Raw genomic sequence first — 53108 nt, 5'->3', positions numbered from 1 at the left:
CGATGACTGGGGTGAAGTCGTAACAAGGTAGCCGTATCGGAAGGTGCGGCTGGATCACCTCCTTTTAAGGAACTCGCAAATAGAGCGAGTATACTTCAAGAAGAGAGGTTGGGGAAAGATAAAGTTGTTTAAGCCCAACCGAGTGTTAATTCGATTAGCAAGAAATCTATTTCGTAAGTGTGCTTAAGTAAAGAGGACTGTCTGTTAACCGCGACAGTCCTCTTTTTTTGTGTTTTATGATTTAGTATGAGATTGCCGCGGGTGCAAGCACCCTCGCAATGACAGTGCGCTCGGCTAAGGACAATGTTTACCCGTCATTGCGAGCGTAGCGAAGCAATCCCCTGCATGAGAAAACAAACTATATATGACAACGTATTACTTGCAACGTAACAAATAGTAGCCTTCTATGTTGTCGCGTTCCGATACCGTGTATTGCGAAAATCCGAACTTATTAAGAACGCGGAGCGAAACGAGTGCGCCGTAGCCTATTACGCGGGCGCGGTTGGGCGTGAGCGAGGGGTATTCCGCGAGTAAGTCCGCGCCTTCGAAAAATCGGGTTGCAACGCTCTCCAAAAATTCGCGCGTTACCGTAGAGCCGTGCACTTTGTTCATATCGTATTTTTCGGGGCATGCGAGCATGCCGCCGAGCGCGGTTGCCGTGCCGCCTATTCCTATCAGTTTTTCGGCGGGCGGCAGGGGCGCGTTCAAAGCGGCGGATATGAGTTTTTCCGCTTTCTCTCGCGAAAACGCCGCGCCGTCGCGCAGGCGCACGCAACCTACGGGGTTGCTCTTTTTATACGTTATGGCGTTGTTCTTGCCGCAAACTATTTCGCAACTCGCGCCGCCTATATCGAATACCGCGGCGATTTCGTGCGAGTAGGAAGCCGCGCCCGCATACCCGATTTCGGCTTCGGTTTCGCCGCTCAGCACGTCTACGGCAATTCCGGTGCGCCTTAATACCTCCGCCGTAAATTCGCTGCCGTTTTTGGCGGCGCGTACCGCTTCGGTGGCGAATATCGCCGTTTCGTCCGCGCCGTCGCGCTTCGCTTCTCTGCAAAATTGCTCTATTGCAACTACGGTACGTTCGATTGCTTCGTGCTTTAACTCGCCCGAAAAAAACAGCCCGTCGGCGAGGACGGTGCTGTTTATCTTTTTTGCCGCAACGGTAGTGCTTTCGTCGAGTACGGCGTACCGTACCGAATTGCTGCCAACGTCTATTATCGCGGTGCTTTTCATTGTTATTTTCCTACGAACGATATTTCGTCTTTGCCTTTCATGTTGAGGTATTCGCGAGCTATCATTTCTATGTATTCGTCGCTCTTGTAGTATTCGAGGTTGGACGCGCCGAGCTCGAGTCGCGCGTTGAGGTCGGCGAGCTGCCGCTCCAGCCGCTCTTTGCGCGAGGTGGCGGAAGCCAAACTTACAAGACCCACTATAAGCGATATAAGCATTAGCACGGCGAAAGCGGCGCACGCCGCAACTACTATTATCTTGACTTTTTCGCGGTTTTCCGCACGTATCTGCATTGAATTACACTCCTTTAGTTTACCGTTTCATATATTATATCACTTGTTTCGCTCTTGCGCAACCTTTTTTGCGGGTTTTGCCGTGCTTCGGTTTAATTGACAAATTTTCCGCTATGTTATATAATCGGATAAGATAAGGAGATTTGTATATGATAATAGAACCCAAAGTAAGAGGATTTATATGCACCACGGCTCACCCCGAGGGTTGCAAAGCGGCGGTAAATTCGCAGATAGCGGTAGCCGAAAAGTACGCGGGCAAGATAAACGCGGGCAAGCGTGCGCTCGTGATAGGCGGAAGCACCGGCTACGGATTGGCTTCGCGCATTGCGCTTGCGTTCGGCGGCGGCGCGGCTACGCTTAACGTGATGTTCGAACGCGCGGCGGCGGGCGTGAGAACGGCAACCGCGGGCTGGTACAACACTGCGGCTTTCGAGCAGGCGGCGGAGAAAAAAGGACTTTACGCAAAGAGCGTGAACGGCGACGCGTTTTCTAAAGAGATAAAAGAGCGCGTAATAGAAATAATCAAGCGCGACTTGGGAAAAGTGGACGCGGTTGTGTACTCGCTTGCCGCGCCGCGCCGCACCATGCCCGACGGCTCGGTTTGCAATTCGGTGCTTAAAACGGTGGGCGAAAACTTTACGAATAAAACTATTGATTTGCGCACGGGCGAGGTGGGCGAAATAACCGTTACTCCCGCAACTCCCGAGGAGATAGACGCCACCGTAAAGGTAATGGGCGGCGAAGATTGGGCGGACTGGATTGCCGCGCTTACGGCTGCGGGAGCGCTCGAAGAGGGCGCGCTCACGCTCGCGTATTCCTACATAGGACCCAAAGTAACGCACCCCATATACATGAACGGCAGTATCGGCATGGCTAAACGCGATTTGTACTACACCGCAAAAGCCATATCCAAAAAGTACGGCGTTAACGCCCGCGTTTCGGTAAACAAGGCTCTCGTAACGCAGTCGAGCTCGGCTATACCCGTTGTGCCGCTTTATATTTCGCTCTTGTATAAGGCTATGAAAAAGGCGGGCACGCACGAGGGGTGCATAGAGCAGATGTGCAGGCTGTTCTCCCAAAAACTCGGCGTTTACGACTCCGAGGGCTACATAAGGCTCGACGACCTCGAAATGGACGAGAAGATACAAAAAGAGGTTTCCGAGGCGTGGAAAGCCGTGAACACTCAAAACCTTGACGAATACGCCGATATCGCCGGCTATTGGGACGACTTTTACAAGATGTTCGGCTTTAAGTTCGCAGACGTGGATTATTCCGCCGACGTAAACGCCGAGGCGGAAATAAAAGAGGCGTAAAAAATATAGGAAAATAAAGAAACCGTTCGGGTATATCCGAGCGGTTTCTTTGCGTGTTACAGTTCTTTATCGAGCACCGCGATTGCCGTGCGCTCGAGATTTTTTTGCGATAGGTCTTCGGTACGTTTGAATACCGCCGCCGCAAGCACGTCTATTACGTAAAGTTGGCTTATTTTAGCTACGAGCGAGCCGCTGTCGAGCGGTGCGCTTTTTGTCACTACGTGGAGGGGGACGTCGGCGTACATGCTTAGCGGCGACTTTAAGTAGTTGGTGATTATAATGAGTTTCGCGCCGATTTGCTTTGCCGTTTGCGCCACGCCTATTATGTCTTTGGTGCTTCCGCTCACCGAAAACAGCACGAGCACGTCGTCGGCGGTGAGGGTGGAGGTTGCGATTGTTTGAAAGTGACTGTCGGTTAGGTGGAAGGCGTGTATGCCGAAGCGCAGGAATTTGTTGCGCATTTCTTCCGCCGCAACGCCCGAGTTGCCGCTGCCCATGCAGTATATGCGCTTAGCTCCGAGCAAAATGGAAACCGCCTTTTCGAGGTTTTCGCGGTTTATGAGTTCGTAAGTGGAGTGCAGGGCGGTAGTCATGTTGTTCATTATATTAAACGCGAAATCGCCAGAGTCGCCCGTGTATTCGGTGTTGCTCTGCGCAAGCAACATTCTGAACTCCGAGTATCCTCTCAGACCCAACTTACGGCAAAAGCGCAAAAGAGTGGACTCGGCAACGTTGCAAAAAGCCGCGAACTCGGTAATCGATAGATAACTCAAGTTGCTTATGTTGTTCGAAGCCAAGCATTTTATAATAGCGTTGTCTTGCTTGGTTGCATGCTGTTTTATCAGTTCTATCCTGTCAAAAACATTTTCCGCCATAAAATTTCGCCTTAAATTTGGTTTGAGTACTTAAATTTTATCATATTTTCGCTTTTGTGTCAAGAGTTATAAACTTTTTACACCTCAAAAATGACAGCAAATTTTCATAAACACACTTAAAAAATAAAAATATGCCGTGAAAATGCTATATTTTTATTGACATGTATATATTTTGGTGGTATAATTGTCAGGACAAATGCCAAATAAATGAAAAATCGCTTTCATTTTGACGGTAAATTATGGTAAAGTTGCAAAAAATAGAAGCGTGAGGAGAATGAATATGTCTAAAATGACGGTTTACGTAATCCACCACAGTCATACCGACGTAGGGTATACCGATACTCAGGAAAAAATGAAAGCCCACCACATAGGGTTTATACGCGAGGTGTTGGGGCTTGTAAAGAAAGAACCGCGTTTTAAGTGGAATTGCGAGAGCTATTGGGCGGTGCGCTGTTTTTTGGCGGACGCGTCGAACGAGGAAAAGAAAGCGTTTGTTGCGGCGGTTAAGTCGGGCAACATAGGGCTTTCGGGCAGTTATCTCAATTTAACCGACCTTGCGAGCGAACGCGTGCTCAACGAAACGGCGGACAAGTGCGTTAAAGAACTTTCTGCGCTCGGGTTGCAGTGCAAGTGCGCCATGACCGCCGATATAAACGGCTACGGTTGGGGATTTTCCGACGTGCTTTACAGCCACGGCGTGCGCGCGCTGTTATCATCTATACACACGCATCACGGCTATCATCCGCTGTTCCGCAAGCAAACGCCCTTTTATTGGATTACTCCCAAAGGCAACAAATTGCTCGTGTGGAACGGCGAACACTACTTGTTCGGAAACGAGCTCGGCATTGCGCAGGCGTCGGAATTCGAGTACACGTTGCAAGACGGTCTTACCTTTGCGGGCATGAGCGCGTACGAGAAATCATGCGTGCGCATAAAAGCGTTTATAGATACGGCTCGCAAGCAGGGCTACGAGTACGATTTCATAACCGCGTCGGTGAGCGGCAACATGACCGACAACTCGCCCGCTTCTCTCAAAGTATTGGAATTCATAGACCGCTACAACTCCGAACACAAAGATACAGAACTTAAGCTCGCCACGCTCGACGAATTTTTCGCGGCGGTGGCGAAACTGAAAAACATACCCGAGTATTCGGGCGATTGGACTGACTGGTGGGCAGACGGCGTGGGGTCTACGCCCGCCGACACGATGCAGTTTCGCGCGGCTCAACGCGCCTACTCGGTTGCCCGCAAGCTCGACGAAAGCGGAGAGATAGGCGGGGCGGAAAACTACGCTTCCGCGCTCGATAATTTGATGATATACGCCGAGCACACTTGGGGATATTCGTCTTCAATAACCGAGCCGTACCATCCGCAAGTGAACAACCTCGACCAGTGGAAACGGCTTTACGCGCTCAAGGCGTGCGAGTCGGCAACGATAGCGTGCGAGCGCATACGCAGGCGCTACGGCGAAACGCCCATATCGCTTCACCGCGAACTCAAGTTCAGAGCGGTGAACCCGCACGACTTTGCGGTGCGCGAAGTGCTCGTGCAAGACCTCGAACATTTTTACGGTCACACCCATTTCGACGTGATAGACGAAAAGAGCGGCGGAAGCGTGCCCTTTCAGATTAGCAGTTATTCGCGCGGACCGGAAATGTGCATACTCGCGTCGCTTGCGCCAAAAGAGGTTAAAACGTTTATACTGCGCGAAAAAGAGAAGCCCGAAGTTGAAAGCGCGGGACTGTGCGCGCAAAGGGGAATAGAGGGGATATCGGATATTTACCGCGTGATAAGCGCGGACTCCGAAAACTACGCCTACACGAACGCGATAGAGAACGCGCACATGCGCATAGAGTATTCGCGCCCTCGCGGAATTACGAGCATTTTCGACAAAAAACGCAAACGCGAACTCATTGCGAGGGGAGGCACGGCGTTCCGCCCCGTATACGAGGTTACGCCGCGCGGCGATACCGAAGATTACCTGTGGGTGCGCCGCAACATGGGCAGAAACCGCAAGGCGGTGCGCACCGAGCGCGATTACGGCGAACTTACCGATATTAAGGTGCTTGAAAACGGGCGGTTATACTCGCGAGCGGAACTCGTGTATTCGCTCAAAGGAACGAGCCGTTGCAGCGTGATTATTACCGCATACAAAGATATGCCGCGCCTTACCGCCGACCTGCGCATGCACAAAAACAGCGTGTGGGAACCCGAGAACGTGTATATAGAGTTGCCGTTTGCAAATGAGGACGGCGAGCTTTACATGGATAAAGCGGGCGCGGTGTTCCGCCCGAGAATAGACCAACTGCCGGGCACGTGCGTGGATTTCTACGCGCTCCAAAACGGTGCGGCGCACGTAGGTAAAAACGGTTCGGTGCTCATAACCTCGCCCGACGCGCCGCTCATGGCAATGGGCACGCTCGAGGCGCACGCCGTAAAGCTCATGGGCGACGGGCTCCCCAACAACGACGAACTTTACGGCTGGGTTATGAACAACTTTTGGGAAACCAACTTTAAGGCGAGCTTGGGCGGATTTTATCAGTTCGGATACGGCTTGCAGTTAAGCGACGCGACCGACGCCGAAACGGCGTTCCGCGAAATGGAAGCAATCAACGAAGGCATACTCACGTTTTACGCCTTCGAGGGCGATAAGAAATGAAAGCTCTCGGCATAGATTTGGGCGGCACGAGCGTTAAACTCGGAATAGTGCAAGACGGCGCGGTAATAAGTTCGGCTTCGGTGCCCACCCGCAAAAACAGCGACTACGAGGGAATTGTGGGCGATATAGTGGCGGCGGCTAAAAAGCTGTGCGACGGGCACGAGATAGAAAAGGCGGGGATAGGCTCGCCCGGACTCATAAACTCGTCGAGCGGCAAAGTGTGTTACTCCAACAACATTCGCTGGAGCGACTACCCTCTTCGCGACGATATATCCAAAGCTCTCGGCGTGCCCGCGGCAATCGCCAACGACGCGAAGTGCGCCGCGCTCGGCGAGGCTGTTGTGGGTGCGGGCAAGAGCTATTCGCGCGTGGCTATGCTCACGCTCGGCACGGGAGTGGGCGGCGGATTTGCGGTAAACGGCAAGATAGAGGGCGGCAACATACACGCCGACGCGTCGGGAATATTCGGGCATATGACTCTCGTTCCGGGCGGCAGGGAGTGCAACTGCGGCAGAAAAGGTTGCCTTGAAAGTTACTGTTCGGCAACGGCGGTGTCCGAGCGAGCGCAGTCGGTGTTCGGGCGACAGATAACCGCGAAAGAGGTTTTCAGGCTCGCGCTCGAAAGGAACAGGGTGGCAAAAAAGATAGTGGACGACTTTGCGGGATATCTCGCCGTGGCGATAGTAAATCTTGCCAACATACTGCGCCCCGAGTGTTTCGTGATAGGCGGCGGCATGGCGGCTTCGGCGGAAATGTTTTTGCCGATAGTGCGTAAAAAGACGGAAAAAGAATTGTACGGAGAAAAATATGCGCCCGTAAAGATTGTGTCGGCTCAACTCGGCAACGCCGCGGGCATAGTAGGAGCAACGTTATTATGAAAGGTTACGGAAATTACGACAAGTACCCCGAGCTCGAGATTAAAGGGTTCGAGGCTCGGCAGGGCTACGATAGCATTGCGAAAAAGTTCGCTTTGCTCGCAAAGGGCAAAGAACGCTTCGTGATAGTTATGGACTGCTACACGCAGGTGGAACAGCAAAAGGTGCGCGAGGGGCTTGCCTCGCTCGGCGCAACTTGGTTTTTCACCGATGCGGCAATGACCGAGAAAAAGGAGTACAACGCCCGCATTGCGCCCTTTGTTACGAACGACAGAGTGTTCGGCGTGATGAACGCGCTTAAGTTTACCGACTTTATTGAAGAGGACAAAGCGGAAAAACTACGCGCCGAAATAGGCGCGGCAAAGGGCGTGATATGCGTTATGGGCGTTTGCGCCTCGCTCGTTGCGAGCGGCGACTTAACCGTGTATCTCGACCTTGCGCGTTGGGAAATTCAGCGCAGGTTCGCATGCGGCGCAACCAACTGGAACACCGACAACGCGCAGGCAAACAAGCTCGCCAAATTCAAACAGGGATTTTTCGTGGAGTGGCGCATGGCGGACCGTCACAAGCGCAACGTAATGAAAACCGCCGACTATTTGCTCGATACCAACGACACCGCCGAGCCTAAGCTCGTGAGCGGCGAGGGCTGGCGCAAGGGACTCGAAACTTTTGCGAGTCGCCCGTTCAGACTCGTGCCGTACTTTGCGCCCGAGGTGTGGGGCGGACAGTGGATGAAAGAGGTTTGCGGACTTGATAAGAGCGAAAAGAACTACGCTTGGGCGTTCGACGGCGTACCCGAGGAGAACAGCATATTCATGCGTTTCGGCAACGTGCGCGTGGAAGTGCCCTCTATAGACGTTGTGTTTTATCGCCCCGCGCAACTGCTCGGCAACAAGGTGCACGCCCGCTTCGGCGACGAGTACCCCATACGTTTCGATTTCCTCGACACCATGGGAGGGCAGAACCTGTCGTTGCAGGTACACCCGCTCACCGAGTACATTCAGCACACTTTCGGCATGCACTACACGCAGGACGAGAGCTACTACATTTTGGACTGCGAAGACAATACGCACGTGTATCTCGGGCTCAAAGAAAACGTGAACAAAGAACAAATGCTTGCCGACCTCGAGAAAGCGCAACGCGGAGAGTGCGAGTTTCCCGCCGAAAAGTACGTAAACAAATTCCCCGTGAAAAAGCACGACCATTTCTTAATCCCCGCGGGCACGGTGCACTGCTCGGGTTCGGACACAATGGTGCTCGAGATAAGCGCAACGCCGTATATATTCACGTTCAAGCTGTGGGACTGGTCGAGATTGGGGCTTGACGGCTTGCCGCGCCCCGTGCACATAAACCACGGCAAACACGTAATTCAGTGGGACAGAGACACCGAGTGGGTAAAGAAAAATCTCGTAAACCGCTTCGAGCTAATCAACAAAGAAGAGGGCTTTACGGAAGAGCGCACGGGACTGCACGAGCGCGAGTTTATAGAAACGCGCCGCATGAAGATAACGGGCAAAGCTACGGTAAAGGCGGAAGACAGCGTAACCGAAGCCAACGTGGTAGACGGCAAGGGCGCCATAATAGAAAGCCCGACGGGCGCGTTCGAGCCTTACGAGGTGCACTATGCCGAAACGTTTATAATTCCTGCGAGCGCGGGAGACTATACGGTGCGCCCGCTCGACGGCGAAGTAACAATAATAAAAGCCACGGTGCGCGGCTGAAAATCGTTTAACAAGTAAAATAAACAATCTCCAAAGGAGGACTATGATATGAAAAAGTTGGTTTCGTGTGCTTTAACTGCCGTGTTGTGCGTATGCCTCGCGCTCGGTTTCGCGGGGTGCGGCGCAAACAACGCGAACACGATTGTGGTGTGGTGCGAAGCGACGGGCTCGGACAAACAGGTTATGGACGAGTTCGTAAAGTATTTCAACGATAACAACGAATTCGGCTACACAATGACCTACAAAATGCAAGACAGCGTAACCGCATCTATTTCCACGGCTTCCATGGGCGGCAGTGCGCCCGATATCGCCGTTTGGCCGCGCTGGGAAACTGTGAGCAAAAACAAGCTCGTGCACGACCTCACTCAAAAGATAGAGGAGAGCGATGTTATAAACCTCAGCGACTACAACGAAGCGGCGCAACGCGAACTTACGGTGAAAGGCAAAACTTACGGCGTTTCCACCGACCTCGACGCTTGGGGATTGTGGTGCAACATGGACCTCATGACCGAGGAGCAGATACCCGCAACCTGGGCTCAACTCAAAGAGTCTACCCGCACGCTTACGAGCGGCGAGGGCACGGACAAAATCGTGGGGCTTGACGCTTACAACCTGCGCGGTCAGTTCTACAGCTTTATGCTCACGCTCGACAACGCGCAACTTGTGGATACGAGCGGAATGTTTCCCACGATAAACATAGACGTTTCCGACAAAAACTCCAAATCTTACCGCGACGCCGAAAACGTGATGAACCTGTTTATAGAGCTTATGGAAATTACGGGTTGCCCCACCGATTATCATACCGACGATAAGTTTATAGAGGGCAAAGTTGCCATGAAATTCGGACCGAGCAACTACGCGAGCACCGTTAAAACCCTTCTCGGAAAGGAAATGAATTTGCGCTTTGTGGGCTATCCCGCGTTCAGCGAAACCGAGGGAAACTCGGCGGGTATGCTCGGCGGCTACTCGCTCGCCGTTCCCAAATCCAAAAATTTGGATAAGAGCTTTAAGGTTATAGAGTGGTGGCTCAAAGACGAAAACCTTTCAAAGTACTGCGAGCTTTACGGCTTTTTGCCCGCAAAAACCGCTTTGCAGGAAAGCGAATTCGTTTCGCAAAATTCCACTTTATCCACAATGAAAGAGCTTCTTCCCACGTGTGACGTTCGACCCATAGTGAAAGGGTATTCCAACGTGGAAATCGCTTGGATATTCGCAACCATAGACTCGTTGCGCGAGTATATCCGCGAGGGTAAAGGAAGCATAAAAGACGCGGAAACCGCGCTCAAACAGATTAAAAAGAACGGCGACGAAATGTTCAAACTCGAGTTTGTGATGTAACGGAGAAATCGGAAATGACGGCTACTGTAAAGAAAAAGAGAACTTTGCAATCTCGGCTCGAGGTGAAAGGCTTTTTGTTCGTGTTGCCCTCGCTCCTGTTCTTTTTGCTCTTTGTGCTCGTGCCCATAATAATGGCAGTAACGCTCGCGTTTACGCGGTACGACGGCTTGGGCGAAATGGAGTTTGTGGGGTTTGACAACTTTGTAAACATTTTCACCCTCGATACCGTTTATCTCAAATCGTTTGCGAACGTGGCTTGGTACGCGTTGTTTGCAATCCCGCTTTCGGTGGTGCTTCCGCTTGTGTACGCGCTCTTGATTAACTCCAAAGTGGCGGGCGGCAAAGTGTTTCGCGCCATATACTACCTGCCGGGGCTTACGAGCGCGGTGGCGGCGGCAACCGTTTTCCGCCTTGTGTTCAATCCCGATATAGGCATTGTGAACTCCTTTTTGCGCATTTTCGCAATCGAAGGTCCGCAGTGGTTGGAGTCGTCGAGCACGGCTATGATTACCATAGTTATACTCGCAATGTGGCAGGGAATAGGCGGCAACATGATAATCTACGCCGCGGCAATGAAAGGCATTTCGCCCGAGATTTACGAAGCGGGTAAAATAGACGGCGCGACAAAGCCGTATATGTTCTTTAAGATTACGTTGCCGCTTCTTTTGCCCACGACTTTCTTTATAATCACAATGAGCATAATAGGCGCGTTTCAGCTTTACGACCAAGTGCTCACCATGACCGACGGCGGACCCGCAAACTCCACCGTAACGCCCGTGTTCGTGATATATAACCGAGCGTTCGGCACTAATACGAGTATGGGTTACGCTTCGGCGCAGGCGGTAATACTGTTCGCGCTCATTGCGGTTATATCCACTGTTACACAGCGGTTCGTGAAAGACCGCGCGTATTAAAGGGGGTTGCGAGATGACTAAACTTACACCCAAAACCAAAAATCGAATTGAAAAAACAACGCTGTTTATAGTAATGCTCGCGCTCGCGTTTATCGCGCTTGCGCCGTACTACTGGTCTATTCTCATTTCGTTCCGTCCGCAGAGCGAAATATACGCAACGCGTTCGTGGCTGCCCGTTTCGGTAACGCTCGAGCACTACAAAAACGTGTTCGAAAACGTGGCTGTGGTTCGCTATTTCTTCAACACGATAGGGCTTACGGCGGTGAATATTTTCACCAACCTGCTGTTTGCTTCCATGGCGGCATACGGCTTCGAGAAACTGCGTTTCCGCGGCGGCAAACTCATTTTCCGCATTATGATGCTCTCCATGATGTTGCCGGGAATTGCAACCACCGTGCCCACGTTTTTGCTTCTTCGTTCCTTTCCGCTCGTGGGCGGCAACGATATATTCGGCAACGGCGGCTCGGGATTTATAGGCACGTTCTTGGGCGTGATACTGCCGGGTACGGTGGGCGTATACGGCATATTCTTTATGCGGCAGTTCCTAATCCCCGTAAGCAGTGAATACGCCGAGTCGGCGCGTATAGACGGCGCGGGCGAATTGCGCATATTCTTTAAGATTTATCTGCCCATGCTCGTGCCCGCGCTCCTCACCCTCGGAATATTCTGCTTTCAGGGCGTTTGGAACTCGTATATGTGGCCCAACCTGATACTGCAAGGTCACGAGGAGATGAGCGTGCTCACAATGGCGCTGCGCAATTTCTCGCTCGAAACCAAGTTCCAGTACGGACCTATGATGGCGATGAGCGTGCTCATGAGCATACCCGTTATAGCGGTGTTCATAGCCATGCAAAAATACTTTATCAGCGGCGTGGCTATAGGCGGACTCAAAGGCTGATAAATTCATAAACTTTGTATAATTCCGGAAAACTATACTCAAACCGGTATTATAAAAAATCAAATAACGGAGGATTTTGTATGAAGACAGTTGGCAAAATGAAACGGGCGATAATCGCGCTTGCGGTAACGCTTTGTTTCGCGGTGGTGTCGTGCGGGGTACTGCTCGGCACGGTACGCGCCTACGCGGCGGATAAAGTATTTGAATACGGCGGATTGGAAGGGCGTACGTTTATCGGCGGCATTACTCGTGCCGATATTGAAAACGCATTTGAAGAAGAAGGCGCAAGGCTTAAAGCGGATATGGCGCAAGCGGGAGTTGCTCTTGACACGAGCGGCAGTCATGCTCCGCTCATGAATGGTTGGGAAGCGTTCGGTGGCTTTTTGGCAGCACATTTGAACCTCGGCAACTATGCACAGGGTGCGGGGCTGTGGGCAAGCGATTACGCATTTATGGTATTTAATCCGTATGATAAAAAAGCATACACGGTTAAAGGTAAAAGCGTTAATGCTTACGCCAATGCTTCTAACGGTTGGAAAGACCAAATTGTACATTTGGGATTGCCTAAAGGCAACGATTTTACTATCGAGGAAACAACCTATCAAAATTTCTCGCTCGGCTATACGAAAAACGGTCAAACGGTTTACGGTAAAAACGTGACTGATGCAGGAGTGGAAGAAGAACTAACGGCAGATGATATTGCCGAGAGTATGTATATCCCTATTTGGTACGACACTGCGTTTCCTATAGAGGTATTCAAAAAACTTACTATTTCGGATTACGCGAACGCTTACAAAGAATATTATGCGGATAAAGACGTTAACGTAAATCCTATAAGAGTTAATTTTAAGACGGATGGCGGTAAACCGCGCGATATTGTGTGGCGTCAGGATATTGTATCCGAAAACCAGAAAACGGGCGAAGTTATATTTAACGAAATTCGCAGAAAAATGTTTGCCGTAACGAATACGTTTCTCAACGATTATTACGGTAATTCGGCAAAATGGGGTGCGCCCGTAGCCGAGGAAAGAACGGTTACAAACGCAACCACTCAAAAAGATGTTGTGAGCCAGCAGTTCGCAAACGGCGTTGCCGTGCTCACCGAGAAAGAGGACGAAACCACCGAAATAGTTTTCCATGCGGCTATGAAAGTTGACGAAAACGGCGAAATCGTATCGGTAATAGGCGCGGACAGCGTAGGCGCAATTGCCGACGAACTGATTTCAAAGTTGCCGCAGGGCGTTACCGCCGAAGCCGTGAAAGCCGCGGTGCAAGCAAAATACGATAACGCTATGGGCGTGCCCGCCGCTCTCATGGAATTTGCGGAAGGAACGAATATACTCGTTCAGCGGTTCGTATCAAACGGGGGGGGGACTTCTGAAATTTCCCTCGACGTAAGCGCGCAAACGCTTACCGCGGTGCTCTTAAGTGCGGAAACTTACGAGCTTTACGAAAAGCCCACTCGCTTTAACGAGGGCAACAAAAAGTACGACGTAACGGGTGAAATGATACTCGGACCCGCAATTACCGACGCTTTTGCAGTAGGCGAGAAAACTTATCAAAACTTTTTGTACGGAGCTATCGAGCTTACCGCAGACGAAGACGACGCGGTGTTTCCCGGCGTGAATTACAAAGCTGACGGAACTCGCACCGTGCTCGATTTGTCGGCTAAAATAGTAATAGAAGACGACGTGTTTATTCCCAACAGCTACGGCAACGTGGGAGCCGCCGACCTGCTCGAAAAATTCCAAGCGGCATACAAAGAGTACGTTCAAAAAGGCGTTGCGCTCGGCATGCCCAACAAAGAGGGTATCGGCGCATGGTCGTCGGTAGAGGGCGGCATAGACGTTGAAACGGGCGAATTCAAAGACGGACAGGGCATGATTAAGCTCGGCTTGCACATGACCGACAGTAACGCTATTTGCTACTACGGCGTAACTGCAATGCTCGCGTACAGTCCCGAAGACGGCAAAGTATATATCCTTAAAGACGCCGTAATAAGCAACATGGCGAATTACTACAGCGTGTACGGCGCGCCCCGCGGCGACCTCACCAAAGCAGTACTCACTGTAGACGGCGAAGAATACGAGGTGGAAATTCAGAACTTCCAACTCGGATATTTAACGGTAATGGGCGGCAGTGCGAGTATGACCGCCGACCGTAACTGGGATTTCGAACTTAAGGGCGCGGTTAACCTCGACGGCAGCCGCATACCCGGCGTGGAATATCCCGGCGACGAAAAACCCGACGAAAAACCCGACGACAACGAGGTTGAAGCGGGTTGCGGTTGCGGCGGCGACCTTACCGCAGACGGCGCGTTGTTCGGCGGCGTTGCGGCGGTTGTAACGCTCGGCGCGGCTGCGGCTATCGTTCTTGCAAAAAAGCGCAAGGAGGATAGATAACGCGGATATGAAAATTTGGAAAAAAGCTATAGTATTGCTCGCCGCGCTCGTACTGAGCGCGGGAGTGCTCGGAGGGTGCAAGGCGGATAAGCCGCCCGAGGGCGAAAAAGAGCCGCCTCTCGTTACGGTGGAACGGCCCACCGAGGAGGAAACCCGCGCCAAAGCCATGGTAAAAGCTATTTTCGATAACTACGCGGTGAGCGGCGGAAGCGGCGAAAACGAGTATATAAACGTAAAAGAATATCACAACACAACGCAATCCGGATTTTTGTGGTCTAACTTCAGCGCGGCGGGCATGCAGTATTACATGTGCAAGCTCTATCCCGAAGATAACGAGCAGAAAGAAACTTTCCGCAAAATGATAAACAATTTCAAGTATTTTCGCCAAAGCAATCCTGCGGCTAACTCTGCGGCGGACTCGGTGAAATACCATTCGGGCAGAGGAAGCGAGGTAAACGGCGGGCACGGCGATTGTTTCTTCGACGACAACATTTGGGTTGCCCGCAACTTTCTCAGGGCTTACGAACTGTTCGGCGACGAGTGGTATCTCGAAGAAGCCAAGCGGGTAAACAACTGGGTGCTTTGGGGCTGGAACGACGACCTCAAAGGCATAGTTTGGAGCGAGGTTGGGCTTACCGACGGCGCGACCGAACAGCACCTCGAGCGCGGACTGAGCGCGAACGCTTGCGGCATAATGGTTAACGCAATGCTCAGCGAGCTTGCCGAAAACGCGGAGGAAAAAGCGTATTATTTCGAGTGGGCGGAAAAGTTCTACGACTTTTGCAAAATCATGCAGAACAAGCCCGAAAGTTACGATTACTGGAACGGCATACACACCGTTATCGAAAACGGCGTGCGCAAGAACGGCGGCGTAAACCGCGTGCACTACGCCTACAATTCGGGCAGTATGATTTTGGCGGACTTACTCATGTACGATTTGGAAACCGACCAAACCAAAAAGGCGGAGTATATGGACGACGCTGTGGGAACTTCGGCGGCGGCGAAGAAAACGTTTAACCTGCTCGACCCCGGCGCAAGCAAATTTTACTACACGGGCGACCCGTGGTTTGCGTGCATATTGAACGAAGCCTACTACGAGCTTAGGCTCTACAAGCCCGAAGAGGCAAGGAAATACATGGAGTCTTTCAATAAAAACGCAACGGCGGCTTATCTCAACCGCGACCCCGTAACCAAATTGTTCCCCTATCAGGCGACCAAAAAGTTTACGTGGGAGCAAAACGCCTCGTGGGTAATACATCAAGTGGGCGTTGCCGAACAGGCGGTGCTGTGCGCTCTTTACAGCATAGAGTGATAAATTAACTATATGTGCAACGGGTTTCGCTTTTTGCGAAGCCTTTTGCATAACCTCGAGGAAAGAAACGTGAAAGTTAAAATTGCGGTTATAGGCGCAACGGGTTCGGCGTATAAGCGCACGTTGCCCGCGCTCGAAAATTCGGATATTTGCCGCGCTGTGGCGGCTCAGGCGCGAAACGCCGAACTGCTCGCAAAAGCGTGCGAGCGTTTCGGCATAGGGGAGAGCTATACGAGCGAGGAACAAATGCTCGCGCGTGCCGACTATGACATGGTACTTATAGCAAACCCGCCGTTTATGCACCGCGAGAGCATAGCCCGCGCCGTTAAAACGGGCAAGCCGATACTGTGCGAAAAGCCGCTCGCGCAAAATGCCGCGGAAGCTGTGGCGTGCGCCGAACTGCTTGAAGATTACGGCGGCGGGTTTGCCGTGGCGCACCATTTGCGACACCAAAAGGCGTTTGCCGATATAAAAGAAATTTTGCGCTCGGGCGAGATAGGCAAAGCCGAAAGCGCGTGCTTTAGGTGGGGTTTTCGCATGAACGAAAACGCAAAAAACGCGCTTTGGAAACTCGACCCCGTGCTCGGCGGCGGAGGCACTCTGTCGGACAACGGCGTGCACGCTCTCGATATGGCGATAGCTTTGTTCGGCAAGCCGCAAAAGGTTGCGGGAAACAGTGCGCATATTCGCTTCGATACCGTATTCGACAGCGAAACCGCCTTTTTGGCATACAACGGATTGAGCGTAACGGTGAGTTCGTCGCAGTCGGCAAGCCCCGACTTTAACGACCTCGTTATATGCGGCGATTGCGGCAGGATAGAGGCGAGGGGATTTTTCGGCGAGAAGAGTTTGCGCGAGCTTACGGTGGATTGCGGGCAAGAGAAAAGACGCACGGTTTACAATGACGTAAATCCGTACGCCTTGGAAGTGGAAGATTTCGCGCGCCGCTACGTGCTTAACAGCACTGTCGAATACTGCGGCTCGTCGCTTTCCGACTCCGTTCTTGCTCTGCAAATCATTGAGGAAGCAAGGAAGTAAGTTACTTTCTCATGTAGGGGATTGCTTCGCTACGCTCGCAATGACAATTAAACGTGTGGGTATACCGTCATTGCGAGGGCACTTGTGCCCGCGGCAATCTCAAGCATGAAACATGTATGGTTGCTTTCTCATGTATGGGATTGCTTCGCTACGCTCGCAATGACAATTAAACGTGTGGATACCCGTCATTGCGAGGGCACTTGTGCCCGCGGCAATCTCAAGCATGAAACATGTATGGTTACTTTCTCATGTAAGGGATTGCTTCGAAACGCCTAATTCATAATCGCGATAAACAAATTCAAATACAGCGCGAACATCAGCCATGCTTCGTAGGGAATGAGAAGCGAACCCGCCACGGCCGACACTCTGAACGCGTATATGATAGTCGCGAGATTTATCGCAACCAAAGCGGCGAGCCACAAAAACGAGAACGCGTACCACTTGAGCGTGAAGAACGCGAACGGCCAAGCAAGGTTGAACGCAAGACCTATAGCCCACAAAATCACGGCTACGTTTTTGTCGCGCTCCAGCGTTTTGGTAACCGCGGGCTTGTTCATTATGAAGAACAGCGACGCGCCTATCATTGCGTAGAGTACGCCCCAAACTATGGGAAACACTTTGTCGGGCGGGGTTGCGGGCGGCAGAACGAGCATGCCGTAGCCTGCTTTACTGCCCGAGAACAGTCCCGACAAAAATCCGAGAAACATTGTGCCGAGCGTAGCCGTGACAAACACGGGTATGCTCGTTCTCTTTTTCAAATGTGCGGTTTGTGCCATTTTATTCGTATATACCTCCGTATTCAAACATAGTTTGCGCACGGAGCGGCTCAATTATCCGCGTTTAGAAAATATGCAGTACGTAGTCATTCAAAAGCATGAATACGGAGAGAAGCATGAGGTATATCGCAAAGCCGTCCAGGCTGTGTTTTTCGAGCAGTTTGAGCATGAATTTCACGGCAACGAGTCCGCTTATAAAAGACGAAATGAGCGCGGCAATCAGCGCGGGCGCGTCTATGCCGCCGCCTATGCCGTTGAACGCTATTTCCACTATGCTCGAGCCGACTATAACGGGTATGGAAATGAGGAACGAAAAGCGAGCCGCCTGTTTGCGCGGGTATCCGAGTATGGTTGCGGCGGCAATGGTTGCGCCGCTTCGGCTCAAACCCGGCAGCGCGGCTATGCCCTGCGCCGCGCCTATAATCGCCGCGTGAGGGTAGGTGAGCGGCTTTGGCGCGGTCTTGTTCGCCGCAAAGCCGCAACACAGCAGTAATATGCCCGTGATTATAAAGCAGTAAACGAGCATGTTGCCGTAAAGCGCGTCGCGAAACAGCACCGAAATCAAGCCCGCTATAATCGCCGTGGGCACGGAAGCCGTTACAATGAGTCGCATGGGTTTTGCGAGCGGCTTTCGCGCGATATCCCACACTTCGCGCCGCATAACTATAATTATGGCGGCGAGCGTTCCGAGATGACAAACGAGCTCGAACCCCAGCCCGAGTTGTCCCACGCCCAAAAAGTTTGCGGCGAGCAAGAGGTGTCCGCTGCTCGATACGGGTAAAAACTCCGTAAGTCCTTGCACTATTCCGAGAATTACAGCTTCGAGTACAGTCATGTTAAATATATATGTGCGAGTAATGCCGCTCATTCCGCGCGTATTTCGAAATATTCGTTAAAACAGTTGCTTTATGACGCCTCGTTGTGATATAATAACTTTTGGTAAAAAATACATTTACAAGGAGTATACAAACCATTATGTCCAAAAAGTTCGTTTATATGTTCAAAGAGGGCAACGGAAAGATGCGCGAATTGCTCGGCGGCAAAGGCGCGAACCTTGCCGAGATGACCAATCTCGGGCTTCCCGTTCCTCAGGGCTTTACGATTTCAACCGAGGCTTGCACCCAGTATTACGAGGACGGCAAGCAAATCAATAAAGATATACAAGCCGAAATCATGGAAAACATAGACAAGCTCGAGAAACTTGTCGGCAAAAAATTCGGCGATAAGAAAAACCCGCTTTTGGTTTCGGTTCGCTCGGGCGCACGCGCAAGCATGCCCGGCATGATGGACACCATTCTCAACCTCGGTCTTAACGAAGAGGTGGTTGAGGTTATAGCCGAAAAGTCGGGCAACCCCCGCTGGGCTTGGGACTGCTATCGCCGTTTCATACAGATGTATTCCGACGTGGTAATGGAGGTAGGCAAGAAATATTTCGAACAGCTTATCGACAAAATGAAAGAGAAGAAGGGCGTTACGCAGGACGTTGAGCTCACCGCCGACGACCTCAAAGAACTCGCTTCGCAGTTCAAAGCCGAATACAAGAACAAAATCGGCAAGGATTTCCCCGCCGACCCCAAAGAGCAGCTTTTCGGCGCAATCAAAGCGGTGTTCCGTTCGTGGGACAACCCCCGTGCGAACATCTACCGCATGGACCACGATATTCCGTACAGCTGGGGCACTGCCGTTAACGTGCAGATGATGGCGTTCGGCAACATGGGCAACGATTCGGGTACCGGCGTTGCGTTCACCCGCAATCCCGCAACAGGCGAAAAGGGTCTTATGGGCGAGTTCCTTGTGAACGCTCAGGGCGAAGACGTTGTTGCGGGCGTTCGCACCCCCATGCCTATCGCGCAGATGAAAGACGTATTCCCCGAGGCGTTCGCGCAGTTCGAGCAGGTTTGCAAAACCCTCGAAAATCACTACCGCGATATGCAGGATATGGAGTTTACCATAGAGAACAAGAAACTCTATATGTTGCAGACCCGTAACGGCAAGCGCACCGCCGCCGCCGCTATCAAAATCGCGTGCGACCTTATAGACGAAAAGATGATTTCCGAAAAGGAAGCCATCATGCAGATAGACGCGAAATCGCTCGACATGCTTTTGCACCCCACGTTCGACGTTGCGGCTCTTAAGAACGCCGACAAGAACAACGTAGTGGGCAAGGGTATCGCGGCTTCGCCCGGCGCGGCTACGGGCACTATCGTGTTCACCGCCGAAGACGCCGTTGAAGAGGGCAAGAAGGGCAAAAAAGTTATCCTCGTTCGTCTCGAAACCTCGCCCGAAGATATCGAGGGCATGAAATACGCGCAGGGCATACTCACCGTTCGCGGCGGTCAGACCTCGCACGCCGCCGTTGTTGCTCGCGGCATGGGAACTTGCTGCGTGTCGGGTTGCGGCGATATCAAGATGCACGAAGAAGAAAAGTATTTCGAACTTGCGGGCAAGACTTTCCGCGAGGGCGACTCTCTCAGTCTCGACGGCTCTACAGGTAACATTTACGACTGCGCAATAAAGACCGTTCCCGCCGACCCCAACTCGGGTTATTTCGGCAGAATTATGGCTCTTGCCGATAAATACAAGGCTGTAGGGGTTCGCACCAACGCCGACACCCCCGCCGACGCAAAGCAGGCTGTGGCGTTCGGAGCGCAGGGCATAGGTCTTTGCCGTACCGAGCACATGTTCTTCGACCCCGACCGTATCGGCGCGTTCCGCGAAATGATTTGCTCGGACACCGTGGAAGAGCGCGAAGCCGCTCTCGCCAAAATCGAGCCCATGCAACAGGCGGATTTCGAGGGCTTGTTCGAAGCTCTGGGCGGATATCCCGTAACCATTCGTTTCCTCGACCCGCCTTTGCACGAATTCGTTCCCACCGACGAGGCGGATATAGCGGCTCTCGCCAAAGCTCAGGGCAAGACCGTTACCCGCATTAAAGAGATTATAGACTCGCTCCACGAGTTCAACCCCATGATGGGACACCGCGGTTGCCGTCTTACCGTAACTTATCCCGAGATTGCGGTAATGCAGACCAAAGCAATCATAAAAGCCGCCATAAAGGTGCAGAAGAAGCACAAAGATTGGAAGCTCGTGCCCGAAATCATGATACCGCTTACCGGCGAAGTTAAAGAAATGAAATTCGTTAAGGATATAGTGGTTAAAACCGCCGACGCGGAAATCAAAGCCGCGGGAGCTAACCTCAAATACGAGGTGGGCACCATGATAGAGATACCCAGAGCGGCTATCACCGCCGACGAGATTGCCACCGAAGCCGAGTTCTTCTGCTTCGGCACCAACGACCTTACCCAGATGACGTTCGGCTTCAGCCGCGACGACGCGGGCAAGTTCCTCGGCTCGTACTATCAGAACAAGATTTACGAGAGCGACCCGTTTGCCCGTCTTGACCAAAAGGGCGTGGGCTCTCTCATGAAAACCGCCGTTACGCTCGGCAGAAAGACTCGCCCCGATATGCACTGCGGCATTTGCGGCGAACACGGCGGCGACCCGTCCAGCGTTGAGTTCTGCCACAATATCGGGCTTTCCTACGTTTCCTGCTCGCCGTTCCGCGTGCCCATCGCGCGTCTTGCCGCGGCTCAGGCTAACATCAAAAACCCGAGAAAGTAATAGGCTTTTGAGAGCAAATTTCAGCTAATATTCAAATCCCGATAAGGACGGTGCGAAAAATGCGCCGTCCTTAACGTGGTTTTTTCGTATCGTTGTTTTTTAACACTGCGAGGGTACTGCAATAGGTAAAAACGTAACGCGTTATTCGGATATAACGCACCAAATAGAAGCCGAATACTTGAGCGAATACGCCGCAAAGGCGGCGGACTCCAAGGGGCGCGAGCGTCCTCTCGCCGAAGACGGATTGCGCACCGATTTTCAGCGCGACCGCGACAGGATACTGCATTGCAAGGCGTTTCGCAGGCTTAAGCACAAAACGCAGGTTTTTCTTTCTCCCGAGGGCGACCACTACCGCACGCGGCTTACGCACACGCTCGAGGTGAGTCAGATAGCCCGCACCATTGCGAGAGCTTTGCGGCTCAACGAGGACCTTACCGAGGCGATTGCGCTCGGGCACGACCTCGGGCACACGCCGTACGGGCACGCGGGAGAAAAGGCGCTCAACGAATTCACTCATTTTGCGCACAACGAGCAGTCGCTTAGAATGGTAGACGTGCTCGAATACAACGGCGAGGGCATGAACCTGTGCTTCGAGGTGCGCGACGGCATACTGAACCACACGAGCAAAGGAAAACCCGCCACTCTCGAGGGGCAAATTGTGGCATGGAGTGACCGTATCGCATACATAAATCACGATATAGACGACGCTGTGCGGGCGGGAGTGATATCCGAAACCGATATACCCGCGCATTTTCGCAGGTTGTTCGGCGAACGGCACGCCGCGCGGTTAAACAGTATGATTATGGATATAATAACCAGCAGCGAAAACAATCCGCGAGTAGCTCCGAGCGAAACTTTCGAGCGCGAGATAATGAATTTGCGGCAGTATATGTTCGATAACGTGTACTCGTCGCCCGTTGCTAAGGCGGAAGAATACAAAGCCGTGGATATGATAAAGTTTTTATACAAGCACTTTACAAAGTATCCCGAGCTTATACCCGAAGAGTTTCGCCGCATGGACGGTTCCGCCGAGCAAAAGGCGGTGGATTACATTTCCATGATGAGCGACAACTACGCGGTGAAATGCTTTACGGATATTACCGTGCCCAAAAATTGGAACAAGTAACAGAGAATGGAATACGGAGAATTTATCGGCGAACTGCTTAAGCGCAGCGACATTGTGAGAATAGTATCGCGCTACACGCACCTTACTAAAAAGGGCGGCACGTATTGGGGGTGCTGTCCGTTTCATCACGAAAAGACCGCTTCGTTTACCGTTTCGGCGGATAAAGGACTGTATCACTGTTTCGGTTGCAAGGCGGGCGGCAACGCGATAAACTTTATAAGCGAAATAGAGTCGGTAGACCGCGGCGAGGCGATAAGAATACTCGCCAAAGAAGCCAACCTCGAAGTGCCGCAATTCAAGCAGGGCGACCGCAACTACGCTCGCGACGCTCAAAAGCGGGAGCGGCTGTATAAACTCATGCGGGCGGCGGCTCGGCATTATCACGAGAATTTGTCGCTTCCCGCGGCAAGCTCCGCGCGGGAATATTTGGCTAAACGCGAGGTGGGAGAGAGCTTGGTTCGCAGGTTCGGGCTGGGGTACAGCGTATCGGGAACGGAAATGATACAGTATCTCGAAAAGCAGGGCTACACCAAATCCGAAATGAAAGAGGCGGGCGTTGCGGCGCAGAAAGCCGACGAATACTACGACGTGTTTTACGGCAGACTGATTTTTCCCATTATAAACAACTTGGGCGAGGTGGTGTCGTTCGGCGGGCGTGTGCTCGTTCAAAACCCCGACTTTGCCAAATATCGCAACGGAAGCCAAACTTTTATATTCGACAAATCGCGCAATATTTACGCCGTGAACCTACTTAAAAAGCGCAAGCAGACCAAAGGGCTCGAGTACGTAATCATGACCGAAGGCTACATGGACGTGATATCGCTTCATAAGGCGGGCTTCGATACGGCGGTTGCGAGCATGGGCACGTCGCTCACGCAAACGCAGGCAAAACTTATCAAGAATTATTGCGACCGCATATACATAAGCTATGACGGAGACGGGGCGGGGCAAAAAGCCACTCTGCGCGGACTCGACATACTTGCGGAAGCGGGACTCAACGTAAAGGTAATAAAACTGCCCGACGGGCTCGACCCCGACGACGTGATAAAAAAGAAGGGAGCGGAATTCTACGCAAAGCTCATAGAAGACGCGGTTACGCTCACTAAGTTCAAGATAGAAACGCTTGGCAAAAAATACGACCTCAAGCGTCCCGATGAAAAGGCGAAATTCGCGGTGGAGGCGGCAAAGGTAATCAAGTCGCTCGAAAATCCCGTGGAACGCGAAGAATACTTAAAGCTGTTGCACGAGATGACGGGCTACACCATGAATACGCTTTACAAGCAAACCGAAATGTCCGCGCCTCCGGAGTTTACGGAAAAGCCCTCTACGCAAAAGGAACAAAAGCCCGCCGCAGTTATAGACCCGTCGCTCAAATTCGTGCTCGCGTCGGTGCTCAACGAAAAGCCGTATTGCGACTATACGTTGAACGTGTTTCCTTATCTCGAGAGCGAACTCGGGCGGAGGATATACGAGCGCGGACTCGAGCGGTTCAAGTCGGGCAAAAGCGAAGGGCTCGCCGAATTTTACGAACAAACTCCCGAGCAAGACAAAGAGTTGCTCGGCGAAATTGCAAACTATCCGTTTTTGGACGGCGACGGCGCGGACAAATACGCCGCGTGCGTAAAATCGCTTGCCATAAACAGTCTTACCGCTCAAAAGAGCGCGCTTGCCGAAAAGTCCAAAGAAACGGCGGAACTGTCGCTGCTGCTCAGCTACGCGCAGGAAATCAAAAAGATAGACTCGGAAATAGAGCGACTCAAAAAGGGCGAAACAGATTATTGACACACACCCGAAGGCAATTTAAGGAGAATAAAATGTCCGAAGTTCAAATCACGGAACAAATGAAAGATACGCTTACCAAACTGCTCGAAACCGGACTCGGAAGAGGCGGCAAACTCACCTACGACGAGGTGGGCGAAAAGCTCGCCGCGCTCAAGGCGGGCGCGGAGCAAATGGAAGAAGCTCTCAAATATTTGGCGGAACACCACGTGGAGGTGGTGAAATCCATTGCGCCCGTGCAACTAAGCGAAAAGATAAATCGCGAAGTTAAGCGACTTATAGAGGCGGGCAAAAGGCGCGGGCATCTCACTTACGACGAGGTGGGCGAAAAACTCGCGGTGGAGTGCGAAGCCAACGCCGAACAGGTGGAAGAGGTTTTCCGCATACTCGCGCAAAACAACATAGAAGTAATCAACACTCAAATAGACCTTAAAAACGACGACTCGATAGAGCAACTCATAGCGGGCGAGGTAAACATAGACGACCCCGTAAAGGTGTATCTCAAAGATATCGGGCGCGTTCCTTTGCTTTCCATGGAAGAAGAGGTGGAACTTGCTCAGCGCATGATGAAAGGCGACGAATACGCCAAAACGCGACTCAGCGAAGCCAACTTAAGGCTTGTTGTGAGCATTGCCAAGCGTTACGTGGGGCGCGGCATGCTGTTTCTCGATTTGATACAGGAAGGCAATCTCGGGCTTATGAAGGCTGTGGATAAGTTCGACTATACCAAGGGCTTCAGGTTCTCCACATACGCAACCTGGTGGATACGCCAAGCCATAACCCGCGCGATTGCCGACCAAGCGAGAACGATACGCATACCCGTGCACATGGTGGAAACCATAAACAAACTCATACGCACAACCCGCGTGCTCGTGCAGGAACTGGGGCGCGACCCCACCCCCGAGGAGATAAGCAAGGAGATGGGAATATCGGAAGAACGCGTGCGCGAAATTCAGCGTATAGCGCTTGACCCCGTGTCGCTCGAAACGCCCATAGGCGAGGAAGAGGACAGTCACCTCGGCGACTTTATAGAGGACGACCATGCAACCGCTCCGCAAGACGTGGCGGCGTTCACGCTCTTGAAAGAACAGCTTTTGGGCATACTCGACACGCTCACCCCGCGCGAAGAAATGGTGCTAAGACTGCGCTACGGCATAGACGACGGGCACAGCCGCACGCTCGAAGAGGTGGGCAAGGAGTTCGGCGTAACGCGCGAACGCATTCGCCAAATAGAAGCTAAGGCTCTGAGAAAATTGCGCCATCCGTCGCGCAGTAAAAAACTTAAAGATTATATAGATTAAAGGATTATACGGATTGACGGACAGACTTGCCGCGCTGTGCGAACTCATAGACCGCACGCCGAGTTTTATAGACGTGGGGTGCGACCACGGATACGTAGTTAAGTACGTGCTCGAAAACGCGCTTTCTCCCGTGATTGCCGCTTGCGATATCTCCGAGCCGTCGCTCGATAAGGCGAAGAAACTGCTCGGAGAGCACTCGGGCGCGGAGTTCGTGTGCGCCGACGGCGCACAAGCCGCAAAGGGCTACGACACTGTGTTTATAGCCGGCATGGGCGGGCGCGAGATAGTGCATATAACTCAAAACTGCGAGCCGCAAACCTATATACTTTCGCCGCAGTCGCACGTTCGCGAGGTGCGAATATCGTTGCTTACGAGGGATTACGATATAATCTGCGATAAAACGCTAAAAGACGGACGCAAATATTACGATATAATAAAGGCGGTGCGCGGCGGCGGCAAAAAGCGGCTCGAGCGCACGGACGGGCTCATGCTCGAATACGGCATATTCGTTCGCGAGCGTAACGGGGTTATGCTCGAGCGACTGCAAAAAACGTACGCGGCGTTGCTTGCGTATCCCCCGACCGAAAAGAACGCGGCTAAAGTTCGCGAGATAGAGGAGGTGCTTAAGTGGCAATCACTGTAGGACAAGCGTTAGACGTATTGCGGGATTTCGCGCCCGAAGAATACGGCTACAAACAAGAGTACGACAACATAGGGCTTACCATAGGCGACGAAAGCAAAGAGGTTAAGCGCATACTTTGCTGTTTGGACGTAACCATGAGCGTTATAGACGAAGCGATAAATTTGGGCGCGGAGCTTATAATATCTCATCACCCCATGATATTTTATCCCATAAAGAACATAAGCGCGGACACGGTTGTGGGCAGAAAGCTGTTAAAAGCCGCCGAGCACGGCATAGCGATTTACGCGGCGCACACCAACCTCGACTTTGTGCGCGACGGCATAAACGACTACGTTGCGCAAATACTCGGGCTTCACAACGTGACCAGCCTCGAGCCGTACATAGACGGAGAAACGGGCTACGGCAGAGTGGGCGACTTGAGCAACAAGGTTTTCAGCTCGGTGTTCAAGGGCGAGGTGGAAACGGTGTTGCACGACGCTTACGTGCGCACGGTGGGCGAGCCTTACGCGCAGGTTAAGCGCGTTGCGGTTATAAACGGCGGCAGCGGCGGCGACACCAAATACGTGGATATGGCGATTAAAGCGGGCGCGGACTGTCTTGTAACAGCCGACGTTAAGCACCACGTTGCGGTGTATGCGCTCGAGAGCGGCATTACGCTTATAGAGCCGCAACACTTTACAATGGAACACTGCTACATAGCCCGCCTTGTGCAGTATCTCAAGATAGAAGCAAAGGCTCGCAAATCGGGCGTGGAAATATTGCAATCTCAAGCCGAGCACAACCCGCGCTACTAAATCGGGAAAGTTGCTCGAGGATTAGAGCCGGAACAGAAAGAGGATAAAATATCCGAGAAATAAAATCATCCGAGAGGTAAAAGTTGCTCGAGGAGTAACGCCGGAACAGAACACTAAAAAACATCCGAGAGGTAAAAGAAATGGAAAATTTGGATAAATTGTTGGAATATCAAAAAATAGATATAGAGCTTAGAAAGGTGCTCGACGAGGTGGAGCGCAGCGACGACGGCAAAAAGCTCGAACAAGCCAAAACCGAGTTCAATAATGCCAAAAACACGGTGACCGAAACCGAAAAGGCGGCGGAAAGCATAGTGAGCTTTTATAACAACGCGCTCGCGTTCATGACGGAAAGCGACAAAAGAATAGAGGAAATCGCCGCGAAAATGGAGAGTACCGAGGACCTCGAGGAACAACGCGCTCTCGCCGAAGAGCTCGAAAAACTTTCCGCCAAAACCGCGGAAATAGAAAAACGCCTGGGCGAACGCAACGACCGCACCGATAAAGTTATCCTTGCCTATCTCGACGGACAGGAGCGCGGCAAGAAAATGCGCTCGGTGTATAATAACATAAAAGACCGACTTAATAAGTTCAGACAGGAAAAAGAGCCGAAAATAAACGAACTCAAAGCAAAGCTCGACGCTATCCGCCCCGCAATTCCCGCCGATATCATGGAAATTTACGATAAAATAACCGCCGAGCGCAAATATCCCGCCTTTGTGCAGGCGCGTGAAGCGGAGCGCAACCATTACCGCTGTTTCTGCGGATTGGAACTGTCGCAGAAAACGCAAAGCGAGTTGCTCGAAAAAGGTAATTGCCGTTGCGAAACCTGCCGCAGACTCATCTATTTGAATAAGTAATTACTCGTTAAACGGTTGCCTTACAGGCAACCGTTTTCGTTTATCCGCATAAATATTATGTATTATGGGCGCGGTAAAACGCTGAAAACTATTTGTTGGAGTTGTCGTTTTCGCGTATCTCCACGCGGCGTATCTTCTCGGATATGGTTTTGGGAAGCCTGTCCACGAATTCTATAACACGCGGGTATTTGTACGGCGCTGTGGTGTGTTTTACGTGGTCTTGAAGCTCCTTTTTCAGTTCGTCGCTGGGGAAATAGTTGCGCGCGAGCACAATCGTTGCCTTTATTATCTGCCCGCGCACGTCGTCGGGCACAGCGGTTATGGCGCACTCCATTACAGAGGGGTGTTCGAGTAGCGCACTTTCCACCTCGAAAGGTCCTATGCGATAGCCGCTGCTCTTTATAATATCGTCGTCGCGCCCTACGAACCAGTAGTAGCCGTCGGCGTCGCGCGTGGCTACGTCACCCGTGTGATAGTATCCGTCGCTCCAAACGCTCCGCACCGGCTCGAATGCGTTGTAGCCCATGAATAAGCCTATCTGCTTGGGATTGTATTTAATGCAAATTTCGCCCTCCACTCCGTCGGGCACGGGTTTGCCGTTGTCGTCGAGCAGTTCTATTTTGTAAAGAGGGCAGGGCTTGCCCATGCTCCCCGGGCGAGGCGTAACGTCGGCAAACGTGCCGAGCGCAAGCACCGTTTCGGTCTGACCGTAGCCCTCGAAAATGGATTTGCCTATTTTGCACTTTATCGTTTCGTATACTATGGGGTTGAGCGGCTCGCCCGCGGTGCAGTAGTGCTCAATCGCGCTCAAATCGTATTTGGTGAGGTCCTCTTTAATCAAAAAGCGGTACATGGTGGGCGGAGCGCAAAAGGTGGTTACTTTGTACTTTTGCAATAGCGGCAAGAGGTCGAGCGGAGTGTACCTGCCGTAGTAGTCGTATGCGAATATAGCCGAGCCGCATATCCATTGCCCGTATATCTTGCCCCAACTCGCCTTTGCCCAGCCGGTGTCGGCTGCGGTGAAATGTATTCCGCCGTCGGTGCAACGGTGCCATAGGTACGCCGTGGCTATGTGCGCCGCAGGGTACGCGTAGTTGTGCGTAACCATTTTGGGCATGCCCGTCGTGCCCGACGTGAAATATGCTATCATAGGCTCGCTCGCTTTGTTCTTGTGCTCGAACGAGAGCTTGTCGGCGGGGAATTCGGCGTATTCTACGTCGAAATCGTCGAACCCGTACGCGCCGCCCACGGCGAAAACGTGTTTCACGGTGGGGCAGTCGGGCAGCGCTTCGCGTATGTAGCCGGTAACCGACTGCGTGTTTACCGAGATTATGCACTTTACGCAAGCGTAGTTGCAACGGTATTTCACGTCTTTTGCCGTGAGTTGACTTGTTGCTGGTATCGCTATCGCGCCGAGCTTGTGGCACGCAACAACGGTGTACCAGTATTCGTATCGCGACATAAGCATAATGAGCACGTGGTCGCCCTTGCGAATGCCTTTGGCGTACAGCATGTTGGCAATGCGGTTGCTCTCACGCGCAACGTCGGCAAAGGTAATGAATTTTTCTTCGCCGCCGTCGTTGCACCAAATGAGCGCGAGTTTATTGGGCTCTATGCTCGCGTATTTGTCCACAACGTCGAACGCAAAGTTGAAATCGTCTTTAACCGACGGAGCAAACTCCTTTGTCATCTGCTCGTAGGTGTCGAATTCGGTGGTTTTCAGAAAGTCGCTCAATAAGTTCATAATAGCGTACTCCGTAGTCGTATTTTGAATATTTTAGCACAAACGCGCAAAAAACGAAAGCAAATACGCATTGTTTTTACGAAAATTTCGGAAAACGCTTGTTTTCTTTCCGAATATATTATATACTATCGGTATACTTTATTCAGCATAACGCGCAATCATAAAACAGGAGATTGAGATGAAAAATATTACGAAAGCCGTAATTCCGTGCGGCGGCATGGGAACGCGCTTTTTGCCCATAACCAAAGCGGTGCCAAAAGAAATACTTCCCGTGATAGACACGCCCGTGCTCGCCTACATAGTTAACGAAGCGATAGACAGCGGCATTACCGATATAATGATAGTGCTCGGACGCGGCAAAGAGGCAATAAAGCAGTATTTCAGCCCCTCGCCCGAGCTCGAGAAAACTCTCGAGCAGGCGGGTAAGCTCGAGTTTGCCGAAATCGTGCGCAAAACTTATTCCCGCGCGAACATAGTTTTCGCCTATCAGGAAAAGCCGCTCGGAAGCGGTGACGCCGTGATGAAAGCCAAGGAGTTTACGGGCAACGAGTCTTTCGCGCTCGCCTGGGGCGACGACCTCATTTATTCCGAAAAACCCGTGATGAGTCAGCTTATTGCGGCGCACGCCCAAACGGGCAAGAGCATACTCGGCGTTCAGACCGTGAACACCGACGATATAGTAAAATACGGAGTTGCGGCGGTGGGCAACGGTAACGGCAGAACTTACGAGTGCACGGCTATAGTGGAAAAGCCGCCGCTCGATAAACTCCCCAGCCGTTTGGCGGCTCTCGGCAGATACGTGCTCAATCCCGACGTGTACGACGAAATAGCCTGCCTAAAGCCTGTAAAAGGCGGCGAGATACAGTTTACCGACGCGCTCAACGCTCTTTGCGGCAAAGGCGAAGTGTGCGCCTACGACTTCGAGGGAAGGCGTTACGATATGGGCGACAAATTCGGCGCGATACAGGCAACGCTCGAATACGGCTTGCGTAGCAAAGAATACGGCGGTAAACTCGCGGCGTATCTCAAGAAGCTTGCAAAGGCATGACGGCGGACTCCTTCACGCTCTCCGAAAAGGGCTGCACGTGCCTCGGAGAGGACTACGCTCCGTTTTGCGATAAGTCGGTTTCGGCGGGCGCGAAAAGGCTGTACGTGCCGTCGCTCGATATGCCCGATAAGCAGATAGACGGATTGATAGACTACGTTCTTTCGTCAGGCGCGCGACTTGCCGTAACATGCTCGCAAACGCTCGAGAGCGCGGGCAGGATAGACGCGAGGTTTGCCCGCAGTCCCGTAATGCTTTTGTACGAGTTCGGACTGCTCGAGCGCACCGCGGTTATAAGCGGCGTGTTCCTCGATAAAGACGACCTTGCGCTCATGGCGCAGGAGCGTGTGCCGCTCGTTGTGCTCCCCAGCCACGACGCGGGCTACGGGCACGGAGTCGCGCCGATATGCGCGGCGACGGAGCGAGGAGTGCGGGTGTTCGTAGGCACGGGCGACGGGGCGCATAACCCGAATAGGAACGTGATATACGAAGCCGCCGTGCTCGGACTGCTCGTATCCGCGCAGATGAACAGGCAAAACGCCGTGTCCGCGCGAGAGCTTGCGAAAATGTGTTTGCCCGAGCCTATCAGCGGCTCGCAAATAGCCAAAACAGAGAAACGAATAAAGAACGTAAATATAATTTAGGAGGCAGGTAATATGAGAGTTATAACGCTTAGCAGACAGTTCGGAAGCGGCGGCGGCGAGATAGCTAAAGCGGTGAGCGAAAAATTGGGCATAAAGTACGCCGACAAAGCCATAATCGCCGAAGCGGCGGCGAGCAGCGGCATAGCAAAGGAACATTTCGAAAACGCGGACGAACGCCGCACCAACAGCTTTTTGTATTCGCTCGCCGCGGCGCACTACGGCGGAAGCACCGCGCCCATTCAGCTCGGCGATATAATAACCGACGACAAACTTTTTATCCACACCGCCGACGCCATAAAGCGCATTGCCGGCGAGCCGTGCATAATAGTGGGGCGTTGCGCCGACGATATACTGCAAGATAAGCCTATTTTGCGCGTGTACGTTTACGCGGATATCAAAAGCCGCATAGAGCGCATAAAAAAGCTGTACGACTTGAACGAAAAGGCGGCGGCTACGCTCATAAAAAAGACGGATAAAAAACGCGCCAACTATTACAATTTTTACACCTCCAAAAATTGGGGCGATGCGCAAAACTACGATTTGTGCATAAACTCCGACGCGCTCGGCATAGAGGGCACTGCGGACGTTATATGCTCGTTTGCGCGAGCATGCGAAAAATAAAAGTATTAGGTAATGGTAAATTATTTAGCAGTTACATGAAATTTAAGTATACATGTTAAAATTAGCGACAGTATTTAGTGGTATAGGTGCAATTGAATCAGCTTTGGATTATATGAATATAAACCCAAAGATAATTTTTGCGTGTGATAACGGCGAACGCAATATTAATATTTCAAATGCTGAAATTGATAAAATGCTTATTGATAAAAGTGATGACGAAAAAAAGATTATTATTGAGGAATTATATAGAAAAACAGGGAAAGCAAATTTAGTTAAAGAGACATATTTTGCAAATTATGATATAGGGCAGTATCAGTGGTATGAAGATATAAGATTTATAAATGGTTTGCCTTATAAAAATATAGTGGATTTATTTGTTGGAGGAAGCCCATGTCAATCATTTTCTCTTAATGGGAAACGTGCTGGTTTTTCGGATATTAGAGGTACATTGTTTTATGAATTTATTCGATTGATTAATGAGATAAAACCTAAAGTCTTTATTTACGAAAATGTTAGAGGAATGCTTGTTCACAATAATGGGGAAACTTGGCAAACGATTAAAAAAAGTATGCTTGCTTTAGATTATGACATTAACATTGAAGACAATAATACTTTTAATTTGCCAATTCTTAATGCTAAAGATTATGGAATACCCCAAAATAGAGAACGTATTTTTATTGTGGGATTTAGGAAAGACTTGAAAATAAATTGTTTTGAATTTCCAAAGCCTATTCAATTGAAATCAACAGTATTTGATTATTTGGAGCGTAATGTTGAGGCAAAATATTACTTGGGGAAAAAGGGATTTGAATTTGTAACGACGCATCCGTCAAGAGCAAGAGTAGGTGCGGAAATTATGGGGTGTCAAAAAGCAAATCAACAATTTAATTGGAATGGAGATTTCATATTTGAACCATTTGAACAAATAAAGGATAGAATAGATATATTAAAAAGAGCTTATGTGGGTGAATGGAATAATAAAAGGGGAGTATGTAGAAAATTTACACCAAGAGAGTGTTTAAGGCTCATGGGGTTCAAAGATACTTTTAAGATTATACATAAAGATGAGGTTATGTATCGACAGGCAGGTAATTCTATAGTAGTAAATGTGTTAATGTGCCTAGTCGATGCAATAATAAGAACTGGAGTATGGGATATTGATTAAATTAGCAACATTGTTTAGCGGGATAGGCGCAATTGAACAGGCGCTAATACGTATGCATATTGATTATGAGATTGTTTTTGCGTGTGATAATGGCGAAATAGATATTAAATTTGATGTTGAAAACGAAAAAGAAGAAATTATAAAGAAGAAAAACAAAATTGAGAAAAAAACATATGTTGACAATTTATATGCTTCTTTATCAAAAAAAAAGAATTATGTAAAAGAAAGTTATATGGCAAATTATCCAATAAATGTGAATGATTTTCATTTGGATGTGAGGCTTTTAGATGGAAGAGATTATGAAGGAGAAGTGGATTTACTTGTGGGCGGAAGTCCATGTCAATCATTTTCTTCAGTAGGGTTTCAGGGGGGATTGGAAGATGCAAGAGGAACTTTGTTTTATGACTATGCTAGGATAATTAAAGAGGTTAATCCCAAAGTTTTTATTTATGAAAATGTCAGAGGGTTAACAACGCATGACGGAGGCAAAACATGGGATAAAATAAAAGATATTTTTATGAATACATTGCATTACAAAATTGCGGAACCTAAAGTTTTAAATGCCTCTGATTTTGGAATTCCTCAAACTAGAAGAAGATTGTTTGTAATTGGAATTAGAGAAGATTTAGATGTTAAGACATTTGAATATCCTGAGGGAAAAGGTGTGGAAGCATTGCCATTTTTTATGCAAGATTTGCTTGAAGATAATTGTGCATATAATCCCAATGACTTTAATTACTATTTTGATAATAATGGTTATATTAAAATAAAACCCAATCCCGGAAAGCCTAATAAAAAATATATTTTAACGCCGAAAGTACGCGATTATGTTTTGAAATCAGGAACAAAAAAATTTAAAACTTCTATAGAAACGGATATGAAAATAGCTCGTACTTTGTTAAAAACCATGACTCAACATCATAGAGCAGGAGTTGATAACTATATTACAGTAGGATATGATAAAAAAGGTCAAAAAATAATTAGGTCTTTAACCGATAGAGAAGCACTTAGATTGATGGGGTTCCCTGACTCATTCAAAATAGTCGTATCTTCAGCGCAAATTTTTAGGCAAGCAGGAAATTCTATAGTGGTTGATGTAATGATTGCTATAATGAAAAATTTAATTAAAACAAATGTATTTGATGTATGAGGAAATGATGTATGAAGGTTAAAAGAATAGATGCTTTTGAAATGAATTTGGAAGAATGCTCGGTTGCAAGAAAATTTAAGTTATTGCGGACAACTGGCGTTGGTGAAAAAAGAATATACGCGGGACATGATGAGAAAGCACTTGATGAATTTTTTGATTTGAATAATATTGAAAGCTTCATAATGCTTAAGAAAGATTTGCAAAAATATCTTATTGATGCAAAAGACGAGTATTATTATCCTGTACAAGAGTATAAAGAAAATATAAGTGAATACTATGAGTCAAATGTAATTGCAACTAATTTAATACCATTTGACAAGATTGAAATTCATTTCACAAAAAAATATGATAGTCAGCATCGTTATTATTTAAACTTTGGGAGAGATAATTTCTCCTCTAATAATTGGGACTATTTAAGAAATATTGCATTGCCTCGAGTTACAAAATTGAATTTCGTTAAAGTTAAAAATATATGTAACAATAAACTATATATATACATAAAACCTATGTTTTTTATAGATGAAAAAGAGAGAGAAGAAAAAATTATAATTGAAAATTTGATTGCCGGAAATAAGTCTACTGTTGAAAATAGAAGAAAAGGACAATTGCGTTGGAGAAGAAAATTGTTGGATTTGATGCCTGCTTGTGTCATAACTAGAGTAACCGAAGATAGGATTTTGGAAGCGTGTCACATAAAGCCACATAATGCATCAACAAATGATGAAACATATGATGTTCACAATGGATTAATTATGACACCAACATATCATCGATTATTTGATTATGGGTTTATATCGTTTAAAGATAATGGAGCATTGTTGGTTTCTCCGTTTTTATCAAATATGAACAAACAGCGACTCAATTTAGTTGATGGAAATCAATGCCGTATACCTAAAGAATGTTCTATTTATTTGAAATATCATAGAGAAAACATATATAATCAAATACCTGATTTACAACTTTAAACAAAACGAGTGCGAATAATTTAAATTATTCGCACTCGTTTGTTTATAATTATGCGGTTTTCAGCCCTTGAAGCGTTTGGGGACTATAATGCGGGTGGAGTCGCCGTCGAAATCGTAGCGGTCGAATTCGAGAGTGTCGCCGTTTTCCATTATAACGGAGTCGTCGTCGAACAGGCGCAAAAAGTTTTCCACCTTGTCTATATCGTAATCGGTGTGCTTGGTTTTGTAGTGCATGGGTATTACAACGTCGGGCATCATGCGGTCAACGTATTCTTTGGCTTGTTCGGCGTCTACGGTGTAGTTGCCGCCCACGGGAATGAGAAGAATATTCACGGGAATAAGCTGTTCTATAAGCTCGGGCGTGCATATTTCGCCTATATCGCCCATATGGCACACGGTTACTCCGTCGAGCCTGAAGTGATATATTATGTTTTTGCCGCGGGCGTTGCCGTCTTGGTCGTCGTGGCTCGACATAACGCTGTGAATTTTTATGCCGTTTACGTCGAACGTGCCCGTCTGGTTTATGATTACGGGATTGCCTTTAACTCCCTTGAAGTTGTTGTGGTCGCTGTGTCCGTGACTGCTCGTTATAGCGTCGCAGGGGAGATACGCCATGCCGTACCCTACGGCGGAAGGGTCGAAAGGGTCGGTGATAACGCTTGCGCCCGTGCTCTCTGTAAGGCGGAATGCCGAGTGTCCAAGCCACTGGATTTTCATGAAAAGCCTCCGAAATAAATTTATTTACGTTTTTTTTGAAATTTAGCTTAAATTTGCTTGTCTTACGGGGTGAAAAACTTTTATAATAATCTTAGCGGTATTTTCGGGCGAACCGATATAGTAGGTTGCGCAAAAGTCCGTGCGGTTTGCGGTTACCTTTGCGAGCAACTTTACGGTGTAAACTTCGGTGCGCAGTCCGGCTGCTTCAAACTCGGTAAAAGTTCCTTCGGTAAGTCGCATAACGTATCCGTCCGCACCGAGTCGCGTAACCGTTGCGCAACCGTCGCAGAGGTTAACGCGCATTGAGTACCCGTCGCCGTCCCACCCGAACTCGGTAGAGCCGTTGCGCTCGATGAAGCCGTCGGTTTCAATCGTTTCGCGAGTGTTGCGGTGGGTAACTATCTGCAAGCGTGCGGCAGTCTTCATATTTACGATTATACAGTAAATGAGAAGATTAGTCAATTAAAACACAATTATTAAACGGTTTTACATATTTTATGCGCTATATCGGAATGCTAACCGAAATTAACTACAAAGGAGATATAATTATGGAACAGATGGGAATAGTGCGCAGGCTCGACGCTCTCGGCAGAGTGGTTATACCTCGCGAATTCCGCAAACTCAACCGCATAGAGGTGGGCGACCCTCTCGAGATACGCGCCCTCGCCAACGGTGATATTCTCGTGCGTAAGGTTGATTTGTCGGCGCAGCTGAGAAGCATAGGCGCAATCGCGCTTTCGTCGCTCGCTCCGCATACCCACAATACCGTGGGCGTTTGCACCCCCGAGGAATGGCTTATGTTTTCCGCGGCGGTGAGCGGACTTGCCGACGGAACGGAACTCGGCGAAGCGGCTAAGAACATAGTTGCGGCGCAGAAGAATACGGTTGTGACTTGCGCGGAAGCCGGCATAAGCTGCAAAAAGAAATACGCGGCGTTTTATCCCGCGTACGGCGATACCGGCGTGTTCGGCGCGCTCGTAATGTTTGCCGACGAACAGCCTACCGAATCGGAAAACGTGCTCATGGATACCGTTGCCCGTTTCGTAGGCAAGAGCATGCAGAATTTTTAACTTGCGAAATTCTTACGAAAAAGAGTATAATACGGAAAAAAGGAAACGGTAATGAAACTGATTAGTTTTGCCGTGCCGTGTTACAATTCGCAGGACTACATGCGCAAGTGCATAGACAGCTTGCTCACGGGCGGCGACGACGTTGAAATAATCATAGTCAACGACGGCTCGCGCGATAAAACGCTTGATATAGCAAGGGAGTACGAGCGCGAGTATCCCGGCACGGTAAAGGTTATAGACAAGCAAAACGGCGGGCACGGCTCGGGCGTGAACGCCGGCTTGCAAGCCGCAACGGGCTTATACTATAAAGTTGTGGATTCCGACGACTGGCTCGACGAGAACGCTCTCGCCGAGCTTATCGCCGTGATTAAAGAACATTCGGCGAAAGGCAAACTTCCCGATTTGTACATCACCAACTTTGTTTACGAGCACACGATAGACAACACGAGGTATGTTTCGTCTTACGAAAAGAAATTTCCCGTGCGCGTCTTTGCGGATTGGAAACGCGTTAAACGGTTTCGGCTCTCGCACATGCTGTTGATGCACGCGCTTACATACAAACGCGAAAAACTGCTCGAGTCGGATACTTGGCTTCCCGAGCATACCTTTTACGTGGATAATCTGTTTGCATACAAGCCGTTGCCGTACATGAAGAGCATATATTATCTCGACGTTGACTTATACCGCTATTTCATAGGAAGAGCGGACCAGTCCATAAACCGCGACAATTTCGTAAAGCGTTACGACCAACAAATTCGCGTTATGCGCCGCATGATAGACGCTTACTCGTGGGACGAGCTGAAAAAGCTCCCCAAAGGGCTCAAAAGATACATGTGGCATTCGCTCGTGGTGATAATGATGAACACCATATTCTTCACCTGCGCGGCGGACGCCCCCGAACGGCGCGACGCGTTGCGCGAGCTGTGGCTTCACATCAAGCGCAGGGATATAAAGCTGTATCGAAAACTCAGGCGACGTTCGTACACCACCGCCGTAAATTACATGCCCTGGAAGATGCGGGCGTGGGTGATGGGCGTAGGCTACGATATACTGTGCAAAAAAATCAAATTGGGATAAAATGAAAAAATACGATTATCTTGTGGTGGGCGCGGGACTTTTCGGCGCGACTTTCGCGCACCGTGCGACTGCGGCGGGCAAAAAGTGCCTTGTGGTGGAAAAGCGCAATCACGTGGGCGGCAACGTATACACCGAAAGCCGCGAGGGCATAACCGTACATACTTACGGAGCGCATATATTCCATACTCGCAACAGGCGGGTGTGGGATTTTGTAAATTCGTTCGCCGAGTTTAACCGCTACACCAACTCGCCCGTTGCCGTATACGGCGACGAGGTTTACAATCTGCCTTTCAACATGAACACGTTTTCGCGCATGTGGGGCGTGAAAACTCCCGCGGAAGCCAAAGCGGAAATAGAGCGGCAGGTTGCGGCGGCGGGCATAACCGAGCCCAAAAACCTCGAAGAACAGGCTATAAGCATGGTGGGCAAGGACGTTTACGAAAAACTCGTAAAAGACTACACCGAAAAGCAATGGGGCAGACCGTGCGCCGAGCTTCCGCCCTTTATAATCAAGCGTTTGCCCGTGCGCTTCGTGTACGACAATAATTATTTCGACGACCCCTATCAGGGCATACCCGTAGGCGGCTACACTCAAATTGCCGAAAAACTGCTTTCGGGCAGCGAGGTTATGCTCGATTGCGACTATTCAGAGCGCAAAGACGAGCTCGACGCGCTTGCCGAAAAGGTGGTGTATACCGGACCTATAGACAGGCTGTTCGGCTACTCGCTTGGAAAACTCGAGTATCGCTCTTTGCGGTTCGAAACCGAAACGCTCGACTCGGAAAACTATCAGGGCAACGCGGTTGTGAACTACACTCGGGGCGACGTGCCGTATACCCGCATTATAGAGCACAAACATTTCGAGTTCGGCACTCAGCCCAAAACTGTGATAACGCGCGAGTATCCCGCGCCGTGGCGGGAGGGCGACGAACCGTATTACGCGATTAACGACCCCAAAAACGATATGCTTGCCGAAAAGTACAAAAAGCTCGCGCAAGAAAAAGGCTATATTCTCGGCGGCAGACTCGCCGACTATCGCTACTACAACATGGACGCGGTGATAGAAAACGCGCTTTCGCTTGCCGACAAGCTGTTCGGCAAATAAAAAACATGCGTTAAAACGCTTGCGTGCACGCTTGCGATATGGTATAATTATTCGGTAACAGTTTTAAGAGGTGTGTAATGAACAACGAATTCTTACTTATGGCGTCTACCGTGCCCGATTGGGTTTCGGCGTCGTTCCCCGTAATACGTTTGGTGCTTCTCATTCTCATGGTGGTGCTTGCGGTTGCAATGATACTCGTGGTGCTTTTCCAACCCGCGAGCGGCGACGGCATGGGCGCGATATCCGGTCAGGTATCGGACACGTTCTACAGCAAAAACAAAGGGCGTTCGCTCGAAGGCATTATGAAGCGTCTTACCATAATTTTGGCCGTAAGCCTTTTTGTGGTGTCGCTGTTGTTCTTCGTAACGGTAATCGTTTACGTGGGCGCATAATAGGCAAAACAAACTAATCGTGAGGAGAGCGGGCGAGCAATAACCCGCTCTTCGTTTTTATATCGGAGAAATAAAATGACTGCAAAGAAAAAGAAAGGTTTCGCGGGCGGAAAACGCAAGCCCGCCGCAACCGAAAGAAACGCAACTAAAAAACCTACCGACAGAAAGAAACCGCTTGCGGCCAAAGGCAAGCCCGCACGCGAACTCATACAGGGCAGGATAGACGCGAGCGGCAAGGGCTTCGGCTTTTTGATACGCGACGACGGCGGCGAAGACGTGTTTATACCCGCCCGCGACATGAACACCGCGCTCGGAGGCGACCGCGTTATATGCGAGCGCACGGGCAACAGCCGTGGCGGCGGCGAGGCGCGAGTTATAGAGATAATCGAACGCGCCAACGAAAGCATTGTGGGCACGTTTCACGCGGAAGGCAATTTCGGCGTGGTGGTTGCCGACAATCCCCGCTTGGGAACGGATATATTCGTTAAAGCCGAGCGTAGCGGCTGCGCGCGCGACGGCGAGAAAGTGGTGGTGAAAATATTGAGTTATCCGCCTTTGCGCCGACCCGACGGCGAGGTAATCGAGGTGCTCGGCTATCCCGACGAGTCGGGCGTGGACGTACTGAGCATAATACGCTCGTACGACTTGCGCGAGGAGTTTCCGCACGCCGTTACAGAGGAGGCGGCGGCAGTGCCCGACAGCGTGCTTCACGAAATGCTCGAGGGCAGAAAGGACTTTCGCGACGAGCTTATCATCACCATAGACGGCGACGACTCGCGCGATTTCGACGACGCCGTGACGGTGCGAAAGCTCGATAACGGGCAGTGGCGTTTGGGCGTGCACATAGCCGACGTAGCCGAATACGTTCGGGCGGGAAGCAAGCTCGACCGTGAAGCCTATTCGCGCGGCACGAGCGTTTACTTTCCCGACAGGGTTTTGCCCATGTTGCCCGAAAAACTGTCTAACGGAATATGTTCGCTCAACGAGGGCGAGGACAGGCTCACGCTGTCGGTGATAATGTATATAGACAATTTGGGCAACGTGGTGCGGCACAAGATTAGCGAGGGCGTGATACGCTCCGCCGCACGCATGACCTATTCAAACGTGGCGCAGATACTCGACGGCAACGAAGAACTTTGCGAAAAGTACGCCTTTCTCGTTCCCATGCTTAGTGAGATGAAAACGCTCGCCGAGCTTTTGAGAAACAAGCGCACGGCTCGCGGCAACATCGAATTCGATATTCCCGAGTGCAAAATAGTGCTTGACGAAGAGGGGCGCGTTACCGACGTTGCGCGTTATACTCAGCTCGTGTCGCACAAGATTATAGAAGAATTCATGCTTGCGTGCAACGAAACGGTTGCCGAACGGTTCGTTAAGGAGAAAGCGCCGTTTGTGTTTAGGGCGCACGCAGTGCCGCCCGCCGAAAAGGTGCAAACTCTCATAGGGTTCGCCTCGGCGTTGGGACTTACTTTCCGCGGCAACGTAAACGCGCCGCAAAGCATAGATTTCGCCCGCTTTCTCTCCTCGCTCGACGATAAAGTTGCGGGCGTTGTTAACCGCGTTGCTCTGCGCAGTATGAGCAAAGCCACGTACGAACCCAACAACATAGGGCATTTCGGACTCGCCGCACCGTATTACTGTCATTTCACGTCGCCCATACGCCGATATCCCGACCTCATGATACACCGCATAATAAAAGACTTTTTGCGCGGCGGGGATAAGGTTTTCAAAAAGTACGCCGATACGGTTGCCGAGGTGAGCAAACATTCGAGCGACCGCGAAAAGCTCGCCGAAACCGCCGAGCGCAAGGTTGACGACCTCAAAAAAGCCGACTATATGCGCGGCAAAGTGGGCGAGCGGTACTCGGGAGTGATTTCGGGCGTTACCGAATGGGGCATATTCGTGGAGCTCGAGAACACTGTGGAGGGGCTCGTGCGTACCGAGAACCTGCCGGGCGAGGGTTACGTGTTCAATCCCGACCTTTTCAGACTTGACAGCCCCATGCACACTTTTAAGCTGGGCGACGAGTTGAATATAGTAGTTTCCAAGGTAACGGGCGACAGGGTTTCTTTCGAGCTTTGCGACTGAAAAAAATTTTTTTTCAAATCATTGTATAATTTTACCAATGGCGAAAAATACTAAGGTTACAATAAAAATTAAAGGACGGTATTTTTTATGGTAAAAACTCTTGCAACTGCCGTAATGGCTGTGGCGGCTCTCGTGCCCGCACCCGTAAAGAAAGCGGAAAAGCCCCCTCTTGCACAGCTCGACTCCCTCGTGGTTAAGGTTATGCCGCAAAAGGCGGAACGCGTAGACGGCAACTATCTCATAGAGGGCGAACAAAAGACTGCCGACGAAAGATACAACGAGCTCAAAGCCGCGCTCGACGAACGCTTCAAGCACATGTTCGAGCTCAAAGCCGCGCTCGATAAAGCTCAAAGCGCAATGAGTTCCAAGTGGAACGAATACTACGCGCTCAGCGAGAAATACAACAAAGAACTAAAGAAGATAATAGCCGCATGGGTTACCGAAAACAACTACGTTAACGAATAACGGCAGGTTTAGGAGAAAGAAGCGTTTTTGCAAACGCTTCTTTTTGTATACCGTATATGCTTCATGTAGGAGATTGCCGCGCTCGCGGTGCTCGCTCGCAATGACGTGTGGAAAAACGTCATTGCGAGGGCGCTTGTGCCCGAAGCAATCTCAAACATGAGAAAGCGGCGGTTGCCATACATATTGCAAGCATGAGAAAAGAGTTGCGTTTGCGCCCGAATTGTTGTATACTTGTGTGTAGAAAAATTTCAAAGGGACAAAGCAAATGAAATTAGGAGTAGTGGGACTTCCGAACGTAGGAAAAAGCACGCTGTTCAACGCGATTACAAAAGCGGGCGCGGAATGCGCGAACTATCCGTTTTGCACCATAGAACCCAACGTGGGCGTGGTTGCCGTGCCGGATAGCAGGCTTGCGGTGCTTGCAAAGATGTACAACACCAAAAAGGTTACGCCGGCGGTGCTCGAGTTTGTAGACATAGCGGGGCTTGTAAAAGGCGCGTCTAAGGGCGAGGGGCTCGGAAACAAGTTTCTTTCGCATATTCGCGAGGTGGACGCCATAGTGCATGTGGTGCGCTGTTTCGGCGGCACGGGCGTTATACACGTAGACGGGAGCGTAGACCCGTTGCGCGATATAGAAACAATAAATCTCGAGCTTGTGCTCAGCGACCTCGAAACGGTGAGTAAGCGACTCGACAAAGCCGAGAAATACGTTAAAACCGGCGAGAAGAAATACGCCGAAGAAGCCGCGTTGCTCAAGAAAATAAAGAGCGTTCTCGAAGAAGGCAAAACCGCTCGCACGCTTAAGCTAACCGACGAAGAAAAAGAAATGACTCGCGATTTCTTTTTGCTTACCGCAAAACCCGTTATATACTGCGCCAACATTAGCGAGTCGGAAATAGGAAAGCCCAACGCCTACGTTGATAAAGTTCGCGAGTTTGCCGCGGGCGAGGGAGCGCAAACGGTGGAAATTTGCGCCAAAGCCGAAGAGGACCTCTCAACGCTCGACGACGCCGACCGCGAAGAACTCAGCCGCGACCTCGGACTTACCGAGTCGGGACTCGACAGGGTGATAAAAGCGGGCTACTCGTTGCTCGGACTGATAAGCTATTTAACCGCGGGTGAAAAAGAGGTGCGCGCTTGGACCATAGAGCAGGGCACCAAAGCGCCGCAGGCGGCGGGCAAGATACACACCGATTTCGAAAAAGGCTTTATACGCGCCGAAATTGTTTCTTACGAAGACCTTGTTGCTTTAGGCGGCTTCAATCAAGCCAAAGAGAAAGGCAAAGTGCGCAGCGAAGGCAAGGAATACGTTATGCGGGACGGGGATGTGGTGTTGTTCCGTTTCAACGTATAGAACGGCAGGCGTATAGCGGCACATCTACGCACTGCGTGCTTGTGCGTATCTGCACCGCTCTCCGCCCGCCTTTACACTTACACGTCATTGCGAGCGAGTGAAACGAGCGAAGCAATCTCATACATGAGGAACTGAAAAATGGATTACAGAAAAATAATATCTCAAACAGTGAAAATAGACGGAGTGTCGGAAGAAGAAATTTACGCCGCGATTTCCGTTCCGCCCAGACGCGAAAACGGCGAGTATTGCTTGCCGTGCTTCCGATTTTCCAAAGCGTTGCGCACGTCGCCAAACGCCATTGCGGATAAACTCAAAGCCGAAATAAAACTGCCGCCCGAAATAGAGTCGGCGGAGTCGGTTGCGGGCTATCTCAATTTTAAGCTCAACCGCGCGTTTTTGGCGGCGGGCACTCTCAACGAGATTGCCGCAAAGGGCGAAACTTTTGCGCCGCACGCGCCGCTCGGAAAAACCGTTTGCATAGATTATTCGTCTATAAACATAGCGAAGCCCTTCCACATAGGGCACTTGCTCACCACAGCCATAGGCGGCTCGCTTTACCGCATCTTCGATTACCTCGGCTACAAAACCGTGGGCATAAATCATTTGGGCGATTGGGGCACGCAGTTCGGCAAGCTCGTTTCGGCATATAAGCGTTGGGGTAACGACGAGGATATACAAAAGCGCGGAGTTACCGCACTTATGGAGCTTTACGTGCGTTTCCACGCCGAAGCCGAACACAATCCCGAGCTTGACGACGAGGGCAGATATTATTTCAAAAAGATAGAGGACGGCGACGCCGAAGCCGTGGGCATATTCGAGCGTTTCAAAGAGCTTACTCTAATAGAGGTGCAAAAGATATACGACCGACTCGGCATTACGTTCGACTCCTACGCGGGCGAAAGTTTTTATAACGACAAAATGCAGCCCGTTATAGACGAGCTCGAGCAAAAGGGACTGCTTACCGAGAGCGAGGGCGCAAAGGTGGTGGACCTCGAAGCCGAGGGCATGCCGCCCTGTCTTATTCTTAAAAAAGACGGCGCGACTTTGTATGCCACGCGCGACCTCGCCGCCGCCGTATACAGGCACGATACTTACGATTTTTACAAGTGCTTGTACGTTGTTGCGTATCAGCAAAATTTGCATTTCAAACAGGTTTTCAAGGTGCTCGAAAAGCTCGGAAAACCGTGGGCACATAACTGCGTTCACGTGCCGTTCGGCATGGTGAGTTTGGAGGGCGGGGAAGCTCTTTCCACGCGCAAGGGCAACGTGGTTTTGCTCAAAGACGTGCTCTCCACGGCGGTTGCCAAAGCCGAAAAGATAATAGCCGAAAAGAACCCCGACCTTGCCGATAAGTCCGCCGTGGCGGAAGCTGTGGGCGTAGGAGCGATAGTGTTTTCGGCGTTGTCCACCTCGCGCATAAAAGATATGGTTTTTTCCTACGATAAATCGCTTTCCTTCGAGGGCGAAACCGCGCCTTATTTGCAGTACACGCACGCGCGTTGTTCGTCGATTTTGAAAAAGGCGGAGTATTCGTATTCGGGCGGCAAAGAGGTGGATTTCACGGCTCTTTGCGACGACGAAAGCATAGACGTTATAACTCAACTCGCTCGCTTCGAAGCGGTGGTATCCGAAGCCGCCGAAAAGTACGAACCTTGCCTTATTGCCCGCTATCTTTTGGATTTGGCGCAAACTTTCAACCGCTTTTATATTGGGCACAGGGTTGTTACCCAAGACAAAAAAACAACCGACGCTCGGTTGCTTTTGACTGCCTGCGTAAAGTCCACGCTTAAGAACGGTTTGAATTTGTTGCTCATTAAAGCTCCCGAAAAAATGTAAATCAGGCGGGCGTATAGCGGCGCATCTACGCCCGCCGCGCTGTTAAACCGTCATTGTGAGCGGCAATCTGTTCCGTTCTCCCATGTCATTGCGAGCGGCGTAGCCGCGCGGCAATCTCAGCCGAGAGAAATGTGCAGTGACTTTACATGTTCCATGTAGGGGATTGCCACGCTCGTTTCACTCCCTTGCAATGACACGCACCCCAAAAACCTGTCATTGCGAGCGGCGTAGCCGCGCGGCAATCTCAGCCGAGAGAAATTACGTTAACGTTAAAACGTAGTATTTGTATTATTATTATTGTTGCGGCAACGGCAAGACGAATTGCCCGAGAGAGCGTTTGCGGCGTCCGCAGAGGGATTGTTGCAACTGCTTATTAGCATAGATGCAATTATAAGTTCGTTGAGAGAACCGCGCGTCGAACGGTTGGTTTGTTCGACGTCGTTTTCGCGTTCGTTGCTCATAAGAAGAATAAGCAAAAGCAAATTGTAGATATCGTCTTGGTTCACTGTTTTTCTCCAAAAGTCGCGGGACGGCGACAAAAACGGTATTGTGTTTACGCTTGCCCGATACGTATGTTTGTATTAAAATATATTCATAGGAGGCGGCGATTATGCTTAGAGAAGAAAGATTGCTTATAGACAACAAAACGCTCGAGCTTGTGCGCAGTTACGTGCCCAAAGAGGACGCGCTGAGCGCGATGAGCGAATTTTTTTCCGCGCTCGGCGACGAAACGAGGTTGAAACTCATTTCGGCTTTGAGCATATCGGAAATGTGCGTAACCGATTTGAGCATGAGTCTCGGCATAAATCAAACCACCGTTTCGCACCAACTCCGTAACTTAAAAACCATAGGCGCGGTAAAAGTGCGCCGCCAAGGAAAGATATCTTTCTATTCTCTGCGCGACGGCGTGCTTTTGGATATAATGCTGAAAGCCGTAAATTTTGTTTCTTAAGCGCGAATAATTTTTTAACCTACTGCGCAAATTAAACTTGTACCAAAGATAAATGCCTTTCCGCTCGGGTTGCCCTTTTGCCGACGGAAAGGCACGGTACTACATAATAGTTGATAAATTTAATTAAAATCTCTGCCGACCAGTTCGTCTAAAGATACGTCGAAATAGTCCGCGATAGTTACGAGTTGAGATATCGAGGGTTCGCTATAGCCTGTTTCCCAATGAGAAATCGTTTTCTCGGTTGTGCTTAATGCTTGCGCCAAATCCGCTTGAGTCATCTCTCGCTCGGTACGCAAATTTTTTAAGTTGTTTGCAAAATTCATAATACACTATGATAATATAGCATAGTCGGGTTTTTGTCAAGTAAACAATAACTTGATTTTTTTTTGCGTCTGTGTTACAATTATGGCGGAGACGTTGAAAATGATTAAAATAGGAAATTCGTGGGACGAGGTCCTCAAAAAAGAGTTCGAAGCTCCGTATTTCGAGCAGTTGTTCGAAAAGGTGGACGAGGAGTATCGAAAGCATACGGTGTTTCCGCCGTATGACCTTATATTTCGTGCGCTTAAGATGGCGGATTACAACAAAGTTAAGGTTGTAATACTCGGGCAAGACCCGTACCACGGTGACGGACAGGCAAACGGGATTGCGTTTGCGGTGAATAACGGCATACAGCTTCCGCCCTCGCTCGTGAACATTTACAAAGAGATAGAGAACGATATAGGCGTGAAAATGCCGAACAGCGGCACTTTGCTCGGTTGGGAAGAACAGGGCGTACTGCTATTGAACGCAACTCTCACCGTGCGCAAAGCCACGCCGCAGTCGCACAGCGCGATTGGTTGGCAGAAATTCACCGACGCGGTAACCGTGGCTCTGAGCGAGCGCGAAAAGCCTATGGTGTTTATTTTGTGGGGTGCGGGCGCGGGTTCCAAAAAGCCGCTCATAGCCGCGCGGCATTTGGTGCTCACCTCGCCGCATCCGAGTCCGCTCTCGGCGAGCCGCGGATTTTTCGGTTGCAAACATTTTTCCAAGGCGAACGAGTTTCTTGCCGAGCACGGCATGGCTCCCATAGACTGGGCGAACGTAGACGGCGGACTCGCGCCTTACTACGGCGGCAAAATTATACGGGTGTAAACGTAATTGTACGGGCTCCATGGCTGAGATTGCCACGGGCACAAGTGCCCTCGCAATGACATAATAAGAAAAAGCATAAAAATATGAAAGGATAATCCGATGGAAATATACGAACACAATGCAGTGCACGGGCAGTCCGCTCCGCCGCAAAAAAACAAACCGAGCGTATACGCAATAATCGCGATAGTTCTTGCGGCCGTTGCGTGCGCGTTGTCTGCCGCCGCGCTTGCGGTTGCCGTAGTACTCGGCGGCGGCGAGAGCGAAAAAGCTCTCGGGTTCGAAGAGATTTTCGGCTCGGTGCGCCCCTCGTCGGTTGAGGTGTGGGGCGGACAGGAGGGGAGCGGAGTCGTATACAAAGTTTCGGGCGGCAAAACGTATGTTATAACGAACAACCACGTTATAGCGGGCGTGGAAACCGCGCTCGTGCGGTTTACCGAGAACGGCAAAAAATATGAAGGAGCGGTGCTCGGATACGACTCTTACCACGATATAGCCGTAATCGAGCTTAGCGGCGAATACGGCGCAAAGCCCGTGACGGCGGGAAGCAAGCCGAATATAGGCGCGAGCGTGCTTGCGGTGGGCAACAATCTCGGAAACGGCATAGCGGCGTTTAACGGCATTGTGTCGCGCACGAGCTGTTTGCTAAAGGTTACGACGGAATCCAAAACCGTGCCCGTGTACGCCGTAACGTGCGCCGTAAACGGCGGAATGAGCGGCGGCGGACTGTTTAACGACAAGGGCGAAATCGTGGGCATAAACACGTACAGAGCGGCTACCACGAACGGCGGCGAGGAACAGCTCTACGATATGAACTACAGCGTGCCTTTCGATATTGCCGATAAGCTCGCCCGCGCGATAATTGCCGACCGTCCCGCGGGACAGGTGAACAAGATGGAAATACGCGCGGACGCGGTTACGGCAGACGAAATAGAATTTATCGGACTGTATTTCGACGCGAAATTCGGAGAGGACGGGCTTGAAATAAGTTACGTGTACGGAGCGGCGGCGGACGCATTCGAGCTTACGGGCGGCAAGCCGCAGATAGGCGACAGGGTGGTTAAAATCGGGTCGCTCGAGGTGCGCCCCGATACCTGCGTTGCGGATATTTATTCGGAGTGCCTCGATTACGCGCACAACCCGTCGCTCGGTTCAGAGTCGCTCAAAGCGGTGCTCGAGCGCGAGGGGGAAACCGTTACTCTTACCTATAACACCAAGCGTTTCAGATTTTAATACGGAGGAGAGCGAATGAAACATTTGCGTAAACTTGCGATTTTGGCGTTTGCGGCGTTGTTTGCGGCAACGGCCTTGGGGTGCTCGCTGTTCAGAGAAAAGAGCGAGGAAATACTCCCGCACCTCATTTCCGAAGAAGAGAGGGAGAGCGAGCCGGTTCGCAGGGCAGAACTTTTGACCGACGCGAAAGGTTTTAGCGCGAAAACCACGAACGAACAGTTCGACGAACTTGTGGATATTTTATATAACGGTTACCGCCCCGATTTCGGCAAGGCGCAACCCGTGGTAAAACAGGTTTACGAAAAGGCGATGGATATACTCAATCGCTACGTTAAAAACGATTTTTCGGACTACGAGCGAGTGCACGCAATGCACGACTGGCTTGTGTATTACGTTAAGTACGATTTCGAGTTGGCTGAAAATCCGTCCGCCGCCGACTCCAACAACCGCTCTTTCAGGCTCGACGGCGCACTCTTATACAACAAAGCGGTTTGCGACGGCTACGCCAAAGCGTTCGCGCTCATGTGCGGCATAGAGCAAATACCCTGCATACGCGTGCTCGGAAGATTTACCGGACCTAACGGAATACCCGAAAATCACGCCTGGAACAAAGTTCAACTTAACGGCAAGTGGTATAATCTCGACTCCACGATGGACGCGTTCCATTTGGAAACCTCGAGCGGCAAGTACGAGCGCATACTCAATCACGGATACTATCTTTTGTCGGACGCCGATATTTCCGACTCGCTCACCGGTAGGCACGAACAAACGGGAACGGTGCCCTCGCTTGTCGATTATCCGTGCGAAGAGTCTTACGATTTCCATTCTCAAGAAAATCTCGGAATAGGCTCGTACAAAATGACGGTTACGAGTCAAAACGAGCTTAACGGCATTTTCGAGAAAGTGAAAGACGCTAACGGAAAAATAGGAAAGTTGGAGCTTAAGCTCGACTTTCCCGAGTACGACAAGGTAAACTTAAAACGCCCCGACGCCTATCTTATGCAGATATCCGCCGCTTACTCGAAAATCAAAGATTGCGATTATCGCTTCGACTCGGCGAGCGGCATATATCCGTATTACAGATACCCTCAGGGCGTTTTCGTGTTTTTGATATACAAGTAGCGAAAAAGCAACCTAAAGTTGCGCAAAAAAACGGGCATTGCAAACGTAAGTTGGTTGAGTTTTACGGTGTTCCGCGTTATAATTGAGAGGTAGAAAACAACGGAGGAACGCATTAAATGAGCTTTTCGGAAAATTTGCAGTATTTGAGAAAACGCGACAGGATAACGCAAGAGGAGCTTGCCGACAAAATAGGAGTGTCGCGGCAGTCGGTATCCAAATGGGAAACGGGCGAGGCATATCCCGAAACCGACAAGTTGATAGTTTTATGCGATATGTTTAACGTATCGCTCGACGTTATGGTGCGCGGCGACGCGAGCGCACCCGCGGTAAAGGAAAAAGACAATAGAGAAATCGAAAACGACGAGCCGAATCGCAAAAAGCGAAAAGGAGCGTCGCTTAAAAGACGGTCGGAAACGATATGCTGGATAGTAATGATATCTATACTCGCCGTTTATTTTGTTTTGGGCTTTGTTTTTGACCTGTGGCACCCCGGTTGGGTGGTGTTTCCTGCGGGCGGAATTATTTGCGCCATAATAAATACCGTTATCGGCAATAAAGACAGCGACGATAACGGTACTTGCGATGATAACGATAAAGAAGAAAAATAACTACTTTTTCATCTCGCTTTCTATGTAGTCTACGAGCGCGCCCACGCGGGTGAGCTCTTCTACTTTTTCGTCGGGAATGGTAACGCCCGTTTCTTCCTCGAGAGTGAAGAGCATTTCCACAACCAAAAGCGAGTCGGCGTTTAAGTCGGCGCGAACGTCGGTGTCGCGCGTTATTACGCTTTTATCAACTTTGAGATACTTTGCGAGCATTTCGGTAACTTTATCGAACATAATATATATTTCTCCTTGTTATTTTGCGTTTAGAACTTCGAGCGCGATTAGTTCGCCCATTTTACTGCACGATACCTTTTTTGTGCCCATGGAGCATATATCGGGCGTGCGGTAGCCTTTGCTTAATATGGTGTTTATCGCTTTTTCGAGCGCGGCGGTTTCGGTAACGAGTCCGAGCGACGAAGAAAGCATCATTGCCGCGGCGAGTATCGTTGCAATCGGGTTTGCGGTGTCCGTTCCCGCAATATCGGGGGCGGAGCCGTGTATGGGCTCGTAAAGCCCGAGTTTGCCCGCGCCCAAACTGCTCGAGGGCAAAAGCCCTATAGAGCCGGTGAGCATTGCCGCCTCGTCCGAAAGTATGTCGCCGAACATGTTGGGGCAGAGGAGCACGTCGAACTGCGAGGGGTCTTTTATGAGTTGCATTGCGCAGTTATCCACGAGCATGTGCTCGAGTTTTACTTCGGGATAGCTCTCGGCTACTCTCGTAACCGTGGCTCTCCACAGCCTGCTCGTTTCGAGCACGTTGGCTTTGTCTACGCTCGTAACTTTTTTGCGCCGTCCCATGGCTACGTCGAACGCTATTTTGGCTATGCGCTCGATTTCGGGTATCGTGTATACCTCGGTATCGAACGCTTCCTGACCGTTTTTGCCGCTGCGGAAGCCGCGCGGTCCGAAATATATGCCGCCCGTAAGCTCGCGCACCACAACGAGGTTTATGCCTTTTTTGGCTATTGCGGGCTTAAGCGGGGAGTCGCCCTTAAGTTGCTCGTACAAAAGGGCGGGGCGCACGTTTGCGTATAAACCGAGCGCACTGCGCAGTCCGAGCAGTCCCTTTTCGGGGCGCAAATGCCCGGCGAGGTTATCCCATTTAGGACCGCCTACCGCGCCCAAAAGCACCGCGTCGCTGCGTTTGCACTCGTCTATAGTTTCTTGCGGAAGGGGAACGCCGGTGCTGTCTATCGCCGCGCCGCCCATAATGGGGAACGAGTAGTGAAAGGTATGCCCGAATCTACGCGCAACCGCGTCCAAGCAACCTATTGCGGCGTCTACTATTTCCGGACCTATTCCGTCGCCGCGAATTACCGCTATTTTGGCTTCCATGTAATTCTTCCTCCTGAAAGTTAGTAATAATTAGCCGAACAGTCCGCCGCGGGCGATTATTTCCCGAATTTCGGCGGGGTAGGGCGGCACGGAGTATTTTTTACCCAGCCGCTTGTTGATTATAAAGCCTTTCGTTAGGTCTATCTCCATTTCGTCGCCGTCGAGCGAGTCGAGCGCAGCCTCTTTGCACTCGAGTATGGGAAGTCCTATGTTTATTGCGTTTCTGAAAAATATTCTGGCAAAACTCGCCGCTATCACGCACGATATGCCCGAAGCCTTTATTGCGAGCGGCGCGTGTTCTCTGCTCGAGCCGCACCCGAAATTTTCGCCCGCCGTCATGATATCGCCGCCGTGAACTTTGGCGGAAAACTCGGCGTCTATATCTTCCATGCAGTGCGCCGCGAGTTCGCGAGCGTCCGACGTGTTGAGATAACGTGCGGGAATTATAACGTCGGTGTCTACGTTGTCGCCGTATTTGTGTGCTTTGCCTGTCACGGTGCAATCCTCCTATAAACTCTATTATAAAACGCCGATTTTGCCGAGCACCGCGCTGCATGCCGCCACGTAGGGCGAGGCGAGGTATATTTCGCTCGTTATGTGACCCATGCGCCCCACGAAGTTGCGGTTCGTGGTTGCAACGCACCGTTCGTTTTCGGCAAGTATGCCCATGTGTCCGCCCAGACACGGACCGCACGTGGGGGTGGATATCACCGCTCCCGCGTTAATGAATATTTCGGCGAGTCCTTCTTTTATTGCCTGCAAATATATTTCGTTGGTTGCGGGTATGATTATTGCCCGCACGCCTTTCGCCACTTTGCGCCCCTTAAACACGTTTGCCGCCGCTCTTAGGTCGGATATGTGCCCGTTGGTACACGAGCCTATCACCACTTGGTCTATTTTGATATCGCCCGCTTGGTCTACCGTGCGGGTGTTTTCGGGCAGGTGGGGGAACGCAACCGTGGGTGTTAGCGCGGAAAGGTCTATTTCCACCGTCTGCTCGTATTCGGCGTCTTTATCCGCTTCGTGAATTTTGCCTTTGCGCGAGGTGCGCCCGTTTAGGTATTCGGCGGTTATTTCGTCGTAAGCGAAAATTCCGTTTTTCGCGCCCGCCTCTATAGCCATGTTGCAAATGGTAAAGCGGTCGTCTATATCGAGATTGCGGCAACCGTCGCCCACAAATTCGAGCGACTTATAAAGTGCGCCGCACACTCCTATTTTGCCTATGAGGTGCAGTATAACGTCTTTACCGCAAATATTAGCCGCCTTCTTTCCTTTAAGCAACACTTTTATCGCGGAGGGAACTTTGAACCAGGCGGTGCCCTTGTGCATGCCGTACGCCATATCGGTAGAGCCTACTCCCGTGGAAAAAGCTCCGAGTGCGCCGTAAGTGCAGGTGTGCGAGTCCGCGCCTATTACGAGGTCGCCGGGGCACACAAGCCCTTTTTCGGGCAAAAGCGCGTGCTCTATGCCCATTTCGCCCACGTCGTAAAAGTGAGTTATGTTTTGTGCGGCGGCGAATTCGCG

50 protein-coding genes and 1 rRNA gene (1 of these 51 only partly in view) are annotated in these 53108 nt (G+C 50.5%); 37 read left to right on the top strand and 14 right to left on the bottom strand.

Going from position 1 to position 53108, the window contains the following annotated elements:
* Nucleotides 1-65: ribosomal RNA gene (locus NFR55_RS05120) — 16S ribosomal RNA — on the top strand; the annotation flags it as partial.
* A gap of 310 nt (nucleotides 66-375) precedes the next feature.
* On the opposite strand, the gene NFR55_RS05115 is transcribed toward NFR55_RS05120, so the two are convergent.
* Together NFR55_RS05115 and NFR55_RS05110 are read right to left on the bottom strand one after the other, a co-directional pair.
* Nucleotides 376-1236 (bottom strand): Ppx/GppA phosphatase family protein, encoded by an 861-nt coding sequence (locus NFR55_RS05115; protein ID WP_251546963.1) that lies wholly within the window; start codon nucleotides 1234-1236, stop codon nucleotides 376-378.
* A 2-nt stretch (nucleotides 1237-1238) separates the two neighbouring features.
* Entirely contained in the window at nucleotides 1239-1526 is a 288-nt protein-coding gene (locus NFR55_RS05110; protein WP_251546961.1) for a septum formation initiator family protein, read from the bottom strand.
* A gap of 149 nt (nucleotides 1527-1675) precedes the next feature.
* Here NFR55_RS05110 and fabV point away from each other — a divergent pair, with 149 nt between their 5' ends.
* Complete coding sequence (fabV, locus tag NFR55_RS05105; protein WP_251546959.1) at nucleotides 1676-2839, top strand: enoyl-ACP reductase FabV; 1164 nt, start codon at nucleotides 1676-1678, stop codon at nucleotides 2837-2839.
* 56 nt (nucleotides 2840-2895) lie between these two features.
* Here the strand turns inward: fabV and NFR55_RS05100 are convergent, their stop codons facing one another.
* The gene (locus tag NFR55_RS05100) at nucleotides 2896-3714 is read right to left on the bottom strand and encodes a MurR/RpiR family transcriptional regulator (RefSeq protein ID WP_251546957.1); all 819 of its coding nucleotides are present in this window, start codon (nucleotides 3712-3714) and stop codon (nucleotides 2896-2898) included.
* A gap of 280 nt (nucleotides 3715-3994) precedes the next feature.
* Between NFR55_RS05100 and NFR55_RS05095 the strand changes: the two genes are divergently transcribed.
* The 9 genes from NFR55_RS05095 (at nucleotide 3995) to NFR55_RS05055 (ending at nucleotide 16871) form a co-directional block, all read left to right on the top strand.
* The gene (locus NFR55_RS05095) at nucleotides 3995-6373 is read left to right on the top strand and encodes a glycoside hydrolase family 38 N-terminal domain-containing protein (protein ID WP_251546955.1); all 2379 of its coding nucleotides are present in this window, start codon (nucleotides 3995-3997) and stop codon (nucleotides 6371-6373) included.
* Nucleotides 6370-7251 carry an ROK family protein gene (locus NFR55_RS05090; RefSeq protein WP_251546954.1) on the top strand — a complete coding sequence of 294 codons (882 nt, stop codon included), beginning with the start codon at nucleotides 6370-6372 and terminating at the stop codon, nucleotides 7249-7251. The genes NFR55_RS05095 and NFR55_RS05090 overlap by 4 nt, the downstream gene beginning before the upstream one ends.
* Nucleotides 7248-8969 (top strand): class I mannose-6-phosphate isomerase, encoded by a 1722-nt coding sequence (locus NFR55_RS05085; protein ID WP_251546952.1) that lies wholly within the window; start codon nucleotides 7248-7250, stop codon nucleotides 8967-8969. The genes NFR55_RS05090 and NFR55_RS05085 overlap by 4 nt, the downstream gene beginning before the upstream one ends.
* A 48-nt stretch (nucleotides 8970-9017) precedes the next feature.
* Nucleotides 9018-10307: an ABC transporter substrate-binding protein gene (locus NFR55_RS05080; RefSeq protein WP_251546950.1), complete on the top strand. Its 1290-nt coding sequence runs from the start codon at nucleotides 9018-9020 to the stop codon at nucleotides 10305-10307.
* A 14-nt stretch (nucleotides 10308-10321) separates the two neighbouring features.
* A complete protein-coding gene (locus tag NFR55_RS05075; protein WP_251546949.1) occupies nucleotides 10322-11221 on the top strand; it encodes a carbohydrate ABC transporter permease in 900 nt (299 codons plus the stop codon).
* Nucleotides 11222-11234: 13 nt separating this feature from the next.
* Nucleotides 11235-12119 (top strand): carbohydrate ABC transporter permease, encoded by an 885-nt coding sequence (locus NFR55_RS05070; protein ID WP_251546948.1) that lies wholly within the window; start codon nucleotides 11235-11237, stop codon nucleotides 12117-12119.
* 80 nt (nucleotides 12120-12199) lie between these two features.
* A complete protein-coding gene (locus NFR55_RS05065) occupies nucleotides 12200-14521 on the top strand; it encodes a hypothetical protein (RefSeq protein WP_251546947.1) in 2322 nt (773 codons plus the stop codon).
* Nucleotides 14522-14528: 7 nt separating this feature from the next.
* Nucleotides 14529-15833 carry a glycoside hydrolase family 76 protein gene (locus NFR55_RS05060; RefSeq protein WP_251546946.1) on the top strand — a complete coding sequence of 435 codons (1305 nt, stop codon included), beginning with the start codon at nucleotides 14529-14531 and terminating at the stop codon, nucleotides 15831-15833.
* Nucleotides 15834-15902: 69 nt separating this feature from the next.
* Nucleotides 15903-16871: a Gfo/Idh/MocA family protein gene (locus NFR55_RS05055; protein WP_251546945.1), complete on the top strand. Its 969-nt coding sequence runs from the start codon at nucleotides 15903-15905 to the stop codon at nucleotides 16869-16871.
* Nucleotides 16872-17143: 272 nt separating this feature from the next.
* Here NFR55_RS05055 and NFR55_RS05050 read toward each other — a convergent pair whose 3' ends face one another.
* Both NFR55_RS05050 and NFR55_RS05045 read right to left on the bottom strand, forming a co-directional pair.
* The gene (locus NFR55_RS05050; RefSeq protein ID WP_251546944.1) at nucleotides 17144-17647 is read right to left on the bottom strand and encodes a TspO/MBR family protein; all 504 of its coding nucleotides are present in this window, start codon (nucleotides 17645-17647) and stop codon (nucleotides 17144-17146) included.
* 64 nt (nucleotides 17648-17711) lie between these two features.
* Complete coding sequence (locus tag NFR55_RS05045; protein ID WP_251546941.1) at nucleotides 17712-18482, bottom strand: undecaprenyl-diphosphate phosphatase; 771 nt, start codon at nucleotides 18480-18482, stop codon at nucleotides 17712-17714.
* Between the two features lie 140 nt (nucleotides 18483-18622).
* Here NFR55_RS05045 and ppdK point away from each other — a divergent pair, with 140 nt between their 5' ends.
* From ppdK to NFR55_RS05010, 7 genes are all read left to right on the top strand, one after another.
* Nucleotides 18623-21268, top strand: coding sequence for a pyruvate, phosphate dikinase (gene ppdK, locus NFR55_RS05040; RefSeq protein ID WP_251546939.1), 2646 nt, complete (start codon nucleotides 18623-18625; stop codon nucleotides 21266-21268).
* A gap of 151 nt (nucleotides 21269-21419) precedes the next feature.
* Nucleotides 21420-22394: a deoxyguanosinetriphosphate triphosphohydrolase gene (locus NFR55_RS05035; RefSeq protein WP_275556910.1), complete on the top strand. Its 975-nt coding sequence runs from the start codon at nucleotides 21420-21422 to the stop codon at nucleotides 22392-22394.
* Between the two features lie 6 nt (nucleotides 22395-22400).
* Entirely contained in the window at nucleotides 22401-24176 is a 1776-nt protein-coding gene (gene dnaG, locus NFR55_RS05030; protein ID WP_251546935.1) for a DNA primase, read from the top strand.
* Nucleotides 24177-24208: 32 nt separating this feature from the next.
* On the top strand, nucleotides 24209-25474 hold the full coding sequence (gene rpoD, locus NFR55_RS05025) for an RNA polymerase sigma factor RpoD (RefSeq protein ID WP_251546933.1): 1266 nt from the start codon (nucleotides 24209-24211) through the stop codon (nucleotides 25472-25474).
* A gap of 13 nt (nucleotides 25475-25487) precedes the next feature.
* On the top strand, nucleotides 25488-26117 hold the full coding sequence (locus NFR55_RS05020; RefSeq protein WP_251546931.1) for a tRNA (adenine(22)-N(1))-methyltransferase: 630 nt from the start codon (nucleotides 25488-25490) through the stop codon (nucleotides 26115-26117).
* Complete coding sequence (locus NFR55_RS05015) at nucleotides 26102-26911, top strand: Nif3-like dinuclear metal center hexameric protein (RefSeq protein WP_251546929.1); 810 nt, start codon at nucleotides 26102-26104, stop codon at nucleotides 26909-26911. The genes NFR55_RS05020 and NFR55_RS05015 overlap by 16 nt, the downstream gene beginning before the upstream one ends.
* Nucleotides 26912-27051: 140 nt before the next feature.
* Entirely contained in the window at nucleotides 27052-27768 is a 717-nt protein-coding gene (locus NFR55_RS05010) for a hypothetical protein (RefSeq protein ID WP_251546919.1), read from the top strand.
* A gap of 88 nt (nucleotides 27769-27856) precedes the next feature.
* Here the strand turns inward: NFR55_RS05010 and NFR55_RS05005 are convergent, their stop codons facing one another.
* Nucleotides 27857-29512, bottom strand: a complete 1656-nt coding sequence (locus NFR55_RS05005) for an AMP-binding protein (protein WP_251546917.1) — start codon at nucleotides 29510-29512, stop codon at nucleotides 27857-27859.
* 178 nt (nucleotides 29513-29690) lie between these two features.
* Here NFR55_RS05005 and NFR55_RS05000 point away from each other — a divergent pair, with 178 nt between their 5' ends.
* Genes NFR55_RS05000 through NFR55_RS04975 form a run of 6 tightly spaced genes read left to right on the top strand, consistent with a single transcriptional unit; the run spans nucleotide 29691 to nucleotide 35102 of the window.
* Nucleotides 29691-30560 (top strand): UTP--glucose-1-phosphate uridylyltransferase, encoded by an 870-nt coding sequence (locus NFR55_RS05000; protein WP_251546915.1) that lies wholly within the window; start codon nucleotides 29691-29693, stop codon nucleotides 30558-30560.
* On the top strand, nucleotides 30557-31201 hold the full coding sequence (locus tag NFR55_RS04995; protein ID WP_251546914.1) for an amidohydrolase family protein: 645 nt from the start codon (nucleotides 30557-30559) through the stop codon (nucleotides 31199-31201). Before NFR55_RS05000 ends, NFR55_RS04995 begins: the two co-directional genes overlap by 4 nt.
* Before the next feature lie 12 nt (nucleotides 31202-31213).
* A complete protein-coding gene (locus NFR55_RS04990; RefSeq protein ID WP_251546912.1) occupies nucleotides 31214-31822 on the top strand; it encodes a cytidylate kinase-like family protein in 609 nt (202 codons plus the stop codon).
* Between the two features lie 52 nt (nucleotides 31823-31874).
* Nucleotides 31875-32987 carry a DNA cytosine methyltransferase gene (locus NFR55_RS04985; RefSeq protein WP_251546910.1) on the top strand — a complete coding sequence of 371 codons (1113 nt, stop codon included), beginning with the start codon at nucleotides 31875-31877 and terminating at the stop codon, nucleotides 32985-32987.
* On the top strand, nucleotides 32980-34137 hold the full coding sequence (locus tag NFR55_RS04980) for a DNA cytosine methyltransferase (RefSeq protein WP_251546908.1): 1158 nt from the start codon (nucleotides 32980-32982) through the stop codon (nucleotides 34135-34137). The genes NFR55_RS04985 and NFR55_RS04980 overlap by 8 nt, the downstream gene beginning before the upstream one ends.
* Nucleotides 34138-34148: 11 nt before the next feature.
* Nucleotides 34149-35102, top strand: a complete 954-nt coding sequence (locus NFR55_RS04975) for an HNH endonuclease (protein WP_251546906.1) — start codon at nucleotides 34149-34151, stop codon at nucleotides 35100-35102.
* Between the two features lie 60 nt (nucleotides 35103-35162).
* Here NFR55_RS04975 and NFR55_RS04970 read toward each other — a convergent pair whose 3' ends face one another.
* Entirely contained in the window at nucleotides 35163-35819 is a 657-nt protein-coding gene (locus NFR55_RS04970) for an MBL fold metallo-hydrolase (protein ID WP_251546904.1), read from the bottom strand.
* Between the two features lie 42 nt (nucleotides 35820-35861).
* Nucleotides 35862-36245, bottom strand: a complete 384-nt coding sequence (locus tag NFR55_RS04965; RefSeq protein ID WP_251546902.1) for a hypothetical protein — start codon at nucleotides 36243-36245, stop codon at nucleotides 35862-35864.
* Nucleotides 36246-36367: 122 nt separating this feature from the next.
* On the opposite strand from NFR55_RS04965, the gene NFR55_RS04960 reads away from it, so the two are divergent.
* The 8 genes from NFR55_RS04960 (at nucleotide 36368) to argS (ending at nucleotide 45206) form a co-directional block, all read left to right on the top strand.
* A complete protein-coding gene (locus NFR55_RS04960; protein ID WP_251546900.1) occupies nucleotides 36368-36889 on the top strand; it encodes an AbrB/MazE/SpoVT family DNA-binding domain-containing protein in 522 nt (173 codons plus the stop codon).
* A gap of 51 nt (nucleotides 36890-36940) precedes the next feature.
* Complete coding sequence (locus tag NFR55_RS04955; protein ID WP_251546898.1) at nucleotides 36941-37966, top strand: glycosyltransferase family 2 protein; 1026 nt, start codon at nucleotides 36941-36943, stop codon at nucleotides 37964-37966.
* A 1-nt stretch (nucleotide 37967) separates the two neighbouring features.
* Nucleotides 37968-39071 (top strand): UDP-galactopyranose mutase, encoded by a 1104-nt coding sequence (glf, locus tag NFR55_RS04950; protein ID WP_251546896.1) that lies wholly within the window; start codon nucleotides 37968-37970, stop codon nucleotides 39069-39071.
* A 77-nt stretch (nucleotides 39072-39148) separates the two neighbouring features.
* Nucleotides 39149-39463 (top strand): preprotein translocase subunit SecG, encoded by a 315-nt coding sequence (secG, locus tag NFR55_RS04945; RefSeq protein WP_251546894.1) that lies wholly within the window; start codon nucleotides 39149-39151, stop codon nucleotides 39461-39463.
* Between the two features lie 75 nt (nucleotides 39464-39538).
* Nucleotides 39539-41551 (top strand): ribonuclease R, encoded by a 2013-nt coding sequence (gene rnr, locus NFR55_RS04940; protein WP_251546892.1) that lies wholly within the window; start codon nucleotides 39539-39541, stop codon nucleotides 41549-41551.
* An 87-nt stretch (nucleotides 41552-41638) separates the two neighbouring features.
* Nucleotides 41639-42016 carry a hypothetical protein gene (locus NFR55_RS04935; RefSeq protein ID WP_251546891.1) on the top strand — a complete coding sequence of 126 codons (378 nt, stop codon included), beginning with the start codon at nucleotides 41639-41641 and terminating at the stop codon, nucleotides 42014-42016.
* Between the two features lie 265 nt (nucleotides 42017-42281).
* The gene (gene ychF / locus NFR55_RS04930; RefSeq protein ID WP_251546889.1) at nucleotides 42282-43370 is read left to right on the top strand and encodes a redox-regulated ATPase YchF; all 1089 of its coding nucleotides are present in this window, start codon (nucleotides 42282-42284) and stop codon (nucleotides 43368-43370) included.
* A 138-nt stretch (nucleotides 43371-43508) separates the two neighbouring features.
* The gene (gene argS, locus NFR55_RS04925) at nucleotides 43509-45206 is read left to right on the top strand and encodes an arginine--tRNA ligase (RefSeq protein WP_251546887.1); all 1698 of its coding nucleotides are present in this window, start codon (nucleotides 43509-43511) and stop codon (nucleotides 45204-45206) included.
* Between the two features lie 269 nt (nucleotides 45207-45475).
* Here the strand turns inward: argS and NFR55_RS04920 are convergent, their stop codons facing one another.
* Nucleotides 45476-45712, bottom strand: coding sequence for a hypothetical protein (locus NFR55_RS04920; RefSeq protein ID WP_251546885.1), 237 nt, complete (start codon nucleotides 45710-45712; stop codon nucleotides 45476-45478).
* Between the two features lie 104 nt (nucleotides 45713-45816).
* Here NFR55_RS04920 and NFR55_RS04915 point away from each other — a divergent pair, with 104 nt between their 5' ends.
* Nucleotides 45817-46158: an ArsR/SmtB family transcription factor gene (locus tag NFR55_RS04915; protein ID WP_251546883.1), complete on the top strand. Its 342-nt coding sequence runs from the start codon at nucleotides 45817-45819 to the stop codon at nucleotides 46156-46158.
* Nucleotides 46159-46277: 119 nt separating this feature from the next.
* Here the strand turns inward: NFR55_RS04915 and NFR55_RS04910 are convergent, their stop codons facing one another.
* The gene (locus NFR55_RS04910; RefSeq protein WP_251546881.1) at nucleotides 46278-46481 is read right to left on the bottom strand and encodes a helix-turn-helix transcriptional regulator; all 204 of its coding nucleotides are present in this window, start codon (nucleotides 46479-46481) and stop codon (nucleotides 46278-46280) included.
* A 100-nt stretch (nucleotides 46482-46581) separates the two neighbouring features.
* Between NFR55_RS04910 and ung the strand changes: the two genes are divergently transcribed.
* The 4 genes from ung to NFR55_RS04890 all read left to right on the top strand — a co-directional run bounded on the left by ung (nucleotide 46582) and on the right by NFR55_RS04890 (nucleotide 50252).
* Entirely contained in the window at nucleotides 46582-47292 is a 711-nt protein-coding gene (gene ung / locus NFR55_RS04905; RefSeq protein ID WP_251546879.1) for a uracil-DNA glycosylase, read from the top strand.
* Between the two features lie 99 nt (nucleotides 47293-47391).
* Complete coding sequence (locus NFR55_RS04900; RefSeq protein ID WP_251546877.1) at nucleotides 47392-48522, top strand: S1C family serine protease; 1131 nt, start codon at nucleotides 47392-47394, stop codon at nucleotides 48520-48522.
* Between the two features lie 15 nt (nucleotides 48523-48537).
* Nucleotides 48538-49644: a transglutaminase domain-containing protein gene (locus NFR55_RS04895; protein ID WP_251546875.1), complete on the top strand. Its 1107-nt coding sequence runs from the start codon at nucleotides 48538-48540 to the stop codon at nucleotides 49642-49644.
* Between the two features lie 116 nt (nucleotides 49645-49760).
* Nucleotides 49761-50252 (top strand): helix-turn-helix domain-containing protein, encoded by a 492-nt coding sequence (locus NFR55_RS04890; protein ID WP_251546873.1) that lies wholly within the window; start codon nucleotides 49761-49763, stop codon nucleotides 50250-50252.
* Here NFR55_RS04890 and acpP read toward each other — a convergent pair whose 3' ends face one another.
* The 4 genes in view from acpP to leuC are tightly spaced (at most 30 nt apart) and all read right to left on the bottom strand, a layout consistent with a single transcriptional unit that may run on beyond the window.
* Nucleotides 50253-50483, bottom strand: a complete 231-nt coding sequence (acpP, locus tag NFR55_RS04885; protein ID WP_251546871.1) for an acyl carrier protein — start codon at nucleotides 50481-50483, stop codon at nucleotides 50253-50255.
* A gap of 18 nt (nucleotides 50484-50501) precedes the next feature.
* On the bottom strand, nucleotides 50502-51584 hold the full coding sequence (gene leuB / locus NFR55_RS04880) for a 3-isopropylmalate dehydrogenase (protein WP_251546869.1): 1083 nt from the start codon (nucleotides 51582-51584) through the stop codon (nucleotides 50502-50504).
* A gap of 30 nt (nucleotides 51585-51614) precedes the next feature.
* On the bottom strand, nucleotides 51615-52079 hold the full coding sequence (locus tag NFR55_RS04875; RefSeq protein WP_251546867.1) for a 3-isopropylmalate dehydratase small subunit: 465 nt from the start codon (nucleotides 52077-52079) through the stop codon (nucleotides 51615-51617).
* A 24-nt stretch (nucleotides 52080-52103) separates the two neighbouring features.
* Nucleotides 52104-53108: the 3' portion of a 3-isopropylmalate dehydratase large subunit gene (gene leuC, locus NFR55_RS04870; protein ID WP_251546865.1), read on the bottom strand. The gene runs 246 nt beyond the window's last position; the window shows 1005 of its 1251 coding nt (coding positions 247-1251); the start codon falls outside the window, past its right edge — the gene reads right to left on this strand; its stop codon occupies nucleotides 52104-52106.

The organism is Pumilibacter intestinalis (assembly GCF_943193005.1).
GTDB lineage: Bacteria > Bacillota > Clostridia > Christensenellales > Pumilibacteraceae > Pumilibacter > Pumilibacter intestinalis.
Note: the sequence above shows the minus strand (reverse complement) of the source record. Positions and strands in the feature narration are given on the sequence as shown.

What these genes read in the sequence shown, in the direction of transcription:
- argS (WP_251546887.1), top strand. Translation starts at nt 43,509, where the DNA reads ATGGATTACAGAAAAATAATATCTCAAACAGTGAAAATAGACGGAGTG.
- NFR55_RS05100 (WP_251546957.1), bottom strand. Translation starts at nt 3,714, where the DNA reads ATGGCGGAAAATGTTTTTGACAGGATAGAACTGATAAAACAGCATGCA.
- NFR55_RS05085 (WP_251546952.1), top strand. Translation starts at nt 7,248, where the DNA reads ATGAAAGGTTACGGAAATTACGACAAGTACCCCGAGCTCGAGATTAAA.
- NFR55_RS04975 (WP_251546906.1), top strand. Translation starts at nt 34,149, where the DNA reads ATGAAGGTTAAAAGAATAGATGCTTTTGAAATGAATTTGGAAGAATGC.
- NFR55_RS05115 (WP_251546963.1), bottom strand. Translation starts at nt 1,236, where the DNA reads ATGAAAAGCACCGCGATAATAGACGTTGGCAGCAATTCGGTACGGTAC.
- NFR55_RS05005 (WP_251546917.1), bottom strand. Translation starts at nt 29,512, where the DNA reads ATGAACTTATTGAGCGACTTTCTGAAAACCACCGAATTCGACACCTAC.
- NFR55_RS05000 (WP_251546915.1), top strand. Translation starts at nt 29,691, where the DNA reads ATGAAAAATATTACGAAAGCCGTAATTCCGTGCGGCGGCATGGGAACG.
- leuB (WP_251546869.1), bottom strand. Translation starts at nt 51,584, where the DNA reads ATGGAAGCCAAAATAGCGGTAATTCGCGGCGACGGAATAGGTCCGGAA.
- NFR55_RS04915 (WP_251546883.1), top strand. Translation starts at nt 45,817, where the DNA reads ATGCTTAGAGAAGAAAGATTGCTTATAGACAACAAAACGCTCGAGCTT.
- NFR55_RS05045 (WP_251546941.1), bottom strand. Translation starts at nt 18,482, where the DNA reads ATGACTGTACTCGAAGCTGTAATTCTCGGAATAGTGCAAGGACTTACG.
- dnaG (WP_251546935.1), top strand. Translation starts at nt 22,401, where the DNA reads ATGGAATACGGAGAATTTATCGGCGAACTGCTTAAGCGCAGCGACATT.
- ppdK (WP_251546939.1), top strand. Translation starts at nt 18,623, where the DNA reads ATGTCCAAAAAGTTCGTTTATATGTTCAAAGAGGGCAACGGAAAGATG.
- NFR55_RS04895 (WP_251546875.1), top strand. Translation starts at nt 48,538, where the DNA reads ATGAAACATTTGCGTAAACTTGCGATTTTGGCGTTTGCGGCGTTGTTT.
- ychF (WP_251546889.1), top strand. Translation starts at nt 42,282, where the DNA reads ATGAAATTAGGAGTAGTGGGACTTCCGAACGTAGGAAAAAGCACGCTG.
- NFR55_RS05050 (WP_251546944.1), bottom strand. Translation starts at nt 17,647, where the DNA reads ATGGCACAAACCGCACATTTGAAAAAGAGAACGAGCATACCCGTGTTT.
- rpoD (WP_251546933.1), top strand. Translation starts at nt 24,209, where the DNA reads ATGTCCGAAGTTCAAATCACGGAACAAATGAAAGATACGCTTACCAAA.
- fabV (WP_251546959.1), top strand. Translation starts at nt 1,676, where the DNA reads ATGATAATAGAACCCAAAGTAAGAGGATTTATATGCACCACGGCTCAC.
- NFR55_RS05080 (WP_251546950.1), top strand. Translation starts at nt 9,018, where the DNA reads ATGAAAAAGTTGGTTTCGTGTGCTTTAACTGCCGTGTTGTGCGTATGC.
- NFR55_RS04955 (WP_251546898.1), top strand. Translation starts at nt 36,941, where the DNA reads ATGAAACTGATTAGTTTTGCCGTGCCGTGTTACAATTCGCAGGACTAC.
- NFR55_RS05060 (WP_251546946.1), top strand. Translation starts at nt 14,529, where the DNA reads ATGAAAATTTGGAAAAAAGCTATAGTATTGCTCGCCGCGCTCGTACTG.
- NFR55_RS04910 (WP_251546881.1), bottom strand. Translation starts at nt 46,481, where the DNA reads ATGAATTTTGCAAACAACTTAAAAAATTTGCGTACCGAGCGAGAGATG.
- NFR55_RS05010 (WP_251546919.1), top strand. Translation starts at nt 27,052, where the DNA reads ATGGAAAATTTGGATAAATTGTTGGAATATCAAAAAATAGATATAGAG.
- acpP (WP_251546871.1), bottom strand. Translation starts at nt 50,483, where the DNA reads ATGTTCGATAAAGTTACCGAAATGCTCGCAAAGTATCTCAAAGTTGAT.
- NFR55_RS05095 (WP_251546955.1), top strand. Translation starts at nt 3,995, where the DNA reads ATGTCTAAAATGACGGTTTACGTAATCCACCACAGTCATACCGACGTA.
- NFR55_RS04935 (WP_251546891.1), top strand. Translation starts at nt 41,639, where the DNA reads ATGGTAAAAACTCTTGCAACTGCCGTAATGGCTGTGGCGGCTCTCGTG.
- NFR55_RS05065 (WP_251546947.1), top strand. Translation starts at nt 12,200, where the DNA reads ATGAAGACAGTTGGCAAAATGAAACGGGCGATAATCGCGCTTGCGGTA.
- NFR55_RS04970 (WP_251546904.1), bottom strand. Translation starts at nt 35,819, where the DNA reads ATGAAAATCCAGTGGCTTGGACACTCGGCATTCCGCCTTACAGAGAGC.
- secG (WP_251546894.1), top strand. Translation starts at nt 39,149, where the DNA reads ATGAACAACGAATTCTTACTTATGGCGTCTACCGTGCCCGATTGGGTT.
- NFR55_RS04990 (WP_251546912.1), top strand. Translation starts at nt 31,214, where the DNA reads ATGAGAGTTATAACGCTTAGCAGACAGTTCGGAAGCGGCGGCGGCGAG.
- NFR55_RS05070 (WP_251546948.1), top strand. Translation starts at nt 11,235, where the DNA reads ATGACTAAACTTACACCCAAAACCAAAAATCGAATTGAAAAAACAACG.
- NFR55_RS05090 (WP_251546954.1), top strand. Translation starts at nt 6,370, where the DNA reads ATGAAAGCTCTCGGCATAGATTTGGGCGGCACGAGCGTTAAACTCGGA.
- NFR55_RS04995 (WP_251546914.1), top strand. Translation starts at nt 30,557, where the DNA reads ATGACGGCGGACTCCTTCACGCTCTCCGAAAAGGGCTGCACGTGCCTC.
- NFR55_RS04890 (WP_251546873.1), top strand. Translation starts at nt 49,761, where the DNA reads ATGAGCTTTTCGGAAAATTTGCAGTATTTGAGAAAACGCGACAGGATA.
- glf (WP_251546896.1), top strand. Translation starts at nt 37,968, where the DNA reads ATGAAAAAATACGATTATCTTGTGGTGGGCGCGGGACTTTTCGGCGCG.
- ung (WP_251546879.1), top strand. Translation starts at nt 46,582, where the DNA reads ATGATTAAAATAGGAAATTCGTGGGACGAGGTCCTCAAAAAAGAGTTC.
- NFR55_RS04985 (WP_251546910.1), top strand. Translation starts at nt 31,875, where the DNA reads ATGTTAAAATTAGCGACAGTATTTAGTGGTATAGGTGCAATTGAATCA.
- rnr (WP_251546892.1), top strand. Translation starts at nt 39,539, where the DNA reads ATGACTGCAAAGAAAAAGAAAGGTTTCGCGGGCGGAAAACGCAAGCCC.
- NFR55_RS05075 (WP_251546949.1), top strand. Translation starts at nt 10,322, where the DNA reads ATGACGGCTACTGTAAAGAAAAAGAGAACTTTGCAATCTCGGCTCGAG.
- NFR55_RS04960 (WP_251546900.1), top strand. Translation starts at nt 36,368, where the DNA reads ATGGAACAGATGGGAATAGTGCGCAGGCTCGACGCTCTCGGCAGAGTG.
- NFR55_RS04900 (WP_251546877.1), top strand. Translation starts at nt 47,392, where the DNA reads ATGGAAATATACGAACACAATGCAGTGCACGGGCAGTCCGCTCCGCCG.
- NFR55_RS04965 (WP_251546902.1), bottom strand. Translation starts at nt 36,245, where the DNA reads ATGAAGACTGCCGCACGCTTGCAGATAGTTACCCACCGCAACACTCGC.
- NFR55_RS05110 (WP_251546961.1), bottom strand. Translation starts at nt 1,526, where the DNA reads ATGCAGATACGTGCGGAAAACCGCGAAAAAGTCAAGATAATAGTAGTT.